This window comes from Streptomyces sp. NPDC051320 (assembly GCF_040682175.1).
GTDB lineage: Bacteria > Actinomycetota > Actinomycetes > Streptomycetales > Streptomycetaceae > Streptomyces.
Window position 1 is genome coordinate 1 of sequence record NZ_JBFBAL010000006.1, and the last position, 55510, is coordinate 55510.

The 55510-nt window shown below is 68.8% G+C and carries 58 protein-coding genes and 1 pseudogene (1 of these 59 cut by a window edge); 24 read left to right on the forward strand and 35 right to left on the reverse strand.

Annotated features, from left to right (window positions below):
- From AB0M87_RS14805 to AB0M87_RS14820, 4 genes are all read right to left on the reverse strand, one after another.
- A partial coding sequence (locus tag AB0M87_RS14805; protein WP_365853399.1) for a VOC family protein occupies positions 1 to 93 on the reverse strand: 93 nt, incomplete at its 3' end.
- 83 nt (positions 94 to 176) lie between these two features.
- Positions 177 to 920, reverse strand: coding sequence for a GntR family transcriptional regulator (locus AB0M87_RS14810; protein WP_365852698.1), 744 nt, complete (start codon positions 918 to 920; stop codon positions 177 to 179).
- 226 nt (positions 921 to 1146) lie between these two features.
- Complete coding sequence (locus AB0M87_RS14815) at positions 1147 to 1917, reverse strand: maleylpyruvate isomerase N-terminal domain-containing protein (RefSeq protein ID WP_365852700.1); 771 nt, start codon at positions 1915 to 1917, stop codon at positions 1147 to 1149.
- A gap of 169 nt (positions 1918 to 2086) precedes the next feature.
- Positions 2087 to 3247, reverse strand: a complete 1161-nt coding sequence (locus tag AB0M87_RS14820; RefSeq protein WP_365852702.1) for a ferritin-like protein — start codon at positions 3245 to 3247, stop codon at positions 2087 to 2089.
- A 270-nt stretch (positions 3248 to 3517) separates the two neighbouring features.
- On the opposite strand from AB0M87_RS14820, the gene AB0M87_RS14825 reads away from it, so the two are divergent.
- A complete protein-coding gene (locus AB0M87_RS14825; RefSeq protein ID WP_365852704.1) occupies positions 3518 to 4423 on the forward strand; it encodes a hypothetical protein in 906 nt (301 codons plus the stop codon).
- A gap of 172 nt (positions 4424 to 4595) precedes the next feature.
- Positions 4596 to 5117 carry a nuclear transport factor 2 family protein gene (locus AB0M87_RS14830; protein WP_365852706.1) on the forward strand — a complete coding sequence of 174 codons (522 nt, stop codon included), beginning with the start codon at positions 4596 to 4598 and terminating at the stop codon, positions 5115 to 5117.
- 27 nt (positions 5118 to 5144) lie between these two features.
- Here AB0M87_RS14830 and AB0M87_RS14835 read toward each other — a convergent pair whose 3' ends face one another.
- From AB0M87_RS14835 to AB0M87_RS14845, 3 genes are all read right to left on the reverse strand, one after another.
- Positions 5145 to 5519 carry a toxin Doc gene (locus AB0M87_RS14835; protein ID WP_365852708.1) on the reverse strand — a complete coding sequence of 125 codons (375 nt, stop codon included), beginning with the start codon at positions 5517 to 5519 and terminating at the stop codon, positions 5145 to 5147.
- A complete protein-coding gene (locus tag AB0M87_RS14840; protein ID WP_365852710.1) occupies positions 5519 to 5758 on the reverse strand; it encodes a hypothetical protein in 240 nt (79 codons plus the stop codon). Before AB0M87_RS14840 ends, AB0M87_RS14835 begins: the two co-directional genes overlap by 1 nt.
- A 104-nt stretch (positions 5759 to 5862) precedes the next feature.
- Entirely contained in the window at positions 5863 to 6216 is a 354-nt protein-coding gene (locus tag AB0M87_RS14845; protein ID WP_365852712.1) for an ANTAR domain-containing protein, read from the reverse strand.
- A gap of 346 nt (positions 6217 to 6562) precedes the next feature.
- Between AB0M87_RS14845 and AB0M87_RS14850 the strand changes: the two genes are divergently transcribed.
- Both AB0M87_RS14850 and AB0M87_RS14855 read left to right on the forward strand, forming a co-directional pair.
- Positions 6563 to 7012, forward strand: a complete 450-nt coding sequence (locus tag AB0M87_RS14850; RefSeq protein ID WP_365852714.1) for a hypothetical protein — start codon at positions 6563 to 6565, stop codon at positions 7010 to 7012.
- A 193-nt stretch (positions 7013 to 7205) separates the two neighbouring features.
- Positions 7206 to 7937 (forward strand): ribonuclease BN, encoded by a 732-nt coding sequence (locus AB0M87_RS14855; protein ID WP_365853401.1) that lies wholly within the window; start codon positions 7206 to 7208, stop codon positions 7935 to 7937.
- Positions 7938 to 8183: 246 nt separating this feature from the next.
- Here AB0M87_RS14855 and AB0M87_RS14860 read toward each other — a convergent pair whose 3' ends face one another.
- From AB0M87_RS14860 to AB0M87_RS14895, 8 genes are all read right to left on the reverse strand, one after another.
- Positions 8184 to 8333, reverse strand: coding sequence for a hypothetical protein (locus tag AB0M87_RS14860; RefSeq protein ID WP_365852716.1), 150 nt, complete (start codon positions 8331 to 8333; stop codon positions 8184 to 8186).
- A gap of 56 nt (positions 8334 to 8389) precedes the next feature.
- Positions 8390 to 8596 carry a hypothetical protein gene (locus AB0M87_RS14865; RefSeq protein ID WP_365852718.1) on the reverse strand — a complete coding sequence of 69 codons (207 nt, stop codon included), beginning with the start codon at positions 8594 to 8596 and terminating at the stop codon, positions 8390 to 8392.
- A gap of 10 nt (positions 8597 to 8606) precedes the next feature.
- A complete protein-coding gene (locus AB0M87_RS14870; RefSeq protein ID WP_365852720.1) occupies positions 8607 to 9197 on the reverse strand; it encodes a DUF5947 family protein in 591 nt (196 codons plus the stop codon).
- Positions 9194 to 9745, reverse strand: a complete 552-nt coding sequence (locus tag AB0M87_RS14875) for a NifU family protein (protein ID WP_365852722.1) — start codon at positions 9743 to 9745, stop codon at positions 9194 to 9196. Before AB0M87_RS14875 ends, AB0M87_RS14870 begins: the two co-directional genes overlap by 4 nt.
- Complete coding sequence (locus tag AB0M87_RS14880) at positions 9738 to 11537, reverse strand: nickel-dependent hydrogenase large subunit (RefSeq protein WP_365852724.1); 1800 nt, start codon at positions 11535 to 11537, stop codon at positions 9738 to 9740. Before AB0M87_RS14880 ends, AB0M87_RS14875 begins: the two co-directional genes overlap by 8 nt.
- Positions 11538 to 11671: 134 nt before the next feature.
- Positions 11672 to 12760, reverse strand: coding sequence for a hydrogenase expression protein HypE (locus tag AB0M87_RS14885; RefSeq protein WP_365852726.1), 1089 nt, complete (start codon positions 12758 to 12760; stop codon positions 11672 to 11674).
- Positions 12757 to 13302, reverse strand: coding sequence for a hemerythrin domain-containing protein (locus AB0M87_RS14890; protein WP_365852728.1), 546 nt, complete (start codon positions 13300 to 13302; stop codon positions 12757 to 12759). Before AB0M87_RS14890 ends, AB0M87_RS14885 begins: the two co-directional genes overlap by 4 nt.
- Entirely contained in the window at positions 13274 to 14749 is a 1476-nt protein-coding gene (locus tag AB0M87_RS14895) for a hypothetical protein (RefSeq protein WP_365852730.1), read from the reverse strand. The genes AB0M87_RS14890 and AB0M87_RS14895 overlap by 29 nt, the downstream gene beginning before the upstream one ends.
- Positions 14750 to 15183: 434 nt before the next feature.
- Here AB0M87_RS14895 and AB0M87_RS14900 point away from each other — a divergent pair, with 434 nt between their 5' ends.
- Positions 15184 to 15501, forward strand: a complete 318-nt coding sequence (locus AB0M87_RS14900; RefSeq protein ID WP_365852732.1) for a DUF2795 domain-containing protein — start codon at positions 15184 to 15186, stop codon at positions 15499 to 15501.
- Between the two features lie 31 nt (positions 15502 to 15532).
- On the forward strand, positions 15533 to 15895 hold the full coding sequence (locus AB0M87_RS14905) for a DUF488 family protein (protein WP_365852734.1): 363 nt from the start codon (positions 15533 to 15535) through the stop codon (positions 15893 to 15895).
- Between the two features lie 53 nt (positions 15896 to 15948).
- Here AB0M87_RS14905 and AB0M87_RS14910 read toward each other — a convergent pair whose 3' ends face one another.
- The 3 genes from AB0M87_RS14910 to AB0M87_RS14920 form a co-directional block, all read right to left on the reverse strand.
- Entirely contained in the window at positions 15949 to 16446 is a 498-nt protein-coding gene (locus AB0M87_RS14910; protein WP_365852736.1) for a hypothetical protein, read from the reverse strand.
- Positions 16447 to 17010: 564 nt separating this feature from the next.
- Complete coding sequence (locus tag AB0M87_RS14915) at positions 17011 to 18360, reverse strand: erythromycin esterase family protein (RefSeq protein ID WP_365852738.1); 1350 nt, start codon at positions 18358 to 18360, stop codon at positions 17011 to 17013.
- 33 nt (positions 18361 to 18393) lie between these two features.
- Entirely contained in the window at positions 18394 to 18795 is a 402-nt protein-coding gene (locus AB0M87_RS14920; RefSeq protein ID WP_365852740.1) for a ChaB family protein, read from the reverse strand.
- 160 nt (positions 18796 to 18955) lie between these two features.
- Here AB0M87_RS14920 and AB0M87_RS14925 point away from each other — a divergent pair, with 160 nt between their 5' ends.
- Together AB0M87_RS14925 and AB0M87_RS14930 are read left to right on the forward strand one after the other, a co-directional pair.
- Positions 18956 to 19438, forward strand: coding sequence for a potassium channel family protein (locus AB0M87_RS14925; RefSeq protein ID WP_365852742.1), 483 nt, complete (start codon positions 18956 to 18958; stop codon positions 19436 to 19438).
- Between the two features lie 59 nt (positions 19439 to 19497).
- Positions 19498 to 20688: an amidohydrolase gene (locus AB0M87_RS14930; protein ID WP_365852744.1), complete on the forward strand. Its 1191-nt coding sequence runs from the start codon at positions 19498 to 19500 to the stop codon at positions 20686 to 20688.
- Between the two features lie 52 nt (positions 20689 to 20740).
- Here AB0M87_RS14930 and AB0M87_RS14935 read toward each other — a convergent pair whose 3' ends face one another.
- The 5 genes from AB0M87_RS14935 to AB0M87_RS14955 form a co-directional block, all read right to left on the reverse strand.
- Positions 20741 to 21778 carry a cytochrome d ubiquinol oxidase subunit II gene (locus AB0M87_RS14935; RefSeq protein ID WP_365852746.1) on the reverse strand — a complete coding sequence of 346 codons (1038 nt, stop codon included), beginning with the start codon at positions 21776 to 21778 and terminating at the stop codon, positions 20741 to 20743.
- Positions 21779 to 21826: 48 nt separating this feature from the next.
- Positions 21827 to 23215, reverse strand: a complete 1389-nt coding sequence (locus AB0M87_RS14940; protein ID WP_365853403.1) for a cytochrome ubiquinol oxidase subunit I — start codon at positions 23213 to 23215, stop codon at positions 21827 to 21829.
- A 182-nt stretch (positions 23216 to 23397) separates the two neighbouring features.
- Positions 23398 to 24285 carry a biotin-dependent carboxyltransferase family protein gene (locus tag AB0M87_RS14945; protein WP_365853405.1) on the reverse strand — a complete coding sequence of 296 codons (888 nt, stop codon included), beginning with the start codon at positions 24283 to 24285 and terminating at the stop codon, positions 23398 to 23400.
- Between the two features lie 44 nt (positions 24286 to 24329).
- On the reverse strand, positions 24330 to 24974 hold the full coding sequence (locus AB0M87_RS14950; protein ID WP_365852748.1) for an allophanate hydrolase subunit 1: 645 nt from the start codon (positions 24972 to 24974) through the stop codon (positions 24330 to 24332).
- Entirely contained in the window at positions 24971 to 25777 is an 807-nt protein-coding gene (locus AB0M87_RS14955) for a 5-oxoprolinase subunit PxpA (protein WP_365853407.1), read from the reverse strand. The genes AB0M87_RS14950 and AB0M87_RS14955 overlap by 4 nt, the downstream gene beginning before the upstream one ends.
- Before the next feature lie 127 nt (positions 25778 to 25904).
- Here AB0M87_RS14955 and AB0M87_RS14960 point away from each other — a divergent pair, with 127 nt between their 5' ends.
- The 6 genes from AB0M87_RS14960 to AB0M87_RS14985 all read left to right on the forward strand — a co-directional run bounded on the left by AB0M87_RS14960 (position 25905) and on the right by AB0M87_RS14985 (position 30472).
- A complete protein-coding gene (locus AB0M87_RS14960) occupies positions 25905 to 26612 on the forward strand; it encodes a GntR family transcriptional regulator (RefSeq protein ID WP_365852750.1) in 708 nt (235 codons plus the stop codon).
- A 159-nt stretch (positions 26613 to 26771) separates the two neighbouring features.
- On the forward strand, positions 26772 to 27512 hold the full coding sequence (locus AB0M87_RS14965; protein WP_365852752.1) for a DUF969 domain-containing protein: 741 nt from the start codon (positions 26772 to 26774) through the stop codon (positions 27510 to 27512).
- A complete protein-coding gene (locus AB0M87_RS14970; protein ID WP_365852754.1) occupies positions 27509 to 28477 on the forward strand; it encodes a DUF979 domain-containing protein in 969 nt (322 codons plus the stop codon). The genes AB0M87_RS14965 and AB0M87_RS14970 overlap by 4 nt, the downstream gene beginning before the upstream one ends.
- Positions 28478 to 28489: 12 nt before the next feature.
- A complete protein-coding gene (gene pcp, locus AB0M87_RS14975; RefSeq protein ID WP_365852756.1) occupies positions 28490 to 29146 on the forward strand; it encodes a pyroglutamyl-peptidase I in 657 nt (218 codons plus the stop codon).
- Positions 29143 to 30222: a DUF2891 domain-containing protein gene (locus AB0M87_RS14980; RefSeq protein ID WP_365852758.1), complete on the forward strand. Its 1080-nt coding sequence runs from the start codon at positions 29143 to 29145 to the stop codon at positions 30220 to 30222. Before pcp ends, AB0M87_RS14980 begins: the two co-directional genes overlap by 4 nt.
- A 28-nt stretch (positions 30223 to 30250) precedes the next feature.
- On the forward strand, positions 30251 to 30472 hold the full coding sequence (locus AB0M87_RS14985; protein ID WP_365852760.1) for a DUF6480 family protein: 222 nt from the start codon (positions 30251 to 30253) through the stop codon (positions 30470 to 30472).
- Between the two features lie 253 nt (positions 30473 to 30725).
- Here the strand turns inward: AB0M87_RS14985 and AB0M87_RS14990 are convergent.
- The 3 genes and pseudogenes from AB0M87_RS14990 to AB0M87_RS15000 form a co-directional block, all read right to left on the reverse strand.
- Positions 30726 to 31921: pseudogene (locus AB0M87_RS14990) on the reverse strand (hypothetical protein).
- A gap of 50 nt (positions 31922 to 31971) precedes the next feature.
- The gene (locus AB0M87_RS14995; RefSeq protein ID WP_365852762.1) at positions 31972 to 33057 is read right to left on the reverse strand and encodes a glutamate--cysteine ligase; all 1086 of its coding nucleotides are present in this window, start codon (positions 33055 to 33057) and stop codon (positions 31972 to 31974) included.
- Positions 33058 to 33120: 63 nt separating this feature from the next.
- Positions 33121 to 33981, reverse strand: a complete 861-nt coding sequence (locus tag AB0M87_RS15000) for an MBL fold metallo-hydrolase (protein WP_365852764.1) — start codon at positions 33979 to 33981, stop codon at positions 33121 to 33123.
- A 298-nt stretch (positions 33982 to 34279) separates the two neighbouring features.
- On the opposite strand from AB0M87_RS15000, the gene AB0M87_RS15005 reads away from it, so the two are divergent.
- Positions 34280 to 34687, forward strand: a complete 408-nt coding sequence (locus AB0M87_RS15005) for a DUF2795 domain-containing protein (RefSeq protein WP_365852766.1) — start codon at positions 34280 to 34282, stop codon at positions 34685 to 34687.
- Between the two features lie 147 nt (positions 34688 to 34834).
- The gene (locus tag AB0M87_RS15010) at positions 34835 to 35254 is read left to right on the forward strand and encodes an ANTAR domain-containing protein (RefSeq protein ID WP_365852768.1); all 420 of its coding nucleotides are present in this window, start codon (positions 34835 to 34837) and stop codon (positions 35252 to 35254) included.
- Between the two features lie 35 nt (positions 35255 to 35289).
- Here AB0M87_RS15010 and AB0M87_RS15015 read toward each other — a convergent pair whose 3' ends face one another.
- From AB0M87_RS15015 to ligD, 5 genes are all read right to left on the reverse strand, one after another.
- Positions 35290 to 36099, reverse strand: coding sequence for an SDR family oxidoreductase (locus tag AB0M87_RS15015; RefSeq protein ID WP_365852770.1), 810 nt, complete (start codon positions 36097 to 36099; stop codon positions 35290 to 35292).
- Positions 36100 to 36173: 74 nt separating this feature from the next.
- Positions 36174 to 37358, reverse strand: coding sequence for a PP2C family protein-serine/threonine phosphatase (locus AB0M87_RS15020; protein ID WP_365852772.1), 1185 nt, complete (start codon positions 37356 to 37358; stop codon positions 36174 to 36176).
- A gap of 264 nt (positions 37359 to 37622) precedes the next feature.
- A complete protein-coding gene (locus tag AB0M87_RS15025; protein ID WP_365852774.1) occupies positions 37623 to 38966 on the reverse strand; it encodes an AI-2E family transporter in 1344 nt (447 codons plus the stop codon).
- A 169-nt stretch (positions 38967 to 39135) separates the two neighbouring features.
- Complete coding sequence (locus AB0M87_RS15030; RefSeq protein ID WP_365852776.1) at positions 39136 to 39552, reverse strand: CBS domain-containing protein; 417 nt, start codon at positions 39550 to 39552, stop codon at positions 39136 to 39138.
- A 192-nt stretch (positions 39553 to 39744) separates the two neighbouring features.
- Positions 39745 to 40794 carry a non-homologous end-joining DNA ligase gene (ligD, locus tag AB0M87_RS15035; protein WP_365852778.1) on the reverse strand — a complete coding sequence of 350 codons (1050 nt, stop codon included), beginning with the start codon at positions 40792 to 40794 and terminating at the stop codon, positions 39745 to 39747.
- Between the two features lie 165 nt (positions 40795 to 40959).
- Here ligD and AB0M87_RS15040 point away from each other — a divergent pair, with 165 nt between their 5' ends.
- The 6 genes from AB0M87_RS15040 (at position 40960) to AB0M87_RS15065 (ending at position 50585) form a co-directional block, all read left to right on the forward strand.
- On the forward strand, positions 40960 to 43497 hold the full coding sequence (locus AB0M87_RS15040) for an ATP-dependent Clp protease ATP-binding subunit (RefSeq protein ID WP_365852780.1): 2538 nt from the start codon (positions 40960 to 40962) through the stop codon (positions 43495 to 43497).
- Positions 43498 to 43608: 111 nt separating this feature from the next.
- Positions 43609 to 45888, forward strand: a complete 2280-nt coding sequence (locus AB0M87_RS15045; protein ID WP_365852782.1) for a catalase — start codon at positions 43609 to 43611, stop codon at positions 45886 to 45888.
- 253 nt (positions 45889 to 46141) lie between these two features.
- Positions 46142 to 47779: a ubiquinol-cytochrome c reductase cytochrome b subunit gene (locus AB0M87_RS15050; RefSeq protein WP_365852784.1), complete on the forward strand. Its 1638-nt coding sequence runs from the start codon at positions 46142 to 46144 to the stop codon at positions 47777 to 47779.
- A 36-nt stretch (positions 47780 to 47815) separates the two neighbouring features.
- Positions 47816 to 48862: a 4Fe-4S dicluster domain-containing protein gene (locus AB0M87_RS15055; protein ID WP_365852786.1), complete on the forward strand. Its 1047-nt coding sequence runs from the start codon at positions 47816 to 47818 to the stop codon at positions 48860 to 48862.
- Entirely contained in the window at positions 48859 to 49902 is a 1044-nt protein-coding gene (nrfD, locus tag AB0M87_RS15060) for an NrfD/PsrC family molybdoenzyme membrane anchor subunit (protein WP_365852788.1), read from the forward strand. The genes AB0M87_RS15055 and nrfD overlap by 4 nt, the downstream gene beginning before the upstream one ends.
- A 104-nt stretch (positions 49903 to 50006) precedes the next feature.
- Positions 50007 to 50585 carry a hemerythrin domain-containing protein gene (locus tag AB0M87_RS15065; protein ID WP_365852790.1) on the forward strand — a complete coding sequence of 193 codons (579 nt, stop codon included), beginning with the start codon at positions 50007 to 50009 and terminating at the stop codon, positions 50583 to 50585.
- Between the two features lie 129 nt (positions 50586 to 50714).
- Here AB0M87_RS15065 and AB0M87_RS15070 read toward each other — a convergent pair whose 3' ends face one another.
- From AB0M87_RS15070 to AB0M87_RS15085, 4 genes are read right to left on the reverse strand one after another with little or no spacing between them, the layout of a single operon-like run.
- The gene (locus AB0M87_RS15070; RefSeq protein WP_365852792.1) at positions 50715 to 51215 is read right to left on the reverse strand and encodes a hypothetical protein; all 501 of its coding nucleotides are present in this window, start codon (positions 51213 to 51215) and stop codon (positions 50715 to 50717) included.
- Positions 51205 to 51582 carry a hypothetical protein gene (locus tag AB0M87_RS15075; protein ID WP_365852794.1) on the reverse strand — a complete coding sequence of 126 codons (378 nt, stop codon included), beginning with the start codon at positions 51580 to 51582 and terminating at the stop codon, positions 51205 to 51207. The genes AB0M87_RS15070 and AB0M87_RS15075 overlap by 11 nt, the downstream gene beginning before the upstream one ends.
- The gene (locus AB0M87_RS15080; protein ID WP_365852796.1) at positions 51579 to 53279 is read right to left on the reverse strand and encodes a cbb3-type cytochrome c oxidase subunit I; all 1701 of its coding nucleotides are present in this window, start codon (positions 53277 to 53279) and stop codon (positions 51579 to 51581) included. The genes AB0M87_RS15075 and AB0M87_RS15080 overlap by 4 nt, the downstream gene beginning before the upstream one ends.
- Positions 53276 to 53932: a cytochrome c oxidase subunit II gene (locus tag AB0M87_RS15085; RefSeq protein ID WP_365852798.1), complete on the reverse strand. Its 657-nt coding sequence runs from the start codon at positions 53930 to 53932 to the stop codon at positions 53276 to 53278. Before AB0M87_RS15085 ends, AB0M87_RS15080 begins: the two co-directional genes overlap by 4 nt.
- 348 nt (positions 53933 to 54280) lie before the next feature.
- Here AB0M87_RS15085 and AB0M87_RS15090 point away from each other — a divergent pair, with 348 nt between their 5' ends.
- Both AB0M87_RS15090 and fdh read left to right on the forward strand, forming a co-directional pair.
- Positions 54281 to 55117 (forward strand): hemerythrin domain-containing protein, encoded by an 837-nt coding sequence (locus AB0M87_RS15090; protein WP_365852800.1) that lies wholly within the window; start codon positions 54281 to 54283, stop codon positions 55115 to 55117.
- Positions 55118 to 55197: 80 nt separating this feature from the next.
- Positions 55198 to 55510: the start of a formate dehydrogenase gene (fdh, locus tag AB0M87_RS15095; RefSeq protein ID WP_365852802.1), read on the forward strand. 2948 nt of this gene lie beyond the right edge of the window; 313 of the gene's 3261 nt are visible here — the first part of the coding sequence; the start codon lies at positions 55198 to 55200; the stop codon falls past the right edge of the window.

The following is a 55510-nucleotide window of genomic DNA, read 5'->3' on the forward strand; positions in this document are numbered from 1 at the left end:
GACCACCCGACCGCCGAGCAACTCCGCGTAGAACTCCGCCAGCCGTACCGGATCGGCGCAGTCCAACGCGACCGCCTGCAGCTTTCGGATCACTTCCGACACCCCTCTTGCGCCTGAACCATGCGGCCGCCGACCTGTCCGACGCGCTCCTCGAGCGCGGGCACTGATCAGCAGGGTCAGTGCGCCACAACCGTCATCTCGAACGAATAGCGTGAGGCCCGGTAGACGTGAGAGCCGTATTCAACCGGCTTACCGGAACCATCGTAGGCTGTGCGGGTCATGGTCAGCAGGGTGGCGCCGCGGGACTCCTCGAGCAGCTTTGCCTCGGCGGCCGTCGCCCGGCGGGCGCCGATGGTCTGTTCCGCCGTGGTCAGGCGGATGCCGGACTGGCGCAGCAACTGGTACAGGCCCCCGTCGGCCAGCGCCTCCGCGGTCAGCTCGATCAGGTCCGCCGGCAGATAGTTGCGCATGAGCGCGATCGGCTGGTCGTCGGCGAACCTCAGACGTTCGATCGCCAGCACCGGCACGCCCGCCTTCACGCAGAGCGCGGCAGCGACCCCCTCCTCGGCCGGCACCGTGTCGATGGACAGTACCTTCGTGCCTGGCCGCCGCGCCTCACGCTCCAGGTCCTCGTAGAGGCTGGTGAACTCGACCTGACGCCGTATGCGGTTGGTGACAACCTCGGTGCCCACCCCGCGCTTGCGGGCCAACAGTCCCTTGTCGACGAGGTGCTGCATGGCCTGGCGCATGGTCGGGCGGGACAGCCCGAACTGGTCCGCCATGGCGATCTCGTTGTTCAGCCTGGTCCCTGGCGGCAGGTCCCCGATCTCGATGAGGCGCTGCAGCTGCTGGGCGAACTGGAAATACAGGGGGACCGGACTGTTCCGGTCGATGGTGATCTTCTTGGTGAGCGGTTCCACGTCACCCTCCTGCGGGCTGCTGCCTGGACACGCCAGTATGCCTCAGTCCCTTTAAGCTCCGTACGTCAGTATGTCATGACAACATCTTGATTCGTCGCGTGCCAGAGGGTCGGGGGACATCTTCCGCGACTGCTCCGTGCACGACTACGACATCCTCCGCTGGGTCGCCGGCGGGCGGATCGGTGTGCGCGCGACGGGCGACCCGAACCACCGGCCCGTCGTCGCTTCAGTAACCGCTGAGCAGTGTCCGCACAGCGCGAAGGGTCTCCGGTCCCGCATCGCTCTGCCAGCGTGAGGGATCCGCAGGACGCCGCCCCCAGAGGAGGAGGGTGCGCGCTGCGGCGTCGCTCTCGATGGTGGCAGGGCCCTCGGGTGCAGTGAAACGGATACCGGCGCCGCCCGCGTCGGCCGTGACCAGGATGTCGTCGGTCCCGAAGACGCGCAAGCGTCCCTCGATGCGGCCGTCGGCATCGAACTCCAGGGCGGCGGAGCCCCGGCGCAGGAGCGGTGGGCCGACTTCCTTCACGCTGTGTTCGGTCATCCACGGCTCGGTGAGCGCCTGCACCGCCGTGCTGTCGTCGCCGGTCATATCCCAGCGGTGCAGCACCAGTTCTTCCCGCATGTGCTCGGCGAAGAAGGCCGGCTTCACCACACGCCCCGTCCACATCACCTCGGTGTCCGGCGACAGGTCGTGCACCGCAGCCTCGGCCACGTCGACGAGCTGTTCGCACCGAACAGTGAACGCCGACCAGAGCTCGGAGTCGGACAGCGCCCGGTAAGGGGCCTCGCGGTCGAACCCCCGGGTTTCGACCGGGGCGCCGGCCAGGTGGGCGGCAAGTACCCGGGCCAACTCCTCCGCGTTCCCCGTCTGGTGGATGAGGACGTCGCGTACCGTCCACGCCTCGCACCAGGTGCCGGCATCCGGCCTCCGCGCCTGCACAGCGTGCAGGAAGGAGTCCAGTTCCGGAAGAAGATCGTTGACGCGGGCAGCAACCATGTCTGGCGGAGTGTCCAGCGGACCAGGAACGCAAACGACCACCGGCATTTGTCCCTCGAACGGCGTCCATGCCGCCCCGGTGCCGATCCGCCTTCGTCCCCCGACCCATGCCGGCCGCAGGGGGAATCACCTGGTTTTTTCGGCTACCGGACAGGTGAGGGGGTCGGGATCACGTCAGGCCGGTGGGCAGGGAGGTGCGAAACTGCGGCCCATAGGTTCCGGGGGCATCGGGGATCTCGATTTCCATGAGCTCGAGGGCAGGGTTCTCCATCCCGTGCATGGCGTGTACGGCCACACGAAGGGCCCGGGGATCGCCGTCGGCCCAGGCCGTTTCGAGGTTCGCCAACACAGCCATGAAGGTGGCATCGAAGTGGTCGAGGAGCTTGCGGACCCGCGCCGGCGGGCTCGGCCAACCACCGAGGGGGACTCTCCCCATGGGACGAACGTCGGGGAAGGGCACGGGTTCGCCGGTGAACTGCCAGGTTCGACCGACCTTTCGCAGACGCCGCCCGTGGTAGATCTCGCCGAAGGCGTAGTAGTGAGCCGGCTGGTCGTCGTCGAACTGCTCCGCAGGCGAGCTGACGGTGCCCTCTCCCTGCTCCTTGATGATGTCGATGGCCCGTTCGACGGCGCTGAGGCTGTCGATCGGTTCCAGGACGTCGGAGCCGATGCGCTCCGAGAGCTGGCCCTGTGTCGACAGCTCCGGTGCCAGCGTGCGGAAAGCCGTCAGCAGCGCGGTGTAGAAGTCGCCCACGGTCGAGGCGGTGTCCCGCGCTTCTGTGAGCGGGTCTTCGGGGGCTTCGATCGCCATCATCACGTCGTGCACGTAGGACTTGGTGAGGCCCGAGAGATACACGGTCACTTCAGGCCGCACACCGCCCGGCAGAGGACCGGGATAGGAGGCCAACGCCTCCGTGATCCGTGGCCGTCCGCCCACAGCCACCAGCAGGTTGCAGACGACGCCCAGGTGATACATCTCGTCGCCGACGATACGTCGGATCAGCCGTGCGGCCTCGCACTTGCGGTCGATGATGGACCACCAGCCGCACAGGTACGGCGGAATCGTGGCCAACTCCAGTTCCACGGCATGCTGAAGGCTCTGCCGGAGCCAGTCGAGGTCGCGACGGCGCTCGGGAATCCTCAGCAGGCGGGCCACGCACCCGTAGTCGCCGTAGTCGATGGCATCCTGCGGCTCGGCCTTCTGCGCGGCCGCGGCCGACCCGGCAAGCGCGACGGGGGCGGTGGCAGCCAGGGCCGCCGAAGCCAGAAAGCTCCGCCGCTTGAATGGGGAGACACTCGGCATGTCCGGGTCTCCAGTCGTATCGGCCACCGTTGCCTCCATCCCTGCCCCGAACCCGCCCTCGGGTCGAGGGCCCTGAGTCCTTCGAAGGCTCGTGAAGCTAGCAGCGATCATGGCGTGCCCGGCGGCACACCAACCGCGCGGCGCAACCATCACCCTGTCGGCCCCGCCCAGCCTGCGGCCTGACCGCTGCAGAGACCCTGGTCGGCATCGACTCCGGCGGACGGGTGGTTGCGACACTCAATAGGTTATAAAAATGAACAAATAGTTCTGCATAGCCCTCGATGGAGAGGTGTTCCGGTGGACCTCGACGCTGTCGCCGACGAGCTGTACGGGCTACGACCGGATGACTTCACCGCCACCCGCAACGAACGTGCGCGTACGGCCCGTGCGGCCGACGATCGGCCGTTGGCACGGCAGATCAGCAAGCTACGTCGTCCGAGTCTCTCCGCTTGGGCCAGCAATCTCCTCGTGCGCGAGCATCCCGAGGAGATCGAGCCGCTCATTCAGCTGGGAGCAGGGCTGCGTCAGGCGCATCAGGACCTCGACGGCGAACAGCTGCGTGAGCTGTCGGGTCAGCAGCGGAGCCTGATCAGCGCTCTGTCCCGGCAGGCCGGACACCTTGCAGCGGAGGCCGGCCATCCCATCAGTGAGGACGCCCAACGGGAGGTCGAGAATACGCTGCACGCCGTGCTTGCCGACCCTCAGGCGGCTCGGGACTGGGCGAAAGGCCGGCTCATCAAGCCGCTCGACGCGACCCTGAGCTTCGCCGCCGCCGCAGGCGCATCGCCGGACTCCGGCCGGCCCCCCGGGCGTGCGGAGAAGCAGACGGCGACGTCCCCCCACGCTTCCCACCGACAGGCCAGGGCCACGGCGGACAAGCAGCGGCGCAGACGGCTCGCTGAAGCCCGCCGCGAGGCCGAGGATGCCGAGCGCGAGCTCCTGGAGTGCCGGAACGAGGCAGCGACCGCCGATCGCGAGGCGGAAAGGGCCGGCGGGCGCGTGACCGAAGGCCGGCAGCGCGTCGTCGAACTCACCGACGAGCTCAAGAAGGCCGAGGAGCAGCACCGCCGGTCACGTGACGGGGAGCGCGAAGCCCGCGACCGGGCGCGAGCCCGTGACCGGAAAGTTCGGGAAGCCGAGAGACGCGCCCAAGCGGCCGCGGCGCACGTCAAGAGCTTGGCGGACCCGGGAGATGACCCGTAGTACTCCGCCGCCGCAGGATGCTTTTTTGGTCGTCTGCGCCGTCACCGGCTCGATACGACAGCGCACCCAGCGGAAGGAGGTGGGCGCGTCACGTCACATTCCGGGGAGCTGTGCCGTCGGACTGCTGAACGCACCCACGCGTCCACCGGCTTCGGTGACAAGGAGAAAATCGATGAGTGACTTCCAGGCCATCGCCGACCGCGTCGAGATCGAGGCGCTGCGCGGCGAGTTCACCGACGCGGCGATGATGCGTGACCGGGCCCGTCTCGCGTCGCTGTTCACGCCGGACGGCGCGCTGCGGATGCCCAACATCCCCGCCGAGCTGGTCGGCCGGGAGGAGATCCGCGTCGGAGGCGAGCGGCTGCAGAGCCAGTGGGACTTCTTCGTGCAGACCACACACCCGGGCATCATCCAGCTTGACGGCGACACCGCGACCGGCCGTACGTACATCCAAGAACTCGCGCGCACCCGCGACGGCCGCCAGGGGCTGAACTACGCCATTTATCACGACCACTACCTGCGCACCACGGACGGCTGGAAGTTCACCGAGCGGGTTTACGAGGTCAGATACCTCGACACCACTCCGCTGACGGGCTCGGCGCCCCGCGCCACGGGAGCGCTCGCCGACCCGCCGGCCGCTACGGACAGCGACAGGTTCAGCGCAGCAGAACCGGAGCGGGACAGTCCGCGGTGATCACCGGGCACAGGGGCTGCCGGCCAGTCAGATGCGCCAGGCGCGGATCCGGTCGGCTGCCTGGTAGACGGTGGCCTTGCCGGCCTGGATGTCCCGGACGAGTTCGACCAGGGCACCGTAGGGGGGGTCGATGCCGTCGCCGGAGGCGTGCATGTAGGCGACGGAGACCTGGCATGCGAAGAGCGAATTCCGGTACGGCAGGGGTTCCAGGCGTACGAGAGTGTGCAGGAGGGCCGCGGCACGCCAGGCCGGGTCGGGGTCGGCGGTGGTCGGGCGCGGGATGCGGGTCTTGTGGCGCGCGACGGCCGCGACGAGCGCCGAATAATCGGCGACGGAGACGTCTTCGGGGACGGCCTCCTCCTGGACGTCCAGGAGCCAGGGAATGTCGATGTGCAGCACCATCAGGCGGCTTCGGCCCCTCGCTGTCCGGCGGATTGAGGTACCTCGTCGGGGAAGGCCGCGTCGAACTCTTCTCGGTACTGTTCACCCCAGGAGACCGCGTACCGGGCGAACTGCCGGCGCTGCTGTTCCCGCAGCGGCAGGTCGTGGACGAACTGCTTGAGGGACTTGCCCTCGGCGGCCGCGGCGGCGCGGACCTCGTGCAGTTCCTCGTCGGTGAAGGTGATGTTCAGGGACGGCATGACGCCATGGTACCTAGTAGGTACCGAACCTGCCAGGGAGCCCTCCGCAGCGGACCGCCGCGCCGGCTGCTCGGCGGGCTCGGTGGCGTGGTCATGGAGAGGGGTCACTGCCCGCCGGTGCGCAGCCGCCGGAGGGCCACGTTCAGCGCGTCGCCGACCGGGCAGGGCATGGACGCGCCGGTGGCGCTCGCCACCAGGGACTCGGCGACATGCCGGAGCTTGGTGTTGCTGTGCTGGGACACTTCGACCAGTACCTCCCACGCCCTCTGTGAGGAGCACCGTCCCAGGGCCATCACCATGCCGCGGGCCTGGTCTATCACTGGGCGGGTTTTCATCGTCTGCCGCAGCTGGTCCACCTCCGCACGCAGCTGATCGACCTCCGCTGAACACGCAGCGCAGGGTTCCTGCGCGGGGGTTGCGTCGTGCGGGTCGCGGGTGTGGTCGAAGGCAGTGCTCATTTCCGTCTGTCCCCGGGTGGTAGCGCGATCGTCCTTTCAGCTCAGAGCCCCCGCCGGAAGCCGGAAGCGACCTCCCGCAACTTCTGATGGTGGGCCCCTGAGGCACCTGAAATCAACCGTTACCCGCACTTCGGGCCGCCATGCACGGGAAGCGGCGCCGGGGGCTGTTTCGGCCAACCCCCGGCGCCTGCGCCAGGCGACGTCGCTCCGCGCTGTACGACGGCTTACCAGTCGGTTCCCCGGCCAAACGTTTGGACTCCGCGCCGTGCGCCGGTGCCCTCCCCCCTGCGGCATTTGTCGGGCGCGATTACGGTGAAGAAGGGGATGGCGTCCGAGGAGGACTTGTATGGGCATGCACAGCCTGACCCGGCAACTGCCGCTGAGGATTCCGCTCGGAGCTTTCTTCCTGCATTCCGGCCTTTCCAAGCGTGGCGCGGACCGGTCCACGGCGGAAGGGCTGCACGGGTTCGCCTGCACCGCTTACCCGTTTCTGAAGAAGCTCGACGCTCAGCCGTTCGTCCGGCTGTTGTCGGCGGGGGAAATCCTGCTGGGCGCGGCGCTGTTGGTGCCGGTTGTTCCGGCAGCCGTCGCCGGAGCGGGCGTGTCGGCGTTCTCGCTCGGCACGATGGGGCTGTACCTGAGCGTCCCGGGCATGCGGGAAGAAGGCAGCCTGCGCCCGACGCCGGACGGGCTGCCCCTCGCGAAGGACGTGTGGATGCTCGGCATCGGGCTCTCCTTGATGCTGGACGATCTGATCGAACGCTGCCGACACCGTCTGCTGATGCCGGGAAGCTGAATGTCGTCGCGCTTCTGTCAGTGGTGAAGGAACTGCGCACGAAGACCCGTCATCCACCGCTCGTACCCGAGGGAGATTCAACGGGAGAATCCACGTGGGTTTCTGGCGCCGGCAGATCGACCGCCTCCGCAGCGGATTACAGGCGGGACGGTTCCTGGAGCGGGGGAACGAGCTGGAACTGCTGCACCGCTCCATGGGATTCGCGGCACTGGGTCTGGTGACCCTTGTCCCCCTGCTGATCGTCGTCGCGGCGGCGGATCCGTTCCGCCGCCGCGGCTTCGCCATGTGGATCGTCGACGGCATGGGGTTGTCCGGGCGTTCCGCACACGCTGTCCAGGATCTCTTCTCCTCACCGCGGCAGGTGATCAGTACGACGGGACTGGTCAGCGTGGTCGCACTCGCCGTCTTCGGGCTGACCTTCGCGGCGAGCGTGCAGACCGGGTACGAGAAATCGTGGGGACTGTCTGTCCGACCTTGGCACCGTCTCTGGCGGCAAGCGGTCTGGTTGGCGGCGCTCATCGCCTTTCTCTATGTCGCGGTGCAGACCCGGGATGTGCTGTCCGGAGCGTTCCGTGTGACGGCGGCCCTGGCAGTCGGCACCGTCTTCTTCTGGGGTGGGCAGCATTTCCTGCTCGGGGCGCGTGTGCCCTGGCGGGCTCTGCTGCCCGGAGCCGTGGCGACCGTGGCCGGTCTGGTCGGTCTCCGGGTCGTCTCCGGCCTGGTCTTCGTGCCGCTCATCGTGACGAGCGCCGTCAGCTACGGGCCTGTCGGCACCGTACTCATGATCGAATGCTGGCTGGTCGGCGTGGGATACGTCATCTTCGGCGGAGCACTCCTCGGCCGCCACTTCCACCGCCCCGGGTCCGCCGAACAGGGTCACACCGTGCGCAGCGAGGACGGCGGGCCGGGTACCCCTCCTGCTTGAGCCGCGCCGCAAGCTCAGGATTGGATTCCCGCACGGCCCGAAGGCGGGGATTCCCTCCGAAGGAGAGGGAGAGGGACCGGCTCCCGGCCGACAGAGGAGGCCAGACTCTTCCCGGACGTCCGGCACCCTTCATTGAGCGGCCCGCACGGCCCGGTTCGTGCCGGGGAGGCGTCGTGTCCGGGGCATGGCTCGGCTCGGCATCGGTGATGTGGCCGATGCCGAGCCGCGCACCAGGTGCGGGGGAACTCAGCGGGGGTGTCGGGAGCCGGCCCGGAAATCCACCATCCGCCAGATCCTGATCTCGCGTGCCAGTCCCGGGAGCTCCTTCACCAGGATGGCGAGTCCGAGTCCTCCGACCAGCACGGCCTGCGCGATCAGCACTCGTTTCGCAGTCACTCACATTCCCTTTCTCTGCTGTCCCGTTGAGTCAGCGTCCCCTCGCGTCGGGTGTGTCAGCCGGGCGAGATGTTCGGCATGACCTTCATGATCGCGTTGTGTTTCTTCCAGTGGATGCCTGTTGAGCGCCGTGCGTCGGATGTGCCGTCCTTGTGGTGCCCGGGCTGGCGCTTGAAGGACTTCTCGTTGCCCCTGTGGGTACCGAAGACCGTCTTCGGCGTGTCGGGTTTGACAGCAGGCTTTCCTACTCGGATCTTGCCCATTGCTTCCTCCTTACCGGTGTTCGGTCAGTTCTGCGAAGAACCGCTCGATCTCTGGCCATACCCGTCCTCCGCCGGACAATCCCTTCCATTCTCGCCGTACGACGGCGACCATGCGGAAGCAGTCGTCGACCGGGACGATCCAGTGGTGCCGGGCCTCACGCGCGGTGTTGACCAGCAACGCCTCCACGTCCGCCGCCAGATCCGCGAGCTGGGGGCAGTTGTCGACGACCTGGCGCCAGGCCTGCGCGTCGACCTCCCACTCGGTCGCTCCGGCCGGGCTCGGGTAGTGCGCGGACACCGTGCCGTCCGCGCGCGGTACGAAGAAGGCCAGGCCGACCGGCACGCCCAGGGGTTCCGTCGAGACAGGGGCCAGCCGGATCCGCCGTTGCGGAACCAGTCGGTAGTGGCCCCGGCTGGCGGCGTCCCGGACGAACAGCAGCGAGCACGGGCGGCACGCGCACAGCAGTTCCCCGCGGTCCGTGTCGACCATGTGCCGGTGGTCGGCGGGCACGGGCTCGCTGCACAGTTCGCAGTGTTCCGCCGCTTCGGCCCGCCGGGCACCGGCCCGGCGAATGACGCGTTCGAGCGCGCCGGCGCTCACGTCTTGCCTCCGGACGCCACGGCCCGGCGCGTCACCGTGTCCAGGGGAACGAAAGCGGCGTCAGGCTGCTCGGCCGCCGGTTCCCAGCGGACGGCCGACAGTTCGGGTGCGGCGGCCAGTACGGCTTCGCGGACGGCCTCCTCGACAGGGGCCGCGGAGGAACCGCAGCCTTTGACGGTCAGCCGCACGCTCGCCACCCCGTCGCTGATGCCGGTCAGTTCCATCTCCCCGCCGTGTTTCCGTACGGCCGGCCGGAGATTGTCCAGAGCGCGGACCACCCGGTGTTCCAAGGGGTCGGGATGGATCTCGTGCAGCACCATCAGGTGGCCGAGCAGTTCATCGTCGACCAACCGGCCGCTGAACTGCGGGTCGGCGAGGTCCCGCACCCGGGCCAGTGCCTCGCCGTAGACCTCGGCGAGCGCCTGGACGGCTTCGATCGCCGCGTCCGACGTCGGCCCCGGCGTTCCCTCGACACGCTCCAGCAGCTCGTCGATGCGGGCGAGGCGCTGACCGATCGCCGGGGCGTCGAGCCTCCCGTGGTCAGTCATGGGTGGCTCCGAACGTCGGCGAGTGCAGCTTCTTGAGTTCCTTGCCCTGACCGAGGTACATGTGCACGCCACAGGGCAGGCAGGGGTCGAAGCTGCGGACGGTACGCATGATGTCGACGCCCTTGAAGTCGTCCGGACCGTTTTCCTCGAAAATCGGTTGCCCCTGTACCGCGTCCTCATAGGGGCCGGGGGTGCCGTACATGTCACGCGGGCTGGCGTTCCACGGCGTCGGCGGATAAGGGTGGTAGTTCGCGATCTTCTTGTCCTTGATCACCAGGTGGTGGGAGAGCACGCCCCGGACGGCTTCGTGGAAGCCGCAGCCGATCGCCTCGTCGGGGACTTCGAAGTCGGTGAACATCTTGGTGTCGCCGGCCCGGACCATCTCCATCGCCCGTTCGAGGAAGGTGAACGCCATGGCCGCGGAGTACGCGACGAAGTACGGGCGGGCCCGGTCGCGCTCCAGGGTGTTGTTCCACTGGGGGATCTTCCACTCCAGCGTCATCTCCGGCAGCTTTTCGCTCTTGGGCAGGGAGATCTGCACACTGTGCCCGGTGGCCTTGACGTAGGGGGTGTCGACCAGTCCGTTCAGCGCCGTCGACCAGAGCCGTGCCAGCGGGCCGCCACCGGTGTCGAGCGCGAGGTGCTCCTCGGTGTTCTTGTCGTACCAGCGGGGGCTCATCACCCAGCTGTAGTTGCCCTGCAGGTCCCTCTTCTGCGGCACCGGCACGGTCGTCTGGTTCCAGGGGTGACGCATGTCGACGGGGTTACCGAGCGGGTCATGGGTGACGAACGGCTCGTCGCCGGTCCAGTCCTCGTAGTAGGAGCTGCCGAGCAGGATCCGCATGCCCAGGTTGATGTCGACCAGGTTGTTGGTGACCAGTTTGCCGTCGACGATGATGCCGGGGGTGACGAACATCGCCTTGCCCCACTCGTTCATGTTCTTGTAGCTGTAGTCGCAGACATTGGAGTCCTGCCACGCGCCCCAGCAGCCGAGCATCGTGCGGCGGCGTCCGACCTCCTCGTAGCCGGGCAGCGCGTCGTAGAAGAAGTCGAAGATGTCGTCGTTCATCGCCACCGACTGCTTGACGAAGTCGAGGATTTTCACCAGTCGGGTGAGGTAGTCGGTGAAGGTGCTGGGTGCGGGCACGGTTCCCACACCACCGGGGTACAGCGTCGACGGGTGGACGTGGCGCCCCTCCATCTTGCAGAACATCTCCCGGGTGACCCGGCTGACCTGCAGCGCCTGTTTGTAGACCTCGCCCTCGAAGGGATTGAAGGCACGCATGATGTCGGCGATGGTGCGGTAGCCGTGGATTTCCCCGTGCGGTGCGGGTGTCTTCTCCGCCTTGGCGAGCACACTGGGGTTGGTGACCTTGACCATGGCCTCGCAGAAGTCGACGAACACCATGTTGTCCTGGAACAGAGTGTGATCGAACATGTACTCGGCGGCCTCGCCGAGGTTGACGATGGCCTCGGCGAGCGGAGGGGGCTTGATGCCGTAGGCCATCTGCTGCGCGTAGTTGGAACAGGTGGTGTGATTGTCGCCGCAGATTCCGCAGATACGGCTGGTGATGAAGCCGGCGTCCCGCGGGTCCTTGCCCTTCATGAACACCGAGTAGCCGCGGAAGAGTGACGAGGTGCTGTGGCACTCGGTCACTTCCCGGTTGGCAAAGTCGATCTTCGTGTAGATGCCGAGATTGCCGATGATCCGGGTGATCGGGTCCCACGACATGTCTACGATCTGCGCGGGCTTGCGCTGCCCGGTGCGCGCCGGCCCCTCGGTGGTCGTCATGTCCGTCCTTGCCTCGTTCCTCGCTCGGTGATGTGGGGGTCAAGCGTTGCCGCCGGTCCCGCCCTGCTGGTGGCTCAGGGCGAGTGGGGGCGGTGGTGTGCGTCAGCGGTGGCGTGCGACGGGAGCGGTGGGTGTCAGGGGCGCCAGTGCGGGTCGTAGCCGCTGGTCAGCTCGGACCGGTTGTGATGCCACTTGGGTTCCTGGTTCACGGCCATGTTGGTGATGCCGCGCATCCGCCGGATGAACGCCCCGTACGGCTTGATGAGGAGGGAGGACAGGCTGCCTCCCGACGGTTCGTCCATGAAGGGCATGAAAGCGTCCGGGAATCCCGGCATGGTGCAGCCGATGCAGATGCCGCCCACGTTCGGGCAGCCGCCGACGCCGGACATCCAGCCGCGCTTGGGAACGTTGCAGTTGACCACGGGGCCCCAGCAGCCCACCTTCACCTGGCACTTGGGCGAGTTGTAGTCCTTCGCGAAGTCACCCTGCTCGTAGTAGGCCGCGCGGTCGCAGCCTTCGTGCACGGTCTTGCCGAACAGCCACTGCGGCCGCAGCATGTGGTCCAGCGGGGGTGGCGGCGCCGACCCCGCTGCGTGGTAGAGCACCCAGGTCAGGGTCTCCATGAAGTTCTCGGGCTGGATCGGGCAACCGGGTACGTTGACGATCGGCAGAGCGCCCTGTGACTTGAAGTCCCAGCCCAGGTAGTCGGCCAGGCCCATGGATCCGGTGGGATTACCCGCCATCGCGTGGATTCCGCCGTAGGTCGCGCAGGTGCCGGCTGCGACGACTGCCCAGGCCTTGGGGGCGAGTTGGTCGATCCACCAGTTGAGAGTGAGCGGCTCGCCGGTCACCTCGTCGTTGCCGAAGGAGGTCCAGTAACCGTCGCCCTCGATGATGTTCTGGTTGGGGATCGAACCCTCGATGACGAGGATGAAGGGCGACAGCTCGCCACGAGCAGCGGCCCGGAACGGTGCGAGGAACGATTCGCCGCCTTCGGTGGGCGAGAGCACCTTGTTGTGCAGGTTGACTTTCGGCAGCCCGGGGATGAGACCGAGGACGACGTCTTCGATCGACGGCTGGCCGGATGCGGTCATGGAGACCGTGTCGCCGTCGCAGCTCATCCCTTCGGAGATCCAGAGGATGTCGATTTCCTCGAAGCCGCTCCGGTCCACCGCCCTGCTCGGGTGCTGGCTCGTGCTGGTGGTGCCGCTTTCGATGCTCATGTCTTCGGCCTCCCTTGCATCCTGTCGCGGAGTCGGTCGTAGATGGCGGCCATCGGGCCCGCGAGTGCGAGACCGGGCGGCTCGTCCGGCGCGTTCGGGTGCGGCCGGGTCGGTGCCTTGCCCTTCGCCCGATCGAGCTCATGGCCCAGTTCGTCGAGGGCCTGCTGATCGACGGCATCGCGCAGCTGTGGCAGCAGCTCGCCCTCCTCCTCCCGTACGTGCTCCTCGATCTCCCGCTGCAGGTCGGCCACCAACGGGTCCTCCTGGTCGTCACCGGCGGAGAGTTTGTCGAGGGCCAGCAGGGTCTTCTTGACGTCCATGTGCTCGGCCAGATGCCGGTCGATTTCCTGCTGCCCGTCCGGAAGAACCTTCTTGGCCAGGGGATAGACCATCAACTCCTCCAGGGCCGCATGCTTGGACAGCTCCCGGACGAGGACCTCGACCACGCCGCGGCGCTGCGTACTGGACGCTGCGGCGGCGTAGTCGCGGAACAGCTGCTCGACCATCCGGTGGTCATGCTTCAACAGCTCGATGGCGTCCATCGGTCCTCTCCTGAGCGGGGTCGGTGGCCAGTGGCTGCAGCTCGTCCGGCCGGAAGTAGAAGAACCGGCCGTACCAGCTGTGCAGTTCAGCCGTCGGGTCGTCCTCGAGGCTGACGGCGACGTGCACGCTCCCGTCGACGTCGTGGAACACCGCCTCCACACGGGCGGTTCGGTCGATGAGGAACATGTCGTGGGCGTCAGCGCCGTGCCCCCGTGGGCGCAGCCGCACCCTGCTGCCCTTCCTCACCGGCACACCGTCGACCAGCGCGCTGTCCGTCGCCGGAGACAGACCGTCGTCGCCGCCCTCGTCCCACCAGGGCGTGGACGCCCGTGCCGGGGCAGTGAGGGTGGGCTCGACCTGCGGCGGCGGAGTGGCTCGCAGGGAGCGGATCGCACCGTGCAGTCGCGCGAAGACCTCCGGCGGCATGCCGTCGACCCGGTCGAGGATTTCGGCGGCGCGCGGGTCGGTCGCCCTGGCCTCACGCTTCTCCTCGTCGGTCAGCAGCAGGGTCCGCAGCGAAAGGATCTCGTCGATCTCCGCTGCGTCGTGCAGGTCACCGGGGCTCTCGGGCGCCACCTGCGGGTGGTCGGGGAGGAGAATCGGTGACGACAGCAGCAGATGGCGCGAGCCCTCGTCGTCGGCCAGCACCGGGTAGGTGTGAATGTTCCGGCAGGCCCGGGCAGCGGCCTCGGCCCACTGGGGCGGATCGGTCAGGGAGATGAACTCCAGCCCGCTGCCGCCGATGAACGTGTGGGTGGCGATGAGGGTATGGCGCAGAGCTTCCTCACGCGCGGTGCCCGCCCCGACCGACTGCCCGGTGTTCTCGGTGCGTACCCGCAGCCGGTGGAGCGCGCACGGGCCATCAAGGCGCTCGGCGCTCAGCGTCGTCAAGGCCTCGACCGGGTGAAGTCGGCGCACCACCCGCCCGGCGCCGTCGAGCTCTTCGCTCTCCTCGCCACCGGGCGCGCCGACCGGGAACTGCCGGTCCGCGGTGAGCAGGTCGGCCAGCGGGACGACGATGTCACGCTCTCTCGGTACGGCTTCGTCGAAGGTGAGATGCATCCTGCCGTCGGCTTCCAGGGACTCCACCGCCGTGTACCGACCATGCTCCGCCCGGCGCTCCACGCTCTTGTGCTGCAGCTGCAGGTAGCGCACGCGCACGTGCACCGTCGCATCGGATCCGGCCTCGAGCAGGCACTCGGTCTGCTGCTGCCAGGACTCCACGGAGCCGGCCAGCGCCGCCGGCACCGGGCCGTCCGCCTCGACCCAGGCACGCGGGGCAAGGATGCCGAACTGCCAGCGCACCCGGTTCTTGGCCGAGGACCTCCGATACGGGTAGAGGAGGTAGCCCTCGTACAGAACGGCGTCGGCCACCGCGCGTACACGCTCGAAACCAGGTCCCGCCGGGCCCACACTGCCGAGCGCGATGTGCGCCGGGTCTTTCATCGTCCTGCCTCCGTTTCGCAGGTGAGGCTTCCAAACTTCGCAGGTGCCCTTGCACTTCGCAGGTTGCCCGCGGTCCGCCCGGGGTGGCCCGCACCGCGGTGGGGACCACCCCGGGCGGCAGTCGAGCCGCGCTCCGCTGTCCGGCAGCCAGACTGGGGGCTGCCCGGCATCGGCTCGGCGTCCCGCTCCGGTTCCGCTTGCAAAGTTGCTCCGTTCGAGGCCGGCGGCCCCGCCATTGGTGGGGCCGCCGGCCTTCGGAAGCACACTGCGAAGTGCATTCACCCAGATTCACACCATTTACGAAGAACAGCGCGTTTTGCCGGTCACTGGGAGGAGGGAAGCTTTCCGCGCATCGGACGCCGGGCCAGGGGTACCCGGAGGCGCGCTCGTCAGGGCAACGGACGAATACGGGGACATCAGCTGAGGAGGCCGTCATGGCCGACACGAACGTGCATGACGTCTTGGGTGCGGTGCGGGATGTGCATTTTCCCGCGGGCAAGGACGACCTGGTCGATGCGGCCGAGCGGTCCGGCGCGTCCGGGGACGTGGTCAAGGCCCTGCGCGGCATAGCGCCCGAGCAGTACGCCAACAAGGAAGAGGTGGCACGCTCGGTGCGCCTGGACCCCGCGTCGGACCGGGGCCACAGTCGGGCGCAGCGTGCCGAACAGGCACGTCAGGGCGGCAAGCCCGGACTCTCGCAGCACTTGCGGGACGCCCCGAAACCACCGGTGGAGGACGAGTTGGACCGGTGAGGCCGACGGCTGCGCCGGGAGGAGGCCGGGTATGACGCGCAAGGCAGCGGTCCATGTACGCAGGGTGTATGAGGAGCCCGCGCAGGACGACGGCACCAGAGTGCTCGTCGACCGGGTGTGGCCGCGGGGCCTGACCAAGGAGAAAGCCGGACTCGACGAATGGTGCAAGGAGATCGCCCCGTCGACGGAGCTGCGCAAGTGGTACAGCCATGATCCGCAGCGCTTCGAGGAGTTCGGCCGGCGCTACCGCAGCGAACTGAAGGAACCAGAGCGGGCGCAGGCCTTGGGACGTCTGAAGGAGACCGCGAAGGACGGGGCGCTGACACTCCTCACCGCCACCAAGGAGCCCGAGATCAGTCAAGCGCAGGTGCTGGCCGATCTGCTCGGCGGCTGACGCGGAGCGGGCGGTCCTGCGCAGCACAGAAACGGGCAGACGTCCGCCGCCGTTCATCTCCGGCCGTGGCTCCAGCGAGGCCCGTTGTCGGCCCATTCACGCTCCCATTGGGCCATGCGGTGTGCATCGAACCTGGACCGGACGATAGCCCACAGCAGGAGCAGCAGAAGACCGGTCCCCAGGACGGCGTTGGCGGCTGTGAGGGCAGCCGCGAAGACGGTCTGGGCCGGGCTCGGCGGTCCCGGTACGATCCGGTCCTGGTCGGTGACCCACACATGGGTGGCGGTACCCGCGTGCTGCCCTGGTCTCACCAAGGCGGTGGCCGTATGGGGGGTGCCGTCCGGGGCGGTCCATCGCACCGGGGTCTGGACCGTCGGCTGGTCTTGGCTCTGGGCCGCCGGAGCAGAGACCGGAGCGGTGCGCTGGAGCACTGCCGTGACGTGGTGGACCTCCGAGCGCTGGCGGGCTGCCGCGTGCTCAATAGCGGAGCTTGTCATCAGAGCCATGAGCGGTGCCATGCTCAGGAAGAGCAGGAGGAGGAGCAGGGTCACCCATGCCTCCACGCGGTCGCAACGGCGGCGGAGGGGGTTGTGCCGCCATCTCCACAGGTGCGCCGACAACGGTTGCATCGCTGGACCTCCTGCCTGAACGGAGTGCCGTAAGACCATTGTCCCGCCGACCGCCGGGACTTACCGGGGCGTTCACCGGCTGCAGGTGTCCCCGATTCGATGGCCGGTGTGGGGGGAAGGGGAAAAGAAGAGGTCGTCGAAGGTTCCGTAAAGGCAGGGCATACCGATCCTCGAAACGAACAGATACACGTGGAACGGTGCCCCTGCCCGGACCACCTAGGAGCAGACCAGTGAGCACACCCCCCAACGACCCGGTCCCGCCCACTCCGACGCCTGCGCCCGGACCGGGTGGGCCGCGGCCGGGACCCGTGCCTGGGCCGGCGCCCGCGCCGGGCGGCCCCGATCCCGTCCCGCCCGCGCCGCCGCAACCGGAGCCGGATCCGCCCGCGCCCACGCCGCCACCTGAACCCCGCCCGCAGCCAGGGCCGCTTCCCGGTCCGGGACCGGCTCCCGAGCCCGTCACCTGATCGATTCGCCCGCGCGCACTCACTGACCGGTGGGCCACGTCTCTTCCTCTTTCGTCAGTGCTCCACGTTGCTGGTGCAGCGGCGTCAGTGCATGGGTGGTATCGATGAAGAGGAAGGCGTCGTAGCGCTCTGCGATGACGGTGGGAACATAGTTGCCCCGCTTCTCGCGATCGGGTTGGTAGACCACCCCGATCGCCCGGTGGTCGAGCGGCGTGTCGGACCAGTCGCCGCACCGGTCTGCTTCCCGACCGTCGGCTAGGCCGGTCCGGAAGAGGAAGAGCGCCGATCCGTCCGGCAGCGCCCGGTGCAGAAGATCCTCGACGCTGCCGGGGCGGGCGGTTGGGACTTTCATGCTGCGCGCGGGCGCTCCCCAGGCGTCACCGGCGAGCACCGTGCCGTGATACGAGCCGAACCCGATCAGGATCACGCCGTCGGCCGCATGGCGTTCGCGCACCAGTTGTCCCACGTTGACCAGCCCGGCATCCGTCATGTCGGTGGCCCGGGCGTCACCGATGTGGGTGTTGTGCTCCCAGACGACGGCCTTGGCCTGCGGGCCGTGGTGGCTGATGAGCCGGTCGAGGGTGTCGGCCATGTGGTGGTCACGGATGTTCCAGGACTGAGGACCACCGCGCACCATCGCCCGGTAGTAGCGTTCCGCACCGGCCAGCACTTCGGCGTTCTGACGGGCGTCGAGGTCGGTGAGATCTCCGCCGGACGTCACCGCTGCCTCCCGGGCGTGCTCCCGCACCGAGATCAGCAGTCCGACCACCTCCGGCTCGCAGCCGCTGGGCACCAGCCGCGTTGCCCGTGCGTAGGTCTGCGGGTCCTCCGCGTAGGGCTCGAAGCATCGATATGCCGCCAGCGCCTGGTCCACCAGTTGAGGGTCATGGTCCCGAAGATGGGACAGCAACGCGTCGAGCGACTCCCACAGGCTGTAGACGTCCAGGCCGAAGAAACCGACACGCCGGCCACTCGGCAGATCGGCATTGTGGGTGCGCAGCCAGCGGGCGAATCGCGCCACATCGGTGTTCGCCCACATCCACGTCGGCCAGCGACGGAAGTCCCGCAGCGCCACGACGGGGTCATCGGGTGCCCCCGGCGCCCCGGTGACCGACCAATGCACTGCTCGGCAGTCAGGCCAGTCCCCCTCCACCGCTACGAAGGAGAAGCCCTTTTCGACGATGAGCCGACGGGTCAGCTCTGCGCGTCGGCTGTAGTACTCCGACGTGCCGTGGGACGCCTCCCCGATCAGTACGTAGCGTGCGTCACCGATCCGTTCCAGCACTGGGTCCCACGCCTCCGGTCCGGACAGGGGGAGAGCGCTCCTGCGTATCTCCGCGGAAAACTCGGTGGCGGGCTCGTCGCTCATCGGGGCCCCTCCATCATTCCTGTGCAGAGCCGGTCATGTGCGGGCCTCGCGCGTCTTCGACCGGTTCGCCTTGCGGACGGCTGCCAGCAGCTCGGACTTGGTCATGTGTGACCGTCCCTCGATGTCCAGTCGTTTTGCCAGCTCGTACACATGCTGTTTCGACGCCTGCTCGTCAACGCCTTCGCCGCTTCTGCCCCCCTGCTGCCGCGGCCGGGCGGCCTGCGGGTCGGACGGCCCTTTGCGGTCGGCTTCCTTGCGCTCCCAGTGGTCGCCGACCTTTTCGAACTTGTGCTTGAGAGCCCCGTAGGCCACCCGATGAGCCCGCTCCCCTTCCCCGTACTCCTCCACTGCGGAGTCATGGGCCTTGATCCACGTGCGTTGGGCCTCCTGGGGGGACCGTTCCAGCGTCGATGGCAGTTCCTGCTGTCCCGGCATGGACTCTCACCTCGTTCGCAATGACTCGGGCACTGCCGGGTTCCACAGCGGCCCGCGCCGAAACGTGGGGTGGGCTCGGGCCGCGCCACGATCGGGTGACCTGCTTACCGGGCGCGCGTCCGGTCGTTCCGGCCGGCCCCGGGCCGGGCATGATCCGGGCATGCTGCCCGGATTCCTGACCAAGGCAATCAACCTCCTGCTCGACCGGAAAGGCCATTCCCTCCATTCGAGGACGGCGGCCTGGGCGACCGGTGTTCTCATCGCAACGATGCTCGTGGGGTCATGGGCGGTCGTCATCGCCGAGCGTGGCACCGCGGGAGCCACCCTGACGTCCTACCCGCGCGCCGTATGGTGGTCGGTCGAGACAGCGACGACTGTCGGATACGGCGATTTCTATCCACTGACCGAGTGGGGACGGATCATCGCCGCCGTCATGATGGTGGTGGGCATCACGACCTACGGGATGGTTACGGCCGCCCTCGCGACCTGGTTCGTGGGCCGGGAGAACGCACGCCGCCACCGCCTCGCCGATGCCGCTGACCACACGCACCATGTGTGCGAGGTGGCAGCGCAGGTCCTGCACGAGCGTTTTGACCGTATGGAACGTCTGCTTGCCGAAGCCGACCGGAAGCCCCGGGGCTGACACCTTCCCGCTGCCCCGGCGGGCCGCCTTTCTCGCGCCGACAGAATGGGGGAGCCCCCGTGATCATCCCTCGCTCCGTCCACGAACGCATCAGCCGCGAGACAGCGGCGTTGGCCCCGAAGCTGTGGCAGGTGGCCATGGCACTGCACGAGCAGCCGGAGCTCGCCTTCGAGGAACACGCCGCCGCGGCTCTGCTGACGGCCGAACTGGAAAACGCCGGCCTTGACGTGGTGCGCGGAGTGGCGGGCCTGCCCACCGCTTTCACCGCCCGGACCGGTGACGGGCAAGGCCCGTGCGTGGCCCTGCTTCTGGAGTACGACGCACTGCCCGGCCTCGGTCATGCCTGCGGTCACAATCTGATCGCCGCCGCTGGGCTCGGGGCGGCGATCGTCCTGCGGCGGTCCCTGCAGGAAATCAATGGCAGTGTTCTGGTGGTCGGCACCCCCGCGGAGGAGGGCGGTGGCGGCAAGGTGATCGAGGTCGAGGCGGGCGTCTTCGATGGAGTGGACGCGGCGCTGATGTTCCATCCCGGGGTGCACAGTTGGTCGTCGGCGCCGCTCACCGCCCAGGTGCAGTTCCGCGTGGGGTTCCGGGGCCGCGCCGCGCATCCCACCGGAAACCCCACCGAAGGTATCGACGCGCTCGGCGCCCTCATTCAGCTGTTCAACGCACTGGCGGCACTTCAGCCCCGCCGGCCGTCAGGCTCGCATGTCCAGGGCATCATCACGGACGGCGGCCGCGCCACGAACATCGTTCCGGAGTACGCGGAAGGCCGTTTCGGACTGCGCGGCGCCACGGGAGAGGACCTCGACCAGCTGATCAGTGATCTGCGGAACTGCGCCGACGGCATCGCCCTGGCCACCGGGACGACAGCCGTGACCGAGCAGGTCTCCACCCGGTACGAGCATTTCCGCAACAACGACGTGCTGTCCCGGCTGTTCGCCGGACATGCGGAGCGGGCCGGTGTCCCCCTCTCTGAGCCGACGCCCGGCGTCTATCTCGGGTCGTCCGATATCGGGAACGTCAGCGCTCAGGTTCCGGCCATCCATCCGTTCGTCGCCATCCTTGATGCGTACGAGTCCGACCACACGCCCCGCTTCGCTGAAGCAGCCGCGTCCCCCTGGGGCAGGAGGACAACGCTGGCCGCTGCCGAGGCGCTGGCCTCCACGGCTGCCGACGTGCTGCTCGATCCCGCCATCAGCCGTGCGGCCTGGTCGGACTTCCATGCCAAGGCCGCTGCGGGCCGGTGATCCGGCGAGGGAAAGCACGGTGAGCAGGTTCCTCGTGTCCTGCTGCCGCCGGTCATTCGGCGCCTGAGGCGTCGAGCCCCGGTCGGGGTCCGGTTGCGGGTGGGGGCTTCCGCTGGAAGGTCGCGTACAGCAGCAACAGCGAGGGGACGAGGGCCAGGAATCCGACGCCGAGTGCGATCAGGCAGGCAACCAGAACGCTGTCGACGGAGGCGGCCGCGGAGACAGTGACACGGGGACCCAGCATGCGGGGGTACTGGGCGGCGCCCCACGCCCAGAGGATGGCGGCGACCGCGAGGGCCGCGGCCGCGCGCGCGAGGACGAACCGCCGTGCGGCCAGCAGGGCCAGCCCCAACAGGCCGGCGACGGCGCTGAGGATCACCAGCGGCAATGCCCGATGGGTGAGGCCGTGGAAGAGGAGGGGCGCGTCCTGATCGAGAATGGCGATGCCGACCAGCGCGACCAGGCCGCTCAGCAGTCCGCTCACCAGCGCCCGGCGGCGAAACCCCGTCGCCAGTGCCTCCTCCCCCGCGCGCGCCGCATCGGCGCACAGATAGACGGCCGCGAGATGCGCGCAGGCCAGTACGGAGAGTACGCCGCCCAGCAGGGACGTCGGGTTGACCCAACTGGTGAGCGTGTCGCCGGCGGCCAGACCGGGCGGCACCCGGCCGGAGGCGACGCCACCGGCGACCGTCCCCAGAAAGAACGGGGTGACGACGGAGGACAGGGCGAAACAGGCGCCGAACAGGCGCTGCTGCCACAGCTCGGTGCTGGCTTTGCGGAAGGCGAACGCGGCGCCGCGGGCGATGATGCCCAGGGCGGTCAGCGTCAACGGAATGTACAAGGTGGAGAGAACAGCGGCGAAAACGGGTGAGAAGCCGGCCCACAGAAGCACGATCACGAAGATCAGCCACACGTGGTTGGCTTCCCATACCGGGCCGATGCTGTGCTCGATCAGCCGGCGTTGCGGCAGTCCCCGGCGGTCCCGGCCGGCCAGCAGGTCCCAGAGCCCGGCGCCGAAGTCGGCGCCGCCGAACAAGGCGTAGCACGTCAGGCCCGCCCACATCACGGCCAGTGTCACGTTGGCGAGCAAGGTGGCCTCCTGGGCTGCGGGCGTCGGATGACAGGGTCGCGATGGGCGTCACACGACGGAGTAGTCCTCGACATCGCTCTCCTGAGGGGCGATCGGAACAGGTCTGTCGCGGGTCATCCGGCGCAGTACGTACACCGAGGCCGTGGTCATCGCCGCGTAGACGACCAGGACCGTCCACAGTCCGGCCATCAGTCCCGGGGCCGGGTTCACCGCGTCCCTCACCCGCATCACGCCCCACACCACCCAGGGCTGGCGCCCGAGTTCGGTGACGCACCAGCCGCATTCCAGAGCGACGACCGCGGCAGGACCGCTGACGGCGGCGAGCAGCAGGAAGATGCGCGAGCCGCGCATCGCGAGCAGCTCGCCCCCTTTTCGCCGGTGCCACCACGCGGCCAACAGCAGCCACACCCCCATGGCGAGCAGGAAACAGCCGATGCCGACCATGACGTCGAACGACAGGTGCACACCGGTCACCGGCGGCCACTGGTCCCGCGGCACCTCGTGCAGTCCCCGGATGACGGTGCTGGGCCGGTACCCCACCAGCAGGGACAGCCCGTCCGGGATTTCGAGTCCGTAGCGCAGTTGTTCGCCGTCCGCGACACCGAGGATGGTGAGCGGCACGTGGGAGCCGGTGCGGAAGACCCCTTCGATGCCGGCCAGTTTCATCGGCTGGTAGTGGGCGAGGAACCGCGCCGCCCAGTCCCCCACGACGAGTTGGAACGGTGTGACCACGACGCCGGACACGAAGGGGATGAAGAAGCCGGCCCGGTGATAAGTGTCGTTGCGTCCGCGCAGCAGCGCGACGGCATACACGGAGGCGGTCAGGAAGGACGCCACCATGAGCGCCGCGAGGATCATGTGGACCGTCTCGGGCGGACTGGCCGGGTTCATCATCGCCGCCCACGGGTCGACGTGGACGACTTTGCCCCGGCGCAGGGTGAACCCGCGGGGCTGATTCATCCAGGAGTTCGCACAGACCACGAAGAAGGCCGAAGCGATCCCGGCCGCCACGATCGGCAGTCCCATCAGCAGATGCCGCCGCGGGGGCATCCGGTCCCACGCGTACAGGTAGATCCCGAGAAAGATCGCCTCAATGAAGAAGGCGATCCCTTCCAGCGCGAACGGCAAGCCGATGACCTGCCCGAACCTGCCCATCAGCCCGGGCCACAACAGACCCATCTCGAAGCTCAGAATCGTTCCGGACACGGCTCCGACAGCGAACAGGACTCCCATGGCCCGCGCCCAGTGCCGGGCCAGCAGCCGATGGGCAGGATTGCCGGTGCGGATTCCGTACCACTCAGCCATCAGGGTGAGCAGCGGCAGCCCCACGCCGAGGCAGGCGACGACGATGTGCCAGGCCAGGGAGAAGCCCATCTGGGCCCGCGCGGCCGACAGATCGCCCGGGGACGCCGCTGCGGCGATCGCCCAAGGCCGCAGGGATTCTTCGAGAGGGAGGCTGCCGGGCAGATACACGTACGGCTCCTAGGGGCCGGGACATCGCCCTGTGTACGGCGGACGCTGGCTGGGTGCAGGGTTCATCATGTCCGAAAACGGCATGAATCGACGCGCGGCTCTCCGTTGGCGGGTCGGGGCGGCACCCGGGTTACGCCGTGCAGGGCTCAGCAGCCGTGCTGAGGTTCTGGCCCTGCCGGAACGAAGCGCACCGGGGTCCCGGGGAGCGCCTGGGCGGCGGGTGCCAGGTGTTCGGGCGGAACGACGCCGATGACCGGGTAGCCGCCGGTCACCGGGTGATCGGCGAGGAAGACGACCGGGCGGCCGTCCGGCGGGACTTGTACCGCGCCGAGCGTCATCCCCTCGCTGGGCAGTTCGCCCTCGCGGGAGCGTTCCAGTGCCGGGCCCTCCAGGCGCAGACCGATGCGGTTCCCCTTCGGGGAGACGTGGTAGGTGCCGGTCAACAGGGTGTGCCGGGCGTCCGGGGTGAACCAGTCGGCGCGCGGCCCAGTCACGACCGGCAATACCAGTTCGCTGGGCGGCGCCGGCCAGCGTGCTGCTTCAGCCGCGGGCGGCCCGCCGGCCGGCCGCGGGGAGCCGACCGGCAGCTCGTCACCCTCGCGCAGCGGGGCGGGGCCCAGGCCGGAAAGAAGGTCCGTGGCGCGGCTGCCCAACTCTGCGGCCACCTGCACGCCGCCGGCGAAGGCGAGGTAACTGCGTACTCCGTACGTGGCGGGACCGGCGTCCATGACCGCGTCGGCCGGCACACGTACCGGAGTGCCCCAGGGCGCCGGGGCTCCGTCGATCGTGACGGCGCAGGGCGCGCCGGTGATCACGACGACGCAGGGGGCGGACACCCGCACGGCGCAGCCGGTGAGGGTGGTTTCCAGGGTGGCGGCGCTCTCCGGGTTGCCGAGCAGTCGGTTGGCCAGTCGGTGCGCGGGTTCGTCCAGCGCTCCCGAGCGCGGAACGCCGAGATGGGCGTAGCCGGGCCGGCCGAGATCCTGGACCGTGGTCAGTGCCCCGGCCCGTACGACGACCAGCGTTCTCGGCACGTCTGCGGCCCCGATCTGCTGGGTTCGGCTCTCGTCGGCGCCGCTCAACGGACGTCCTCGGCGACGAAGCGGACCCGGGTGCCGGGTGCCAGCAGTGCGGCGGGCGTGCGAGAACTGTCCCACAGCACGGTGTGCGGGGCCGTGCCGATCAGCTGCCATCCTCCGGGCGAGGAACGCGGGTAGACGCCGGTGTACGGGCCGGCGAGAGCAACGGCACCCGCCGGAACGCGGGTCCTCGGATCGGCGCGGCGTGGCACGTGATGCTTCGGGCCGAGCCCGGTCAGGTAGCCGAAACCGGGGGCGAATCCGCAGAACGCGACCCGGAACGCGGTGCCCGCGTGGATACGGGCCGCCTCCTCCGTGCTCACACCCCACAGTTCGGCCACTTCGGCCAGGTCGGGGCCGTCGTAGCGAACCGGGATCTCGAGCACGGCGCCCTCGTCGCGGCGCAGGGGCGGCACGTCCCAGCGCGGCAGTTCGGCGGCGAGCCGCTGTGGCTCGTGCAGGCCGTCGAGCAGGACCGTGCGGGCACCGGGGATCACTTCTCGTACGGGGGGCAGAGTTCCGTCGGCGCGGCGGCGCAGGATCTCGGCGTGCAGCGCTTCTGCGGCCTCGGTGTCGGCGAGCTCGACAAGCAGCCCGGAGCGGCCGACGCGGTGGATCCGGCCGTTGCCGGCCCGGGCGCTCACGTGAACGCCCGGACAGCGACTCCGGCTTCGGCCAGCTCGGTGCGGATCCTCCCGGCCAGTCGTGCGGCTCCCGGGGTGTCGCCGTGTACGCACAGCGAGCGGGCGGTCATCCGCAGGATGCTGCCGTCGGCAGCGGTCACCGCGCCGTCGCGAGCCAAGGCCACGGAGCGCCGGATCACCAGTTCCGGGTCGTCCAGTACGGCGCCGGCCTCGGTGCGGGGTACGAGCGTGCCGTCGGGTCGATAGGCCCGGTCGGCGAAGGCCTCCAGCACGGCGGGCAGCCCCGCCGCAGTGGCGGCGAGCAGCAGTTCGGACCCCGGCAGACCGAGCACCGGGAGGGCGCCGACCGCGAGCCGGACCCCCTCGACGACGGCTGCGGCCTGGTCGCCGTCGCGGACGGTGCGGTTGTAGAGGGCGCCGTGCGGCTTGACGTACGTGACGCGGCCGCCGGCCGCCCGGGCGAAGAGGTCCAGGGCGCCGATCTGGTAGGCCACCTCGGCGGCCAGTTCGGCGGCCGGTACGTCCATGGCTCGTCGACCGAAGCCTGCCAGGTCGCGGTAGGAGACCTGGGCGCCGATCCGCACGCCGTGGGCGACGGCCTGTTCGCAGACCCTGCGCATCGTCAGGGGGTCGCCCGCGTGGAAGCCGCAGGCGACGTTGGCGCTGGTGACCGAAGCGAGCAGCGCCTCGTCATCGGTCAGATGCCAGCGGCCGAAGCCCTCTCCGAGATCGGCGTTGAGATCGATCGTCGGCTCTGTCCGCGCGTCGGTGACCGCGGTGCTGGACGTCGGCGAGGTGCTCATGGACGGGTCACTCCTGGTGGTCATCGCGGTCAACATAAGCGATTGTTGAACGATTCCACAAGGTGTTGTTGTCCAGCACGTGTTTCTTCGCTTCACTGGGCACATCACTCATCTCGGGGAGACCTGCATGCCGACCGATGCCGACATCGTGTCCGAACTCAGCGCGGATCGCGCGCTACTGGGCCGCACCAGTACAGCCGAGCGGGTGGCCGACATCCTGCGCACCCGCATCACGCAGGGCACCTTGCGTCCGGGCGACCGGCTCACCGAGGGGGAGATCGGCGGCGCGCTCGGCGTCTCGCGCAACACGCTGCGCGAAGCTTTCCGGCTGCTGACCCATGAGCGGCTGCTGGTACAGCAGCTCAACAAGGGAACGTTCGTACGCCGGCTCAGCACGGCGGACATCGTGGACATCTACCGCGTCCGCCTGCTGGTGGAGTGCGCGGCCGTGCGCTCCCTGGCCACTCCCCCATACCCGCTGGGGGATGTGGAGAATGCCGTCCTCACCGGCGAGGAGGCCGCCGCGGCGGGCCGCTGGCAGGACTGCTCGACCGCCAACATCCATTTCCACCAGGCCGTGACGGAACTGGCCGGCAGCGCACGAACCGACGACCTGATGCGGGGCGTGCTGGCCGAGCTGCGGCTGGCATTCCACGTGATGAACGATCCGCGCCGTTTCCATGAGCCCTACCTCACCCGCAACCGCGACATCCTCACCACGCTCCAGCAGGGCGACGCCCGCGCCGCGGAACGGCTGCTCGGCTTCTACCTAGAGGATTCGCGGCGCCAGCTCACGGAGGCGTACCCGGAGGCGAGGGCAGCCGGCGCTCGCTGAGCGCGCCCGCCGGGGGTAGTGAGACCTACGTCATAGTCGCATCGTTGAACAATCCCTTACCCTCCTTGGCGACTGGCGGCAGACTGTGGCTTCCAGCAGAGCGACCGCACTTCAGGGTCGCCCGTCCCTGCTCTCTCATGCACGGAAGGCCGAGTCAGCATGATTGTCCTGCTCGGCGTCCTTGTGGTCGTCCTCGGATTCGCCACACGACGCAATCCCCTGCTGGTGGTCGGAGTGGCCGGCATAGCCACCGGACTACTGGGCCACCTCTCCCCCGACGCCATCCTGAGAACCTTCGGCGAAGGTTTCGCGTCCAGTCGCTCGGTGACGATTTTCGCCGTCACACTGCCGGTCATCGGTCTCCTGGAGCGCAACGGCCTGCAGCAGCAGGCACGCACTCTCATCACCAAGCTCGGCAAGCTGACAACGGGCCGCTTTCTGGCCCTCTACCTTCTGCTGCGCCAGCTCACCGCAGCTGTCGGCCTGCAGACCATCGGAGGCCCGGCACAGAGTGTGCGTCCCATGGTCGCTCCCATGGCGGAGGCCGCTGCAGAGCGCGCAAACGGCGGCCGTCCACTTCCCGAGCGGCTGCGGGAGAAGGTCCGCTCCCACTCCGCTGCGGCGGACACCGTCGGCGTGTTCTTCGGCGAGGACTGCTTCCTCGCGATCGGGTCGATCCTGCTCATCACCGGTTTTGCCAACGCCACATATCACACCCACCTCGAACCGTTGAGCCTTGCCATGTGGGCCATACCGAGTGCGGTGTGCGCCTTCGTGATCCACGGCGGTCGGCTGCTGTACCTGGACCGCACGCTGGAGCGAGAACTGCTCACCGCCAACGCGGAGATCGCCCTACCGACGCCCGGCACCGAGGGCCGTATCGCCGGAGGGGCCGAATGATCAAGTCCGAATGGTTCTTCTGGCTGGTCGGCGCCGTCTTCATCGTCATGGCGCTGCAGATGCTGCGGGACACCAGCAATCCGAAGCGGTTCGGTTCCGCCGCCTTCTGGGGCCTGCTGGGCGCCTGTTTCCTCTACAGCACGGGCGTCACCGAGAAATCGGTGCCCGCCGAGCCGCTCGGGCTCGGCGTCCTCGTCCTGATCTGTCTGGGCGGCTTCAACCAGGTCGGCAGGGGCAAGCTGCGGACGACCTCCGATGCGGAGCGCTCCGCGCTCGCCGCTCGCTTCGGGAACAAGCTGTTCATCCCGGCCCTGACCATCCCGGTGGTGGCCATGGTGTGTGCGGTGCTCGTGAAAAAGGTGTCGATCGGCGGAACGCCGGTTCTCGAGCCGGGCTCCGAAACGATCCTTGGTCTCGGCATCGGCGCGATCGCGGCGGTCGGCGTCGGCATGTGGGTGCTGCGCGAGCGCCGGCTGTCCGTCCCGGTGCACGCGGGACGCGGGCTGCTGGAGTCCATGGGCTGGGCCCTGCTGCTGCCGCAGCTGCTGTCCGTTCTCGGAACCATCTTCCAGGCCGCCGGTGTCGGCACCCAGGTGCGCAGCGTCACCGAGAGTGTCCTGCCCGACGGTCAGAAGTTCGCCGCCGTGGCGCTCTACTGCATCGGTATGGCTCTGTTCACCGTGATCATGGGCAATGCCTTCGCCGCGTTTCCGGTGATGACGGCGGCGATCGGCTGGCCGGTCCTCATCGAGCAGATGCACGGCAACCCGCCGGCCGTCCTGGCCGTCGGCATGCTCGCCGGCTTCTGCGGGACCCTCGTGACGCCGATGGCCGCGAACTTCAATCTCGTCCCGGCCGCGCTCCTCGAGCTGAAGGACCAGTACGGGCCGATCAAGGCGCAGACACCCACCGCGGTGGCCCTGCTGGCGTGCAACGTCTGCATCCTCTACTTCTTCGCCTTCTGAACGGTCGCCCTCATGAACCAGCCTCCGACGCGCGTGCTGATCACCGGCTTCGAGCCTTTCGACGGTGAGGACACCAACCCCTCCTGGGAGGCGGCGCATCGCGTCGCGCAGCAGCCCCCGCCCGACATGGACGTCACCGCCGTACCGATCAGCTGCGTCTTCGGCCGGGCCATCGACGAGTTGCGCGACGCGATCGAGGAGAATTCTCCCGAACTCGTGGTCTGTGTCGGCCAGGCGGGCGGCCGGACGGACCTCACCGTCGAGCGCGTCGCCATCAACGTCGACGACGCCCGCATCCCCGACAACGCGGGCAAGCAGCCGGTCGACGAGCCCATCGTGCCGGGTGGCCCCGCGGCGTACTTCTCCTCGCTCCCGGTCAAGGCGTGCGTCGCCGCCGCCCGCCGGGCCGGTGTCTCGGCATCGGTCTCACAGACCGCGGGCACCTTCGTCTGCAACCACCTCTTCTACGGGCTCGCGCACCTCATCTCCACCCGGCACCCGGGGATACGCGGCGGTTTCGTACACGTGCCGTACATCCCTGCTCAGGTGACACACCGGCCGGCACCCTCCATGGCCGCCCACGACATCGCCACCGGCCTGCGAGCGATCCTGGTGGCCGCACGCGAGAACATCACCGATATCCGGGAGACCGGCGGAGCGACACATTGAGCAAGCAGACACCGGCCGCCTCGGAACTCCCCGATGCGGCGCTCACCGCCCGCGCCGCCGGGTTCGCTCGGCTGGCGCTGGAGAACGTGACACGCGAGTACCCCAACATCCCGGCTCACCTGCTCGCCGGCCCGGCGGAGCTGGTGCTGCCGCGCATCCATCACCCGGCGTTCTACGGGGCCTACGACTGGCATTCCTCCGTGCACATGCACTGGCTGATGGTGCGGCTGCTCCGCCGTTGCGACGACCTGGTCGACGCCTCAGCGGTGACGGCGGTGCTGGACGCCCATCTGACGCCCGAGGCGCTGGTCACCGAGGCGGACTACCTGCGGACCCACCCCTCGTTCGAACGTCCCTATGGCTGGGCGTGGCTGCTGGCGCTCACCGCCGAGTGCTCGGCGCTCGGCAGCACGCGCTGGACCGCTGCCCTCGCGCCGGCTGCGCGTGCGGTGTCGGCACTGATCCTGGACTGGCTGCCGAAGGCGACGTATCCGGTACGACACGGCACGCACGTCAACAGCGCCTTCGCGCTCGGTCTCGTCCTGGACAGCGCGGTGGCCGCGGGGGTTCCCGAGTTGACGCGGCCGGTAGCCGAGCGGCTGCGCGACTGGTTCGCGGCGGACCACGGCGCCGCGCTGCGCTGGGAGCCGTCCGGGCAGGACTTCCTCTCCCCCGCCCTGACCGAGGCCGACGCGATGCGGCGGGTACTTCCCGGGGCGGAGTTCGCCCACTGGCTGACGGCTTTCCTGCCGGAACTCGGGGAGGGAGCGGACCGCGACAGCCTGCCGGGCACCGCCGACGCGCGGACGCTCTTCCTGGCGCCACCGCACGTATCGGACGCGACGGACCCGCAGATCGGGCACCTGCTGGGCCTGTGCCTCAGCCGAGCGGCCGCACTGCGTCACATCGCCGGAGCACTCCCGCCGGGTGACGAACGCGTCGGTGTACTTGCGACGGCGGCCGACGCGCACCTGGCGGCGGGCCTGCCCGCCACGGCTTCCGGGGACTTCACCACGGACCACTGGCTGGCCACGTTCGCGGTGCTGGCCCTGGAGAGTGACTGTGCCCGTGACTGACCTGTCCGGTTAGGGGCACTCGTCGCTCATGACCGCACCCAATCCTGACCCGGACCCCGCCAACACCCCTGGCCTCGAGCCAGGTGGAGGGGTGCCGCCCGGAGAGACTCCCCCCGCGGAAGGCGGCATGTCCGAGGCCGGCCCACGCAACAGCCCGCCCAAAGGCTGGGCGAAGGGACCCCTCACTGTCATCGCGATCATCGTCCTGCTGTTCGCCGCGGGACTTGTCGCCATGGCGCTTGCCCTGTGACCGGCCGCGGGCATGAGAAGCCCCGACTGGTCGGGGGAGCCAGCCGGGGCGGTCTGCGGCGGGTACGGAGGGCGGGTCGCCTCTCGGCGAAAGGCTCCATGGGGCTTCAGCCGAATGATCTTCCCCATGGGCAATAGGTGAGGCCCGGGGACACTGTCCCCTACGTACCCACGTGTAGAGGAACGGCAGAGCCGGCCCGGTTGTTCCACGGCGGGGCCCACGGGCCGTGTGAACCACCGCACGTTCGCCACGGTCACTTCTCGACGGCCACCCGCACGGTCTTCACTTCGCTGTCCGACGCGTCCGGCACGGCCATGCCGGCGTCCACTCCGCTGCGCAGGTATTCCAGGACGCCCATGGTGAGCCGTTCCCCCGGAAGCGCCGCCGGGATTCCCGGCGGGTAGGGGGTGAGCATCTCGGCGGCGACCCGCCCGGCTGCCTTCTGCCACCCAGGCCGGTGATGTCGACGATGATCTGCAACGGGTCCATGTCGGTGGCTCGTCCGGGTCCGCAGAAGTCGTCCCGGCCATGGACGCGCATGCCGTCGATCGTGTCGATGCCGGCCCGTACGTGATCGACGAGCGCCAAGGCGTCGTCGTACAGGGCACGCCCGTGCTCGACCATCTGGCGCCGCCAGCCGTCGAGAGCCGCGTAGACCAGGCAGGAGGGACTCGTCGTTCCGAGCAGGTCCTCCCGGGAACTGAGCACGTTCGGGTCGACCAGGTCGCCCCGCAGGTGGAACACCGAGCTCTGTTCCAGTCCGGAGCCCATCTTGTGCACCGAGGTGACACACACATCCGCTCCGGCGTTCATCGCCCAGGCCGGCAGGTCCGGGTGGAACGGCAGGTGAGCCCCCCACGCCTCGTCCACGATCAACGGCTTCCCCCGCTCATGGCAGACTGCGGCGATCCCGGAGAGATCCGAACACGTACCGTACGGCGTCGGGCTGGTCACCAGCACGCCCTTGGCATCGGGATGCTCGTCGAACGCGGCCCGGAACGACCTCGCATCCGGCGGATGGGCGAGGTGCAGACCGGGGTCCCACTGCGGGTCGACCCAGATGGGACGCATTCCGGACAGGATGATGCCCGACACCACGGACTTGTGCGCGTCCCTGCCCAGCAGCAGTTCCTCGTACGGGCCGGCCACCGAGAGCATGGCCGCCTTGACCGACAGGGAGCTGCCGCAGGTCGAGAAGAAGGTGTGCTCGGCACCCACGGCGTCCGCCATCAGCGCCTGCGCCTCGGAGATCACACCGGTCGAGGACATGCGGTCGTCGAGTCCGCTGGTTGCCAGCACGTCGGACCGGAAGACACCGTCTCCGAGCACCTCGCGTACCCGGGGATCGGCACCACGGCCCTGTTTGTGTCCGGGTGGTGTGAAGGGCAACTGCCTCTCGGCGTGATAGTTGGACAGCGCCTCGAGTACCGGTGCCCGTGAGTGATCCATGGGTGTCGGGTGCCCGTGTGCCCGACACCGAAACGAGGGCGGCCGGGATGTCACGCCAGCGTGCGCACCATGGCGTCCCGGACGACGGCCCGCAGGTCACCGGTGCTCGCGAAGGTGGCTCGCTGCACGCCCGCCCCGCCACCACGGTTCATCAGGCGTCTCAGGTTGTCCTTGACCAGCAGCAGGTCGTCCGCGTCCGTCAGGGCGTCGGCGATATGGTCCACGAAGGCCTCGCCCACTGCCTCGGCAGGAGCCGGTTGCCACGTCACGGGGTGAACCAGCCGGTCGGAGACGCCCGATCGTGCCGCTCTCCACGTCGCGAGCCGCAGCAGGCCGACCGTGACGGGCGTGGGTGGCTCACCGGCCTGCCAGGAGCGGACGGCCGTCTCCACCAAGCCCCGTATCATCGCGGCGAGGAGCACGGTGTCGTCGACGGCTACACAGACATCGGCCACTCTCACCTCGACGGTGGGGTAGTTGCGGGAGAGACGGGCATCGAAGTAGATCATGCCCTCGTCGAGCAGTGTTCCGGTCTCGAGCAGTGCCCGCACCTCTGCGTGGTAGCGCTCCGCCGAGCCGAACGTCTGCACCGGACCGGCGGACGGCCAGCGGCCCCAGACCCGGTTGCGATAACTGCTGTGCTCACTGTCGCGCCCCTGCCAGAACGGTGAATTGGCGCTCAGGGCAAGCAATACGGGCAGCCAGGGCCGGATGCGGTCGAGGACGGCGACGCCCTCCTCATCGGAGGCAACCTGTACGTGGACATGGCAGCCGCAGGTCAGCTGTTCCTGCGCGGTGAGTCCGAACTCCTCCACCAGCCGGTGGTACCGCCGTCCCGCGCTCACCGACGGGGCAACGGGCAGTGGGGACGTGGCCAGGGCCACCACGTCCGCGCCTGCTTCGCGCGCCCGCTCCGACGCCACGTTGCGCCAGCGGCGCAGTTCCAGGGCCAGATCGCTCATCTGCAGCTTCGGCCGGGTGGTGGTCTCCAGCTGCTCCCGCTGCAGCTCCGGCGCCAGTCTGGCTCCGTCGTCGTCCGCATCCTGCGCGGCCAGCACCGCCCCCGCGACTGCCTGCGGCTCCCCGGTGTCCGGGCTCACCAGCAGCAGTTCCTCCTCGACCCCGACCGTTCGCATGGCAGCAGTCCCCTCCTTCACGGTCCGTACAGTGCCTGGGGCCGTACGGAGCGCCCCGGGGCGTCACTCGACAGTCACCGACGTGGCGCCGGGTGTGACGGTCACGCGTTGGCCGTGTTCACAGTGCACGACGCGGTCCGCCAGCCCGCGGTGGCCGGCTTCGTCGAGGAACGCGCTCAGCGGCGACTTCATCACCGTGTAATCCCCGTAGTGCACAGGCAGTACACATCGCGGTTGCAGCAACTCGGTGAGTTCCGCTCCCTGGCCCCCGTCCATCGTGACGACGAAGCCCCCCGGCAACTGCGTGCCGCCCAGATGGAGCACGGCAACATCCAAGTCGGCATAGCGCCGGCCGATTTCCCGGATGCCGTCGAACAGCAGGGTGTCGCCGCTGATGTAGAGACGGAGGCGGACGTCACCGGCGACCGGGCCGAATTCGAGAATGCTTCCCATGACCGGGGGCAGCAGGTGGCGCAGCGGACCGCCGGCATGGCGGCCCGGCATCGCGGTGAGCAGCACCTGGCTGTCGTTGTGGACGAGACGGTGCTGCTGCCAGTCCTGAAGTCCCGTCGCGCGATGGAATCCATGCAGGCCCTGAAGCCGGCGTGAAGCATGCGGCGTGGTGATGATCGGCAGTGACCGGTCCAGGCTGCGTCGCGCGACCCGGTCCCAGTGGTCGCCGTGCAGGTGCGAGAGGACTACCGCGTCAAGATCCGGCGGCAATTGGTCAATCGAGATGTCAGGTTCGGTCAGTCGCCTGCTCATCAGCCCGTAACCGAGGTAGGCATGCCGGCCGCGGTGCAGGAAGTTCGGATCCGTGAGGAGTGTCAGGGAGCCGTACCGGATCAACAGTGTCGCGTTTCCGACGAAATGAAGGTGCACCGGCGCTGCGGGAGAAAGACTCGCTGGAGGAGGAAGGGTCATAGCGTGAGTTCCGTTCGGTCCCGTCGATCCCGATGGCCCCCGACAATTCCGTGCGCCGGGTACCCGGGCCGGACCCCCGTATGCCGGCGGCGGTCGACCGGTGCCGAAGGGTGGCGCAGGCAGCGAACGGGCTGTCGGCCTATCCTGGGAATCGGGGCCAGGCCGAGCGGAATCCCGATGGCCTGTCAGGGGGTACGGCGGCTCGCCCGGCCGGACGCGGCCGCAGCGCCTCCGGTGCGGTGCCCGGCAGATCCGGTCCGCGCCTTGGCCGCCCCGCTGAGAAGGAGGTGCGTCCGACATGGAGCGTGGCAGCAACCCAGTGAGCCCACGCAAGGACGACGAGCTGAAGCACGAACTGCAGGGCTACCTGCGGTCCGGACAGCACACCCGCGTCGAAGAGGCCAACGACCCCGAGCCGCCCGCGGATGACGATGCCCGGGTCGACCCGGGTGGGCCGGTACCACCTCCGGGAGAGGAGCGCGACCGGGCGCGGGCGAAGGCCGATGCCGAATCGCTGCGGCTGGAGCTGGCCCGCCGACTGGACCGCACCGCCTTCCCTGCCGACCGGCAATCCCTCCTCCAGGTGCTCGAAGAGGAACAGGCCCCGGACACACTGCTGGCAGCGGTGAGTGAGCTGCCGGCCGAAGGCACGTATGGCAACGCGGCCGAGATCGTGAAGGGGCTCGGCCGCGGAGACACCGCCTGACCGGGCGTCCCCGGGCCGATCGCCTACCGGCCCGGAGTCCTGGTCTCATGTACGCCCGCCGACAGCTTGCAACAGCGGTCGGCGGGCAATCGGGACAGTAAGGCGTCAGCAGGGCGGCGCCGATCGAGATCGTCGAGGAGCCTCGAGATGCGCATGCAGGAGGTGGAAACCATCGGCACACAGGGCGGGACCGACGCGGCGAGCCAGGAACTCTCCGACGAATGGCAGGCATCGGACGCTGCCCAGTACCGGGCCGTGGGCAGCCTGCTTGAGGGACAGACGGCTTCGCGGCAGACCGAGGACCTTCGGCACGAGGTCGACGGGCTGCGGCAGGCCCTCAGGACGCATCCGCTGATCGACACAGCGCGCGGCATCGTCATGGCCACCGGCTCCTGCTCCGAGGAGGAGGCCTGGCAGGTCCTGGTCGACGTTTCCCAGTGCACCAACATCAAACTGCGGGAAATCGCTCAGCGTCTCGTCGACAGCATCACCGGCCCGCCCCCTTCGCGGCCGATAAAACTCGCCTTTCAGGCCGCTCTGGACCGGATGCGGGCCGGCCGGACGTGAGGGGCGGTGCACTCCCGCAGGGGCGACCACGCCGGTCAACCCCGCCGCCAGTCGCCGCTGGTGAGGTGGGACCCGGCCTGCGGGCCCATCCGCAGCATGCCGCCGTCGACAGCCCACGAGGCACCCGTGGTGTAGGAAGCATCCGGACCGGCGAGGAAGGCGATGACGGCAGCGACCTCCCGGGCGTCGCCGGGCCGTCCCAGCGGGATGCCGGGACGTTCGGCGGCCGTGACGTCGGCGTCCTCCTGGCCGGTCATCGGCGTGGCGATCTCCCCGGGAGCCACTGCGTTGACCGTGATGCCGTGCTCGGAGAGTTCGAGCGCCATCACCTGAGTGAGCAGGCCGAGGCCGCCCTTCGCGGCGCAGTAGGGCGCCGCACCGACGCGCGGCTGGTGTTCGTGCACGGAGGTCACATTGACGATCCGGCCACCGCCGCCCTGTGCGATCATCCGCCGCGCGGCGCGTTGGGAACAGAGGAAGGGACCGATCAGGTCAACCTCGATCACCTGAAGAACCGTTGAGTGCTCGATGTCGAGGAAGGGTGTCGAGGTGCCGGTTCCTGAGTTGTTCACCAGGACATCGACGCGTCCGAGCTCATCGGCGAGCGTGTCGACAGCCTGTGCGGCATCCGGAAGATCGGTGAGATCCATCTGGGCGATCGCCGCTCGTCGCCCGAAGCCGCGCACCTCCTCGGCGGTATCCTCCGCTCCCTGCCGGTCGCTGTGCCAGGTGATGCCGATGTCCATCCCCGCCCCGGCCAGCCGCACGGCGGTCGCACGGCCGATACCCGAGTCCGCGCCCGTGATCAGGGCCACGGGCCGATGTTCGTCTGTCGCGCTGCTCATATATGTGTGCCCCTTACGACGCGTGTCCTTTGCTACGTGTGTCCCTGCTACGTGTGCCCCTTGTGCAATGACGACTAGGCGGGCGGGCGCCATTCGATCAGGAGGATGGTGGCGTCGTCCCTGACTACGTCGTCCTGACGTTCCAGAATCGAGTGCATCAACTGCCGGAGTGCCTCCGACGCCAGCTCCCCGGCGGCGGTGGCACGGATGATGGAGCCGGTGAATCCCGTCAGCCCGAACTCCCCGCCGTCGGCGACGCGGGCTTCCGTCACCCCATCGGTGTAGAGCAGTACCTGGTCCCCCGGCTCGAGTGTCATCTGGTGCACTTTCCGCGGCGTGCCGGCCAGCGTGGCCGGCATGCCCATCGGAGGTTCTCCGGGGCGTTCCAGGGCGTGGTCGAGCACCTGCTCGTCGCGGATGAGCAGCGGTGGGGGGTGGCCGCAGTTGACCCAGTTCAGCAGCCCGTTGGGCAGGTCCAGTTGGATGGCGATCCCGGTGCAGAACTGGTCCGGAAGCCATTCGGCGAGTACCTCGTCGACGACGCGGACGCTTTCGTTCAGTCCCCCATCGTTTCGGCGGGAGCTCCGGAGGCCGGCCATCGCGATGGCAGTGGTCAGCCCGGAAGCGAGGTTGTGGCCCATCGCGTCGAGGATCACGGCGTGCAGTGTCGACTCGGTCAGCGCATGGTCGAAGGCGTCTCCGCCGAGATTGTAGGCGGGTTCGAGGACTGCGGTGGAGACGGCCCATTCGTTACCGATGGTGCGGGGCGGCAGCAGCGCGCGCACCATTTCGGCGGAGAGGGTCATCGCCCCGGCGCGAGTTCGTTGCACGAGCCGGTCGCTGAAGGCCCGCTTGGAGGTGATCGCCATCGCGAGGATGGAAGCGAGGGTCCGGCAGCGGTCCAGCAGCGTGCTGTCCAGTGAGTCCATGTGTACGGCGATGACGCCCAGTCGCTCCACGCCGTCGACCAGCGGAAGCCAGGCGATCAGAGTGCCGTCGGCCGTCGCTGTCACCCGCAGGCCGAGTGCACGGTAGGCCCAGCCGCCCGTTGACTGGTCCACGAGAAGCTGTTCCCCGCCCGAGAGAGGTATCAGCCGGCGTTGCTGAAGGTCGACCAGGTAGATCACGACCCGGCGCAGGCCGAGTTTGGCCGCGTAACTGTCGACCAGGGAGGACAGTTTCGTCGGCGCCGTGGTGTGCACGCTCGCCAGGAATTCCTGCAGGAGGCGTTCCCCGTGGCCGGCTTCCGGACCCGTCATCCGTGCCGCCCGCAGGGGGGCCGGAGTTTCTGCGGGGTACTCCCTCGGTCCCCGCGGAGTCGGCGGGGATCGGCCGGGGCTGTGAGGAGGTGCGCGCAGGACATGAGCGGAGCTCCACGGGACGGTCGGGGGCGGAGTGCCCGGGCGAGTACGGCACGAGCAGCGTGGCCGTGCGGTTCCAGCCAAGTACCCGAGTGGCGGCCCGCGCCACTCGGCGGAGACCATATGGGGGCAGCCCCCAGGGTCCGGCCCGGAAAGGGCCGTTTACGGAGGCCAGCTGCCGCTTTCGTCCGGGGCCTCATCCTGCGGGGAGGTCCGGGCGGCCGCCTCCGCACCGACCGTGCCGGGGAGCGGCTGGTGCCGGGCGGCCGCCTTCTGGCGGGCGTTCAGGTACGAGACCGCCGTGTTGGTGACCGCCACCAACGGCACCGCGACGACCGCACCACCGATACCGGCGATCAGGCCGCCGGCCGCCACCGAAAGGATGACCGCGAGCGGATGCACGCGTACCGCCCGGCCCAGGATGAACGGCTGCAGCACGTGGCCCTCGATCTGCTGCACGGCGAGCACCACGGCCAGCACCATCAGGGCGGTGAAGACGCCTTGGGTGACGAGCCCCACGACCACCGCGAGTGCGCCGGAGACGACCGCCCCGACCAGCGGGACGAAGGAGAACACGAAGACGAACACGGCCAACGGCACTGCCAGCGGAACGCCGAGGAAGAAGATCCCGATGCCGATGAAGACCGCGTCGATGAAGGCGACGATGACGGTTCCGTGCACATAGGCGGTGAGCGTGCGCCAGGCTCGGGGCCCTGCTCCGGCGACTGCGGGACGGGCCGCGGCCGGAACCAGTTTGAGTACCCAGTTCCAGACTCGGCGGCCGTCGTAGAGCAGGAAGAGGGTGCAGAAGACGGTCAGCAGCATACCGGTGATGATCTCGGCCAGCACCGTCACGCCCTGCAGACCCAATGAGGTGATCTTGTCAGTGTTACGGGAGATGCTGTCGCTCAGTTTGTGGGAGATCTGGTCGATCTGCTTCTCGGTCACGTGGAAGGGGCTGTGGAGCAGCCAGCGCTTCATCTGCTCGGTGCCGCCCTGCAGCTGTCGGGAGAGATCGCCGAAGTTCGCCGTAACCTGCCAGACCACGAACCATCCGATCAGCCCCAGGCACACGAAGCCGAAGATCGCGGTGAGCGCGGTGGCCGGCCCCCGGGGCACGCCGTGACGGCGCAGACGGGCCACGGTGGGCTGCAGCAGCGCGGTGATCAGCAGCGCGGCAGCGAAGGAGAAGACCACGAGGCGCACAGCGCCGAGGGCCTGCATCACGACCCACAGGGCGCCTGCCAGGACGAGCAGCCGCCAGCCGGCCTCGGCAGCGACTCGCACCCCCCACGGAACAGCGGTCACCGGCTCCGGTCTGGCCGTCGCGGTCGGCGCCTCTTCGCCCGGTGGCGGATGGCCGACGGCTGCAACGGATTCCTCCTCCGCATCATGGTGCCGCGCCTCATGTTGTCGTTCGGAAGCCGCTCGGCGCTCTTCGAGGCGTTCTCCGAGCTCCGCCAGACCGGCGCCGACGCGTCCGATCCACCGGGGCGTTCTCACCATCGACGTGTCCTCCCGCAACTCGGCCCTTGCCGCTCGGCCCTTGAAGCCAACACCCAACGGCTCCGGGTCGCGTGTTCGAGGACGCCGTCGCTCGGGCCGGAGCCCCGGCCAGGGGGCCGGGGCCCGGACTTCGGCCAGTGGCCCCGTACAGCCCGGACTTCAGCCCGGGTCAGTCAGTGGAAAGTGCTTCGAGGAGCTGTCCCGCCTTGGGGTCGGGGAGCGCCCGGGCGGCATCGGCCAGCGCGACCATACCTACGAGGGTATGGCCGTCGATGACGGGCAGTCGACGCACCTTGTGGCTCGACATGGTCGAGAACACCTCATCGGCGCTGTCGTCGGCGCCGATGGTGACCGCTTCGCCCTGAGCGAGGTCACCGGCCTTGACGGTGCCGGGGTCCTTACCGGCGCCGAGAACCTTGACGACGATGTCGCGGTCGGTGAGTACGCCCTTGAGCTTCTCGTCGGTTCCGCAGATCGGCAGGGCGCCGACGCCCAACCGGGTGAGCTTCTGCGCGGCGTCCAGCACACTTTCCTGGGCACCAACGCACTCAGCACCCGCGGTCATGATCTCGCGTGCGGTGGTCATCGAGGTTGCCTCCTGTAAGGGGGTCGGTACGCGGAGCGGCGTCGGGGGCTGTCTTTTCAACCTTCCGACGCCTACGTTGCTCCGTACGCAGGAAACGCACCTTCTGAGTAACCGGTGACCGCGCACCGAAACAGCATCCGCCCGATTCCTCGCCCGTCCGCCCGGCGCCGGTCCCTGCGGCTGTCGCCCGGCTCATCCGGGGAGCGAGCCGGGGCTCTCCCGGACGACGTCGGCCGCCTGTTTGTCGTCCCGCAGTCCGAGGAATCGAGGGTGGCGCAGCATGCCGTCCCGGGTCCATTCGGTGAAACCGATCTGCGCGACGAGTCGCGGCCGCACCCAGTGGGCCCGCTGCTCTTTGATCCGGCCGGCGAACGGTGAGGCGTCCGTGCCCAGTTCGTCGAGTTGCCGGCGGATGTCCAGCAGCGCAGCACGGTCGTATCCGGTGCCGACCTTTCCGGCGTACCGCAGCCGACCGTCCCGGTAGTAGCCGAGGAGCAGGGCACCGAAGCCGACGCGGGTACCGGCCGGTTCGGTGAAACCTCCGATGACGAACTCCTGGCCCTGCTGGCACTTGAGTTTCAGCCAGTCGGGTGATCGGCGCGGCTGGTAGCGGCTCCCCGCCCGCTTGGCGATCAGCCCTTCCCAGCCCCGGGCGCATGCCTGATCCAGCAGATCCTGGCCGCCTTCGTTGCGGTGCACGGTGAAGCGCAGCGGTGCCCGGTACGCCAGTGCCCCTCGCAGCAGGGATTTACGTGAGCGCAGCGGAAGGCGGGTGGTGTCCGCGCCGTTGAGCCGCAACATGTCGAACAGGTGGTAGGTGACGGCGACGGGAGTGGCGCGGATCCGGCGGGCGTCGGAGAGTTGCATGCGCTGCTGGAGCAGCCCGAAGTCCGTACGACCGCGGGCGTAGGCGACGATCTCACCGTCCGCGGTGAAATCGGGGCATGCCTGGGCGGCGAGTGCGTCGATGATCTCCGGGTAGGTGTCGTTCAGCCGCCTGCCGCTGCGGGACAGCAGGCGCACACCGCTGCCGTCCCGGACGACCAGCGCCCGAATCCCGTCGAGCTTGCGCTCGAAGATCCAGCCGGACGTGAAGTCTCGCCGGTCACTGAGAGTGGCCAGCATGGGCCGCGAAGCCAGTTCGATGCCGGGCCGCGCGGCGGTCAGCAACCGCTGCTCCTGCTCCGTCAGCGTTTCCAGACTCTTGCCCCGGCGCGCACTCCGGGTGTCCTGGTCGTTCATGGCGTCTCCTTGCGCGACGTACGAGTCGGCCGTTGCGGTGGATCGCCGCGGGTGTGGCCGGGTTCCCTGTGGGCACTCGCGACGGCAGCAGCATCGTGACCCCGACATCATGACCCCGACAGCGCAGCTTGTCGCGGCACCGCCGTGGCAGCGGAACGGACACGCATGAGCAGCGGTTTCATGGGTCCGGAGGGCTACCGCCCCGACCCGTTCGGTGAATTCCTCGCACGCTATTTCGGCAGCGGCGCCGATCCCCGGAGCGGTGCCCGGCCTCCCCGGCAGGCTGACCTCGCGCGGCTGATGAGCGGACCCGCCAGGGAGTTGGTGACTGATGCGGCTTCCTATGCCGCGGAGCACGGCAGCTCCGAGCTGGGTACCGAGCATCTCCTCCGGGCGGCTCTCGAGGCCGAGCCGACGCGCAGCCTGGTGGAGGACGCGGGTGCCGACCCCGACGCCCTGGCCGCCGATATCGATCGCAGTGTCGGTTCGGGGCCTCAGCAGTCGGCCGTCGCCGTCACCCCTGCCGTCAAGCGGGCCCTGCTCGGCGCGCTCGACCTGGCACGGACCACCGGCGCCTCGTACATCGGCCCGGAACACGTTCTCGGGGCGCTGGCGGCCAACCCCGACTCGGCGGCGGGCCGCATCCTGAACGTGATGCATTTCGATCCGCAGGCCGCCGCCGTCGGCGGGCCCGTCCCGCAGCCGTCCGGCGCGGAGCATCGGGCGGGACAGCACCAGGACACTCCGACGCTCGACAAGTACAGCCGTGATCTCAACGATCTCGCCCGGGCCGGCCGGATCGATCCGGTCATCGGCCGCGAGGAGCAGATCGAGCAGACGATCGAGGTGCTGTCCCGCCGCGGCAAGAACAATCCCGTGCTGATCGGTGACGCGGGGGTCGGGAAGACGGCGATCGTCGAGGGCCTGGCCCAGAGGATCGTGGAGGGCGACGTCCCCGACACGCTGCTCGGCCGCCGGGTGGTCGCCCTCGATCTGACCGGCATCGTCGCCGGTACCCGCTACCGCGGTGACTTCGAGGAGCGGCTGAACGGCATCATCGAGGAGATCCGTGACCACTCCGAGTCCCTCATCGTGTTCATCGACGAGTTGCACACCGTCGTCGGTGCGGGCGGCGGTGGCTCGGAGGGGTCCCTGGAGGCGAGCAACATGCTCAAGCCCGCCCTGGCTCGCGGCGAGTTGCACATCATCGGTGCCACGACGCTGGAGGAGTACCGCACCCATATCGAGAAGGACGCCGCACTCGCGCGTCGCTTCCAGCCCATCCTCGTGCCGGAGCCCACGGCTGCGGACGCCGTGGAGATCCTGCGCGGTCTGCGTGACCGGTACGAAGCCCACCACCAGGTGCGGTACACCGACGAGGCGCTGCTCGCGGCCGTCGAGCTCTCCGACCGCTACATCACGGACCGTTTTCTCCCCGACAAGGCCATCGACCTGATCGACCAGACCGGTGCCCGGGTCCAGCTGCGTTCACGTACCAAGGCCACCGACGTACGGGACCTGGAGCGCCAGGCCGAGCAGCTGACCAGGGACAAGGACCAGGCGGTCGCGTCCGAACAGTACGAGCGCGCCTCCGAGCTGCGCGATCGCATCAGCGCGCTCACCGAGCGGATCAAGACGGAGGATTCCGGACGGCCGGGCGACGGCCGCATCGTCGAGGTCACCGCGGAGGACATCGCCGAAGTCGTCTCACGGCAGACCGGCATCCCGGTCAGCAGCCTGACCCAGGAGGAGAAGACTCGGCTGCTGGGTCTCGAGGAGCATCTGCACACCCGCGTGGTGGGACAGGACGAAGCCGTGAAGGCTGTGTCGGAGGCGGTGCTGCGCTCCCGGGCAGGGCTCTCCGACCCCCAGCGTCCCATCGGCAGTTTCCTCTTCCTCGGGCCGACCGGGGTGGGCAAGACCGAGCTGGCTCGCGCCCTCGCAGAATCGCTCTTCGGCAGCGAGGAACGGATGGTCCGGCTCGACATGAGCGAGTACCAGGAACGGCATACGGTCAGCCGACTGGTCGGCGCCCCACCCGGATACGTCGGGCACGAGGACGCCGGCCAGCTGACCGAGGCCGTCCGGCGACACCCGTATTCGCTGCTGCTCCTGGACGAGGTCGAGAAGGCACACCCCGATGTCTTCAACATGCTCCTTCAGGTGCTCGACGACGGGCATCTCACCGACGCGCAGGGCCGCCGGGTGGACTTCAAGAACACGGTCATCGTCATGACCAGCAACCTCGGTTCCGAGGCCCTGGCGGGCGGTCGCGGGGTGCTCGGCTTCGGCTCGTCGGACGCGGCGACCAGCGCGGAGAACACCGCGAAGGAGCGGGCGCTGAGCGCGCTGCGCGAGCACTTCCGCCCGGAATTCCTCAACCGTCTCGATGAGGTCATCGTCTTCCGCCGTCTCACCGAGGACCAGCTGCGTGAGATCACCCGGCTACTGCTGGAAGGCACCCGGCGCAGGCTGCACGCCCAGAACGTCACCATCGACTTCGACCCGCAGGCCATCGACTGGATCGCCGAGCGCGGCCATCGGCCCGAGTACGGGGCGCGACCACTGCGGCGCACCATCCAGCGCGAAATCGACAACACGCTGTCCCGGCTGCTCCTCGACGGCGCTCTGCCGGAAGGAACCCGAGTGCGCGCCGAGGTCGAGAACGGCGAGCTGGCGTTTCACACGCACGACGGACCGTGAGCCGAACGGGCGAGTGAACCGCCGCCGGGTCGGCCGACGCGGCGGGGCGCCGTTTAAACCACATTGACGAAGGTCACAGCTGCGATATTGCCCCCACAGTTGGAGAGAGTGATGAGCGACAAGAATCCGGTGAAAGCCGCAGCGGAAAAGGTCACCGACACGCTGAGTGGCGGCTCCGGACCGGACGGCGGGATTCCCGGCAAGCCGGGCCCCGAGTCGCCGCCGGTCGACGAGCCGACCGAGCCCAGGGCGCCGCTGCCGCCCAAGTCGGACCAGAGCGGTCCCGATACAGTGACCCCCACCGGACAGGCCACCGGCGCCGATCAGAGGGCCATGGCTCAGTCGGGTCCCTATCTGACCACCGCTCAGGGTGCCCGCCTGTACGACTCCGATCACTCCCTCAAGGCGGGTGAGCGCGGGCCGATTCTGCTGCAGGACCACCATCTGCGGGAGAAGATCACCCACTTCGACCATGAGCGCATTCCCGAGCGGGTCGTCCACGCCCGGGGGGCGGCGGCCCACGGCGTCTTCAAGGGCTACGGCACCGCGGCGAAGGTCACCAAGGCGGCGTTCCTCACCAAGGACGCCGAGACCCCGGTCTTCGTGCGCTTCTCGACCGTCCTCGGTTCCCGCGGTTCGGCGGACACGGTACGGGACACGCGAGGGTTCGCGACGAAGTTCTATACCGAAGAGGGCACGTTCGATCTGGTGGGCAACAACATTCCGGTCTTCTTCATTCAGGACGCGATCAAGTTTCCCGATGTCGTCCACGCCGCGAAACCCCACCCGGACCGGGAAATTCCGCAGGCCCAGAGCGCGCACGACACGTTCTGGGATTTCGTCACCCTGCACACGGAGGCGACACACCACACCCTCTGGAACATGTCCGACCGAGGTATTCCGCGCTCCTTCCGGATGATGGAGGGCTTCGGGATCCATACGTTCCGGCTCGTCAACGCCGAGGGCGCGACGACCCTGGTGAAGTTCCACTGGAAGCCCAGGCTCGGTGTGCACTCCCTGGTCTGGGAGGAAGCGCAAATCGTCAGCGGCATGGACCCCGACTTCCACCGCCGGGACCTGGCCGACGCCATCGAGTCCGGTGCCTTCCCGCAGTGGGAACTGGGGATCCAGACCTTCCCGGACAACCCTGAGCAGATGTTCCAGGGCATTGATCTGCTGGATCCCACCAACATCGTCCCGGAGGAAATGGCGCCGGTGCAGCCGATCGGCTTGCTGACCCTCAACGCCAACCCGTCGAACTTCTTCGCCGAAACCGAGCAGGTGGCTTTCCACCCCGGCCATCTTGTTCCGGGCATCGACATCACTGATGACCCGCTGTTGTCCGGCCGGCTCTTCTCCTACCTCGACACCCAGATCAGCCGGCTCGGCGGTCCGAACTTCGCGCAGATCCCCATCAACCGCACGCATGCCCCGGTGAACGACATGCTGCGGGACGGAATGCACCAGACGGCCGTGCACAGCGGCGCAGCGCCCTATCGCCCGAATTCACTGGACGCCGGCTGTCCGTTCCTGGCCGGCGCGGACAACGGTGCGTTCGTCGAGGTACCGCTCGAGGTACCGGCGGGCAAGAAGGTACGCGAGGCCCCGGCGTCATTCGATGACCACTTCAGCCAGCCCCGGCGGTTCTGGCTCAGCATGACGCCCGTGGAGCGCGAACACATCATCGGCGCCTACACCTTCGAGCTGGGCAAGTGCTACGAGCAGGCGATCAAGGAGCGGGGACTGAAGGTGCTCGCCAACATCGACCCGGAGCTGTGCGAGCGGGTGGCGAGGGGGCTGGGGCTCCCCGCGCCCGAGGCCACGGAGCCGCTGGCATCGGTGGATCCGAGCCCTGCGCTGTCGCAACTGGGCAAGGTCTGGCCGCTGGACGGACGCATCATCGGCATCGTGGCCGACGAGAAGGGCGACCTGGCCGGTGTGCGCGCGGTGCGCCAGGCCGTTCTGGATGCCGGTATGGTGCCGCTGGTCATCGCGCCGGCGGGCGGGAAGCTCGACGCGGACAGCGACCCCATCACCGTCCAGCGCACCTTCGCCACCGCCCGCTCGGTCGAGTACGACGCCATCCTGCTGGCTGGCGTACCGGGAACCGGCCGCGACGCCCACGGTTCACGGGACGCGAGGGCCGGCGAAGGAGCGACCCGGCCCGCCACGGCGACCGACCCGCGGGTTCTGCTGCTGGTCACGGAGGCGTTCCGGCATGGCAAGGCCATCGGAGGCTGGGCCGGCGCCGAGGCGGTCCTGGAAGCGGCGGGTGTCCCCGTGGACGCTCCGGGTCTGGTGATCGGCGGCGGCGGTGACAGCACGCTGGAGCAGGTCACGCAGTTGCTGGGCACGCACCGGGTCTGGCAGCGGTTCCCCACCACCGTCTGAGCTCCCTGAGCCCGTGTCACCGTTCCGGAGCAACAGCTGACACGGGCTCAGGACTCCCGGGCCACTCCCCCGGTCGACCGGCTGACTGTGCGTTTCGAATCGATACGGACGGGACACTCGTACGCCCATCGCAACGGACAGTCAGCAGGAGGTCGAAAGCACCGTGTCGGCGTCGCACAGGGAGGACCGGGCCGGCGGTCCGGCGCAGCGGGGGGAGCGCGTCGCAGTAGTGTTCGACCGGCGGTTCCCGTTGATGTCGGCCGGCAAGGAACTGCTGCGCAAGGCCTTCCCCGACCATTGGTCCTTCCTGCTGGGCGAGATCGCGCTCTACAGCTTCATGGTCCTGGTCGTGACCGGCGTCTATCTCACCTTCTTTTTTCACCAGGACATGACCGAGTTGCCTTACGCCGGCTCGTACCGGCCGCTGCACGGGGTCGAGATGTCGCAGGCCTACAACTCGGTCCTGCACATCAGCTTCGATATCCGCGGCGGGCTGCTCATCCGGCAGATCCACCACTGGGGCGCATTGGTCTTCATCGCCGCCATCGGCGTGCACATGCTGCGCATCTTCTTCACCGGCGTCTTCCGCAGGCCGCGTGAGGGCAACTGGATGATCGGCGTGACGCTGTTCTGGCTGTCCATTCTGGAGGGCTTCTGCGGCTACTCACTGCCCGACGACCTGCTCTCCGGCACGGGGTTGCGTACGGCCGAGGGCATCGTGCTCTCCATTCCCGTGGTCGGCAGTTATCTGACTTTCTTCATCTGGGGCGGTGAATACCCTGGCGAAGAGATCATTCCTCGTCTGTATGCTGCTCACATTCTGCTGATCCCCGGAATTCTGATCGCGTTGATCACCGTTCATCTCTTTCTGGTGATCTATCTGAAACACACTCAGTGGGCCAAGCGGGGAAATACGAACCGCAACGTGATCGGCAAGCCGATGGTCCCGCAATACACCGCGAAATCCATTGGCCTGTTCTTCATCATCGCCGGCGTTCTTACCGCGATGTCCGCGCTGATGCAGATCAACCCGATCTGGGACTATGGCCCCTACCGTACGGATCAGTCCTCCATCGACGCGCAACCCGACTGGTATGTGGGTTTCCTGGAGGGTGCGCTGCGGCTGATGCCCGGGGTCGAGTCGAATGTGGCCGGTCATACGATCGTGTGGAACGTGTTCCTGCCCGGAGTGGTGCTGCCGGTATCGCTTTTCGCTCTCCTCTATCTGTATCCGTTCTTCGAACGGTGGATCACCGGGCAGACCGGCGAGTACCACCTCGCCCAGCGGCCGCGTAACCAGCCCACCCGCACCGGGCTGGGGGTGGCCGGTGTCTGCGTCTACGCCGTGCTGCTCCTGGCAGGTGGTCAGGACGTGCTCGCCTACGTCTTCAAATGGCCCGTGGAGTGGCTGACGTACATCTTCCGCACCGCGCTGTTCGCCCTGCCGTTGCTGGCCTACTGGATCACCAAGCGGGCCTGCCTCGGGCTGCAGGCCCGGGACCGGCGCCGCCTCGGAGCGGGGGACGGAACCGGCGACGTCCACCTGACCGATGCCGGTGGCTACCAGGAACGCCGCGCCCTGCTCCCGGGAGCGGAGCAGCACCGGCTCCTCGTCCGGGACGCGCCGCGCCCATTGACCTATGGCACGGAGCCCTCGCGCTTCTTCCACAAGCACCGGGTGCGCAACGCCCTCAGCTCCTGGTTCTTCCGCGACCGTGTCGAACTGCCCGCCACGGAGCAACAACAGCAGCGAATCCAGGAGGTCCTGACCCCCCCGGATGCGGAGGCGCAGGAGAAGGCCAAGGATGAAGGAAGGAAAGCGAGCGGGCACCGGGTGAGGAAGGCAGCTGCGCGGATATTGCTGGCGGCAGGGAACAAATTGAACCCTTGATTTTGAACCCATGATGACGGGACAGGGCAGGCATCCATGACCGACAGAAGTTCTCAGGAGGACGGCCCGCCGCTTGCCGGGCGTTCCGCGCGGAGTCTACTCGCCGGGCCGCAACCGGACCCCGCAGGGGCGGCCGGGTACACGGATCATCCTCCTCGGATGGGTTTCTTCACCGACACGTCGGTGTGCATCGGATGCAAGGCGTGCGAGGTGGCGTGCAAGGAGTGGAATGCCATTCCGGAGGACGGCCTGGAACTCACCGGCATGTCCTACGACAACACTCAGGGGCTGGGCGCCGACACCTGGCGACATGTGGCCTTCATCGAGCAACGCAAGCCGCTGGGCGGCCAGGAACCAGGAGTCGATCACAGTGGCCTGAACGTCTTCGACGCCGCGCGGCAACTCAGCACGGCTCCCGCGGCCTCCGAGGGAGGCTCGGCGGCGCCGCCTCCGGAGGTGGCGGGCGACGGTACCGCCGCCGGTGACATCTCCCCCGTCGCAGCGGACGGACGCACGGAACTGCGCTGGCTGATGTCTTCCGACGTGTGCAAGCACTGTACGCACGCCGCCTGTCTGGACGTCTGCCCCACCGGCTCCCTGTTCCGGACCGAGTTCGGCACGGTGGTCGTCCAGGAGGACATCTGCAACGGCTGTGGTTACTGTGTGCCCGCCTGTCCCTACGGGGTCATCGACCAGCGCAAGGACGACGGCCGGGTGTGGAAGTGCACCTTGTGCTACGACCGGCTGGGCGAGGGCATGGAGCCGGCCTGCGCCAAGGCGTGCCCGACCGACTCGATCCAGTTCGGGCCGCTGGAGGAACTGCGGGAGCGTGCTGACGCCCGCGTCGCTCAACTGCACGAAGCCGGTGTCGCCGACGCCCGTTTGTACGGCGAGAGTCCGGATGACGGGGTGGGCGGGGACGGTGCCTTCTTCCTGCTGCTCGACCGGCCCGAGGTGTACGGGCTGCCACCGGACCCGGTGGTCACGACGCGCGATCTGCCCTCGATGTGGTGGCATGCCGGTGCGGCTGCCGTGACGCTGGCGGCCAGCGCCGCGCTCTGCTTCGCCGGGAGGTCCCGGTGAGCGAGTCCGAGGTGACCCGCGAAGGTGTGCGGGGGGCGCGGCCCGGCCGGCAGGCGGTCACCGGCAAGGCCGCCGGGCGCAAGCGGCGTGGCGGCAAGCGCGGCGAGCAACCCATGGTTCCCGAGGCCGAGTTCTCCTCCTACTACGGCAAGCCGGTCCTCAACAAGCCCACGTGGAAGGCCGCCGACATCGCCGGCTACCTCTACCTGGGCGGCCTGGCCGGGGCGTCTTCGCTGCTCGCGGCCGGCGCTCAGGCCACCGGGCGGCGTCCACTGGCCCGGACGGCCAAGGCCGGCGCGGCCGCGGCCATCAGCCTGTCGCTGGCAGCGCTCATCCATGACCTCGGGCGGCCCTCACGCTTCATCAACATGCTGCGGGTGTTCAAGCCGACCTCACCCATGAACATGGGGTCATGGCTGCTCGCCGGCTATGCCCCGCTCGCCACCGCCTCGGCGCTCAGCGACGCGACCGGCCGGCTCCCTCGCACCGGCGCCGCGGCCACCGTCGGCGCGGCCCTGCTCGGTCCCGCCGTTGCCACGTACACGGCTGTGCTGATCTCGGACACGGCCGTTCCGGCCTGGCACGAGGGCTACCGGCAACTGCCGTTCGTCTTCGCGGGGTCCGGGGCCTCTGCCGCGGCCGGACTGGGTCTGCTGGGCTCGCCGGTGGCGCATGCGGGTCCCGCGCGACGCCTGGCCGCATATGGCGCCGCGCTCGAACTCGGCGGCACCCAGCTGATGAAGCGGCGGATGGGTCTGGCCGCCGAGACCTTCGACCAGGGCAAGGCACACCAGCTGATGCGGGCGTCGGAGGTTCTGACCTCGGGCGGAGCCCTGCTGGCTCTCTGCGCCGGACACCGGAACCGGCGGACGGCGGCGCTCGCGGGGGCTGCGCTGCTCACCGGTTCGGCGGCTCTGCGCTTCGCGGTCTTTCACGCCGGGGTCGCCTCGGCCGAAGACCCCAAGTACACCGTTGTTCCGCAGCGGGAGCGGCTCAACGAAGAAGAAGCGCGGCTGACCGGACGGCCCTCGGCCGAGTGACCGGCCGGGCCCCGGGGTTTCGACCCGGCACCGAAGGTGACCCGTCCGGGGAAGCACGTCGAGAACGTCGAGAGAAAGCCGACGTCGAAGAGAAAGCGGACGACATGAGTGAAGCACAGAGCGACCGGGACCAGGCAGCACGTCTTCCCGAGGGCGACGTGGTGGCGATCCTGCTGGAACAGCACGCGGATATCCGGGATCTCTTCACCCTGGTGAAGAACTCTCAGGGCGAGGCCAAAAAGGAGGCGTTCGACCATCTGCGCACCCTGCTCGCGGTGCATGAGACCGCCGAGGAGATGATCGTCCGTCCGGTCGCCGAGGACACCGCGGGCAAGGAGGAGGCCGAGGCCCGCAACGAAGAGGAGAAGGAAGCGAACAAGGTCCTCTCCGAACTGGAGAAGATGGACCTGGCCAGCCCCGAGTTCGCGGCTCAACTGGCGGAGTTCGAGCAGGCGGTCATCGACCACGCCGAGCACGAGGAGCGGGAGGAGTTTCCCGCGGTACGAGCCGGGCGGACCGAGGAGGAACTCCAGTCCATGGGCAAGCGGCTGCGGAAGGCCGAGCGGACCGCCCCCACCCACCCCCATCCCACGGCGGCCGGTTCGCCGAAGGCGCAGTGGGCGGTGGGCCCCTTCGCGTCCATGGTCGACAGGGCGCGCGACGCCATCAAGAGCAGCAGCTGAGCGGCGGCCGGACGTGTGGTGCGGGCCCTGCGACGTACGGTGCACGGGCCCGCACAGGCATGGGGACGGACGTACGGTGCACGGGCCCGCACACGCATGAGGCCGGCCGGTCGGATGAAGCGGTCCGGATCAAGCGGTAGGGCTCTCCGACGACAGCTCGGGGGCCGCCGCCTGGATCCGCTCCTCGTCGATCACCCAGCGCCAGGTCACCACCATGGCGGCGATGCCGATCGGCAGCATGGCCACGATCATCGTGAGCCCGCCGAAGGTGTCTCCCAGGGCGATCATCCCGACCGCGGGCATATCCAGCAGCGGTGCGGCGAGAAACAGGTACATGCAGCGCCCCGGATCGCTCAGCCGGTGACGGATTCCCAGCACCGGCAGCCAGAAGAGAAAACTGCCCGCGATCAGCACCGCGTCCAGCGCCCGGTGCAGAAGCGGTCCCGGAGGGTACCTGCAACTGCCGAGCGTGACAGCGGCGTGCAGGAGCAGGAACAGCGGCAGCGCCGCCGCCGGGGGCAGCGTGACACGTTGCCAGAACCGGCTGGGCCGGGTGATCAGGATGACGGCGGGGACCAGCACGGCGATGACGAACGCCGCCCAGCCCATCTCGACTGCCTCAGTCACCACGGGGCAGTTCCTCCTTCTCCAGCGGGCCCCGCCTGACGCGCAGGACCAGGGCCAGCGCAAGGAGCGGGGCGGCCACGGCGATCAGCCAGAACCCGTAGATGAACGACAGCCCCACGATCGCCGCCGCCAAGGCGGTCGGCAGGGCTGCTGCCTCTCCCTTGGCCGGCAAGCGGTAGCGCCGGTGCTGTTCGGGGCCGGTCAACGACGAAAGCAGCACCGCCAGTGCGGCCAGTTCGATCAGCACGACGACCCCGCCCCAGAGCCAGTAGACAAGGGAGCTCTCGCCGTAGATGGCCAGGACTGCGAGGAGGATGCCGTTCAGCAGTCCCCAGCCGGCCACCACCAGAAACGCCGGATGCCTCTTCATGACCGGCCTCCCGGGTCCGGCTCCGGGCCAACGGCCGCTCTTTCGGCGGCCGCTGCCGCAGCACGTTCCCTGAGGTCGAGGAGGGGCGCATGGCCGGTGATGGGGGGCAGGGGATGCTCGGCGGTGAAATTCATCCGTGGCGGTGGTGACGTGGTGGCCCATTCGAGGGTGTGCGCGTTCCAGGGGTTGTCACCGGCCAGTGGCCGCTCCGGGTGCAGCGCACGCTTGCGCAGCGTCCAGAAGACGTTGACCACGAAGACGGTCATGGCCGCGGCGAGAGCGGCCGCACCGCAGGTGGCCAGCAGGTTGAGCAGGCCGAACCCGTCGAACGTCTGGTAGGTGTACACCCGGCGCGGCATTCCCGCGTAGCCGAGGCCGAACATCGGCAGGAAGGTGAGGTTGGCGCCGAGGACCATCAGCCAGAAGTGGATCTTGCCGAGCCGTTCGCTCAGCAACACTCCGGTGACCTTGGGGAACCAGAAGTACACCGCGGCGAAGAGACCGAAGGCGCTGCCCGCGAACAGCACGTAGTGCAGGTGCGCGACGATGAAGTAGCTGTCGGTGACGTGGTAGTCGATGACCGGAGTGCCGATCATGATGCCGGTGAGGCCGCCGATCAGGAACTGCGGGATGAAGGCGAGCGCGAAGAGCATCGGGGTGCGGAAGCGGAGGCGTCCACCGAGCACCGTCCCGAGCATGCCGAAGTACTCGACACCCGCGGGGACCAGCAGCGTGATCGAGGTCAGCGAGTAGTAGTCGTTGGCGGCCTGTCCGGTGGCGAACATGTGGTGTCCCCATACGCTCATCGACAGCGCCGCGAACGCCAGCAGGGACAGGACCGTCCCCTTGTAGGCGAAGGGAGCCCGCCCGGAGAAGACCGCCAGCACCTCCATGACCGCGGCCAGGTAGGGGAAGAACATCACGTAGACGACCGGGTGGCCGTAGAACCAGAACAGGTGCTGATAGCCGATGTTCCACACGTTCGACGTGAAGACCGACGGGTCGGCGCGACCGGCTGTCAGCAGGCTCAGGGCGGCGAGCAGGGAGGGGAACGAGCCGATGACCATCAGGCAGGTGACGACCATCGACCAGGAGAAGACCGGCATCCGCAGCATGGTCATCCCCTTGGCCCGTTTGCGCAGCACCGTCCACAGCACGGCCCAGCCCATGGTGATCATGCCGATCGTGGTGAGGAACACGCCGACGATCCACAGGTCGGAGCCGACGCCGGGGGAATGCTCACTGTCGGCCATCGGGGGGTAGGAGAACCAGCCGTCCGCATGCGCACCGGTGGGTGTGGCGAAACCGGTCAGGATGATGACCGCTCCACTGACGTACAGCCAGTAGCCCAGCAGTGTGGTTCGGGGAATGGCGATCGTCGGCGCGCCGATCTGCAGGGGGACGAGATACACGCCGAGCCCCAGCGCGAACGGCGTCATCACCAGGTAGATCATGCCGGAGCCGTGGATGGTGAACAGCTGATTGTACGTCTGGGCATCCACGAAGTGTTCGTCCGGCTGCGCCAGTTGGCTGCGCATCAGCAGGGCCAGGATGCCCATCAGCAGCAGCAGCACGAGCGAGGTGGCGACCGTGAGGATACCGATGCGTTTGTGGTCGGTGGTGGTGATCCAGTCGAGCCAGCCGGCCGGCTTGACGGTCCGGGACCCCGCGTTCTCCGCGGGAGGCGCCACGGTCATGCCGCGGCCCCGGCCGTCTGCGCCCCCGACTGGGCGGCGAGCCACTTGCTGTACTTCTCCGGGGAAACCGCCTTGAACCAGAAGTGCATCTCGGCATGGCGTTCTCCGCAGAACTCGGCACACCTGCCGATCCAGCGGCCCTCCCGGTCCATGGTGATGGTGAAGGTGTTCTTGTGGTCGGGAAAGGCGTCCATCTTGTAGCGCAGCGCGGGGACCCACAGCGAGTGGATCACGTCCCGCGAGGTGACCGTCACCTGGATGGTGCGCCCGGTCGGTACGACGAGCGTGGGGAGCTTGCCGCCCCGGCAGTTCGACGTGGTACTGACCGGTTTCGAGGCCTGCGGATAACTGAACTTCCAGCACCACTGGAACGCCGTCACGTTCACCCGCACCGGCGACTGTTGAGCTGCCCGCTGTTCCCGGTGGTTCTGCCAGGCCGTGTAGGCCACCAGGGACGCGGCGATGGCCGCGAGCACCACTACATAGCACTTCTCCAGCTTCGGCCGGTTCGCGCGGTGCGAGGGGTCGATCCCCGGACGCGCCCGACGGCGGGCCACGGAGAAGAACACGATGCCGAGGATCAGGAGGAAGACGACCCCGGCGATGACCGACTCCAGGCCGAAGACCTGACCGAAGATGTGCCGCCGGTTCATCGGTGCTCCCGGCGCTCCCGGCGGCCCCCCGCCGGCACCGACCCGCCGACGTGGTGGGCCGGCGACCCGTACCCGGCGCGCCGTAGTCGGACCAAGAATCGCATGGGATCACTCCTGTCGGGTCGCGCCAAGTCCGGCGCGCAGCCACCTGGACCCTACGGTCGTGCGTGGTGGGCTGCGAGGGGACACACCGCACGGCCAAGTGCCCGGTGATGGCGCTCCGACACGTCCCTTTCCTGGAATAACCCTAAGTTTTGCCCGCTTGGATGCGGGTACTCAGCGTTTCCGTAACGGCAGACCTCCGGGAGCGGCAGCGTTTCCGGCCCGGCGCAGGAGGCGAAGCGAGAGGTGCCCACTCAGGAGCAGGTGCTCCGTTTGCTGGAGACCGGCCTCGATTACCGCGAAGCAGCGGCGCGTCTCGGCGTGCCCGCCGGGCAGGCGTTCCTGATCGCCACCGGCCTTCCGGCCGACGGTGGGGACACCCTGACCGCGGAGGAACAGCGGCGCCCCGGCATGCCTTCGTCCTCCACCCAGCACCTGGTCAACCCGGCGGCGGAGAACCCGACCGGCAAGGACTCCGTACGGCAGTGGTTGAAGCAGCGGGCCGCCGCGGACGCGCAGATGCAGTCCGCGGCGCGGCGCCGGGACGCCGGCCCGGGGAGTAGTCAGGACACCGACGAGACCGACGAGGTGACGGACCTGCTCACCCGCGATCACGACCGGGTTACCGCCCTGCTCAAGCAGCTGCAGACGATCCCGGGCCGGAAGAAGGGCGGGTCGCCGGCGCAGATGTCCCGCCGCGGCTCCATCGTGGACATGCTCGGGGCGGTCCTGGCTGCCCACGAGCCCGCGGAGCAGCAGCACTTGTGGCCGGCCGTGCGGAGGGTGCTCGGCGACGGGGATGCCCTCGCCGACCAGGCCCTGGAACAGGAACGGGAGGGCACGCGGACCCTGACCGCACTGGCCGGGACCGCGCCCGACACCGAGGAGTTCGACGACCTGGCCGAGCAGTTGAGCAGCCGACTGCGCCGGCACGTCGCCTTCGAGGACTCCGTGTTCGCCGAGCTCCGCGCTGCGCTGTCACCTGACGAACGAAGCGCGCTCGGACGGAATCTGCGCCGAGCCCGGGACGCGGCTGGTCGCCGTCCGGCCGACCGACAGGGCACAGCGGAGACGGACCCCTAGACGAGCAGCCGGGCAACGGCCGGCGGAGGAACGGCCGAGACGGGCCGACGGAGACTGCGCGACTGCGAGAGGCGGATGTCATGGGTGTGCGGACCTGGATCGACTCCTGGCCGGTGTACCGGCAGCTGAAGGGCGACGACCCACTGGGTCGCGGTGCGGCGGCCAAGAGCGCGCACAGTGCCCGGCTCTCTCCCCGAGTCGCCACCGCGGACAAAGTGGTGAAGTCGATCTGCCCGTACTGCGCGGTGGGCTGCGGCCAGAACGTCTACGTGCAGGACGAGCAGGTGACGCAGATCGAAGGGGACCCCGACTCCCCCGTGTCGCGCGGCAGGTTGTGCCCGAAGGGCTCAGCCAGTCTGCAGCTGACCACCGGCTCCGCCAGGGAACACGGTG

Bases quoted from the DNA above. Each gene is read 5' to 3' on its own strand.
- AB0M87_RS14815 (WP_365852700.1), bottom strand. From the start codon at position 1,917: ATGGTTGCTGCCCGCGTCAACGATCTTCTTCCGGAACTGGACTCCTTC.
- AB0M87_RS14830 (WP_365852706.1), top strand. From the start codon at position 4,596: ATGAGTGACTTCCAGGCCATCGCCGACCGCGTCGAGATCGAGGCGCTG.
- AB0M87_RS14835 (WP_365852708.1), bottom strand. From the start codon at position 5,519: ATGGTGCTGCACATCGACATTCCCTGGCTCCTGGACGTCCAGGAGGAG.
- AB0M87_RS14840 (WP_365852710.1), bottom strand. From the start codon at position 5,758: ATGCCGTCCCTGAACATCACCTTCACCGACGAGGAACTGCACGAGGTC.
- AB0M87_RS14845 (WP_365852712.1), bottom strand. From the start codon at position 6,216: ATGAGCACTGCCTTCGACCACACCCGCGACCCGCACGACGCAACCCCC.
- AB0M87_RS14850 (WP_365852714.1), top strand. From the start codon at position 6,563: ATGGGCATGCACAGCCTGACCCGGCAACTGCCGCTGAGGATTCCGCTC.
- AB0M87_RS14855 (WP_365853401.1), top strand. From the start codon at position 7,206: ATGGGATTCGCGGCACTGGGTCTGGTGACCCTTGTCCCCCTGCTGATC.
- AB0M87_RS14865 (WP_365852718.1), bottom strand. From the start codon at position 8,596: ATGGGCAAGATCCGAGTAGGAAAGCCTGCTGTCAAACCCGACACGCCG.
- AB0M87_RS14875 (WP_365852722.1), bottom strand. From the start codon at position 9,745: ATGACTGACCACGGGAGGCTCGACGCCCCGGCGATCGGTCAGCGCCTC.
- AB0M87_RS14880 (WP_365852724.1), bottom strand. From the start codon at position 11,537: ATGACGACCACCGAGGGGCCGGCGCGCACCGGGCAGCGCAAGCCCGCG.
- AB0M87_RS14885 (WP_365852726.1), bottom strand. From the start codon at position 12,760: ATGAGCATCGAAAGCGGCACCACCAGCACGAGCCAGCACCCGAGCAGG.
- AB0M87_RS14890 (WP_365852728.1), bottom strand. From the start codon at position 13,302: ATGGACGCCATCGAGCTGTTGAAGCATGACCACCGGATGGTCGAGCAG.
- AB0M87_RS14895 (WP_365852730.1), bottom strand. From the start codon at position 14,749: ATGAAAGACCCGGCGCACATCGCGCTCGGCAGTGTGGGCCCGGCGGGA.
- AB0M87_RS14900 (WP_365852732.1), top strand. From the start codon at position 15,184: ATGGCCGACACGAACGTGCATGACGTCTTGGGTGCGGTGCGGGATGTG.
- AB0M87_RS14905 (WP_365852734.1), top strand. From the start codon at position 15,533: ATGACGCGCAAGGCAGCGGTCCATGTACGCAGGGTGTATGAGGAGCCC.
- AB0M87_RS14915 (WP_365852738.1), bottom strand. From the start codon at position 18,360: ATGAGCGACGAGCCCGCCACCGAGTTTTCCGCGGAGATACGCAGGAGC.
- AB0M87_RS14920 (WP_365852740.1), bottom strand. From the start codon at position 18,795: ATGCCGGGACAGCAGGAACTGCCATCGACGCTGGAACGGTCCCCCCAG.
- AB0M87_RS14925 (WP_365852742.1), top strand. From the start codon at position 18,956: ATGCTGCCCGGATTCCTGACCAAGGCAATCAACCTCCTGCTCGACCGG.
- AB0M87_RS14955 (WP_365853407.1), bottom strand. From the start codon at position 25,777: ATGAGCACCTCGCCGACGTCCAGCACCGCGGTCACCGACGCGCGGACA.
- AB0M87_RS14960 (WP_365852750.1), top strand. From the start codon at position 25,905: ATGCCGACCGATGCCGACATCGTGTCCGAACTCAGCGCGGATCGCGCG.
- AB0M87_RS14965 (WP_365852752.1), top strand. From the start codon at position 26,772: ATGATTGTCCTGCTCGGCGTCCTTGTGGTCGTCCTCGGATTCGCCACA.
- AB0M87_RS14970 (WP_365852754.1), top strand. From the start codon at position 27,509: ATGATCAAGTCCGAATGGTTCTTCTGGCTGGTCGGCGCCGTCTTCATC.
- pcp (WP_365852756.1), top strand. From the start codon at position 28,490: ATGAACCAGCCTCCGACGCGCGTGCTGATCACCGGCTTCGAGCCTTTC.
- AB0M87_RS14985 (WP_365852760.1), top strand. From the start codon at position 30,251: ATGACCGCACCCAATCCTGACCCGGACCCCGCCAACACCCCTGGCCTC.
- AB0M87_RS14995 (WP_365852762.1), bottom strand. From the start codon at position 33,057: ATGCGAACGGTCGGGGTCGAGGAGGAACTGCTGCTGGTGAGCCCGGAC.
- AB0M87_RS15000 (WP_365852764.1), bottom strand. From the start codon at position 33,981: ATGACCCTTCCTCCTCCAGCGAGTCTTTCTCCCGCAGCGCCGGTGCAC.
- AB0M87_RS15005 (WP_365852766.1), top strand. From the start codon at position 34,280: ATGGAGCGTGGCAGCAACCCAGTGAGCCCACGCAAGGACGACGAGCTG.
- AB0M87_RS15010 (WP_365852768.1), top strand. From the start codon at position 34,835: ATGCGCATGCAGGAGGTGGAAACCATCGGCACACAGGGCGGGACCGAC.
- AB0M87_RS15015 (WP_365852770.1), bottom strand. From the start codon at position 36,099: ATGAGCAGCGCGACAGACGAACATCGGCCCGTGGCCCTGATCACGGGC.
- AB0M87_RS15020 (WP_365852772.1), bottom strand. From the start codon at position 37,358: ATGACGGGTCCGGAAGCCGGCCACGGGGAACGCCTCCTGCAGGAATTC.
- AB0M87_RS15025 (WP_365852774.1), bottom strand. From the start codon at position 38,966: ATGGTGAGAACGCCCCGGTGGATCGGACGCGTCGGCGCCGGTCTGGCG.
- AB0M87_RS15030 (WP_365852776.1), bottom strand. From the start codon at position 39,552: ATGACCACCGCACGCGAGATCATGACCGCGGGTGCTGAGTGCGTTGGT.
- ligD (WP_365852778.1), bottom strand. From the start codon at position 40,794: ATGAACGACCAGGACACCCGGAGTGCGCGCCGGGGCAAGAGTCTGGAA.
- AB0M87_RS15040 (WP_365852780.1), top strand. From the start codon at position 40,960: ATGAGCAGCGGTTTCATGGGTCCGGAGGGCTACCGCCCCGACCCGTTC.
- AB0M87_RS15045 (WP_365852782.1), top strand. From the start codon at position 43,609: ATGAGCGACAAGAATCCGGTGAAAGCCGCAGCGGAAAAGGTCACCGAC.
- AB0M87_RS15050 (WP_365852784.1), top strand. From the start codon at position 46,142: ATGTCGGCCGGCAAGGAACTGCTGCGCAAGGCCTTCCCCGACCATTGG.
- AB0M87_RS15055 (WP_365852786.1), top strand. From the start codon at position 47,816: ATGACCGACAGAAGTTCTCAGGAGGACGGCCCGCCGCTTGCCGGGCGT.
- AB0M87_RS15065 (WP_365852790.1), top strand. From the start codon at position 50,007: ATGAGTGAAGCACAGAGCGACCGGGACCAGGCAGCACGTCTTCCCGAG.
- AB0M87_RS15075 (WP_365852794.1), bottom strand. From the start codon at position 51,582: ATGAAGAGGCATCCGGCGTTTCTGGTGGTGGCCGGCTGGGGACTGCTG.
- AB0M87_RS15080 (WP_365852796.1), bottom strand. From the start codon at position 53,279: ATGACCGTGGCGCCTCCCGCGGAGAACGCGGGGTCCCGGACCGTCAAG.
- AB0M87_RS15085 (WP_365852798.1), bottom strand. From the start codon at position 53,932: ATGAACCGGCGGCACATCTTCGGTCAGGTCTTCGGCCTGGAGTCGGTC.